Source organism: Pseudonocardia xishanensis (genome assembly GCF_039541715.1).
Taxonomy (GTDB): Bacteria; Actinomycetota; Actinomycetes; order Mycobacteriales; family Pseudonocardiaceae; genus Pseudonocardia; species Pseudonocardia xishanensis.
Window position 1 is genome coordinate 1 of the sequence record NZ_BAABGT010000106.1, and the last position, 54,269, is coordinate 54,269.

The window sequence follows — 54,269 nt, forward strand, 5'->3', positions numbered from 1 at the left end:
TGCGCGAGTGGACGGCGTCAGACACCTCCACACAGCCCGAAGGGCCTTCCCCTCTCAACCCGCCACGCCGTGCACCAACCTCATGGCCGAGTACACCTAGCGCCGCTACCGCGTGTCCCGGCGGAGCGGGTGCTCCGGCGGGATCTCGACGACGCCGATCGGCACGCCGTCCGGGTCGGCGATCCACATCTCGTCCAGCCCCCAGGGCTCGCGACGGGGCTCGCGCAGGATCGGCACGCCCTTGTCCGCGAGCTCCTTGTGCGCGGCGGCGAGGTCCCGCACCTGCATCCACAGCGCGACGCCGGTCCGCGGGGCACCGGACTCCGCGGCATGCGCGGAGATCTCGAGGAACCCCCCGCCGAGGAAGAAGACCGTGCCGCCCGGGAACTCGCGGTACACGGCGAGGCCGAGCGCCTCCCGGTAGAAGGCCGCCGTCTCGTCCGGGTCGGACGGACGCAGCAGCACCCGGCCGGCGAGGATCTCCATCCGTCCGACCCTACAGCGGGACAGGCGGCGCACAGCCGACGCACGGACACGTGACTCGCGCCATGCCGGGTCCCACGGCGCGGAACACCAACCGGTGCCGCGGCGGGCCCGCTCCGGAGTCCACATCGGACGACGATGACAGCCTCAGCAGCGCGGACACGGGGATCTCGCCGTTGACCCGCGAGTACGACCATTCGGTAGAACTCGCGGGTAACATTCGCGACACCATCAGAATTGACGAACGGCGAATGGGTGTAGACCCAGGTCACCTTCCGATCTCGCCCGTTTTCCCGCTACGGTCTGGGCACCGCCGAAAGAAACCTCCTGGTCCCCGCGCCCTCGTCGGCCGCGCCGAAGGACCTGGGGTTCTCGCGTGCCGTCACACACAATCGCCGATGGAGGCACCGTATGAAGCCGTTCGTGGTCAACCGCCACGGCCGTCTCGTGTTCCCTGCGAACTTCTCGCCGGAACTCGATTTCTCGGTGCTGGACTCGGTCGCCGCCGCGGAGGCGGTGATCACCCGCGATTTCGAGTCCAAAGCCCCTACCGGAACGGACATCGCGGCCCGGGTCGCCGCGGGCTCGTACAGCCGCCGCTTCGACCTGCTGCGCGATCTGGGCCAGAACCTGTTCTGGGTCAACCGCTGGGCGCTGCCGCTCTACGAGAAGCGGCCGACCCGGTGGCGCGACCTGCCCCGCACGAAGTCGGACGTGTTCCTGCCCGTCGTCACCCCCTGGGTGGACGGCGCCGCCAAGGTCGCCGCGGTGCGGCGGACCTGGGACGCGCTGCCCGCGGGCAGGCACGCCGAGGCCGAGGACCGGATCTTCGGCCTGCTCTTCGACGTCTTCGCGCACCGCAAGCACCACGCGACGGACCTCGCCGCGGTCAAGCCGACCGTCGCCGAGTTCCTCGACACCCCCGGCGCGATGACCTTCGTCCTGCCCGACCTCGAGCCGGACTACCCCACCTTCACCACGACCGAGATCCACGACGTCGACGGACCCGCGCCCGAGCTCGAGGCGCTGACCCGTTGGGCGATGGTGCTGCACAACCAGTACCCGTGGACCCGCTCGCGGACCGAGCTGCGCGAGGCGACGGCGATCGGGGACGACGACGTCGTCGTCGCCTTCCACCCGCGCACCCGGGAGGTGGCGGCGTTCCTGGAGCGTGTGCGCAACGGAGCGCCCACGAGAACGGAGCTGCGCCGCCCCTCCCGGACCCGGCCGACGCCCGCCGCGCCGGTCACGCCGTACCCGCCGGTCACGGTGGCCGAGGCGTTCGCCGTGCAGCCGACGCTCGAGGCCCTGGCCGTGGTCCGCGGCGAGCACGTCTGCGAGAACGACGACGTCGTGCGGAACTCGAGCTTCTCCTGGTCACCGATGAGCGCCGCGGAGATCAGCGCGAAGACCGGGATCGACCGCCGCCGCTACTCCGAGCACGACATCGGCGACCTGGCACTGGCCGCCGCGGACGCCGCGCTGGCCAAGGCCGGGCGCGGGCCCGAGGAGATCGGCGCCGTGCTCGTCGCGACCTGCACCAGCGACCGGCTGATCCCGTCGATGTCGACGTGGCTGTCCGGCGAGCTGGGCATCCTGCAGACGCACTGCTCCGCGGACATCGTGGCCGCCTGCGCGGGCCTGCCCTACGGGCTGGCGGAGGCCGTCCGACAGCTGCAGGAGGTGAACCGCCCCGTGCTGTTGGTCTGCGTGGAGAAGTTCAGCGACAAGATCGGCGGGGTCCGGACCTCGCGCATGATCTTCGGCGACGGCGCGGCGGCACTCGTCGTCGCTCCCGCGGCGGAGGGGGCCGCGGGGGACGTCGAGATCCTGCAGACCTACGCCTCGGGCCCCGCCGCCCAGGTCAACTCGATCATCTGGCCGAACCCCGAGTTCGACAACGACATCACCGTCTACGGGCCCGAGGTCAAGGCGCTCGTCGCCCGCTACCTGCAGCAGATGATCAGCGAGCTGGACGAGCTCCCCGGTCCGGACGGGAGGAGCCTGCTGGACGCCATCGAGCTGATCGTGCCGCACCAGGCCAACCGCACGATGATCGTGCAGCTCGCCGAGAAGGCCGGGCTGCGGGCGGACCAGCTGTACTTCGACATCGGCGACATGGGCAACGTGTCCGCCGCGTCCATCCCGATCGCCCTGTTCGACGCGGTACGGGACGGCGTGATCACCGAGCCCACCCGGGTGTTCGCCCCGGGCTTCGGCGCGGGTGCCGTCGGCGGCTACGCGGTGCTGACCGTGGACCCGGCGATCATGGCCCCCGAGGTCGTCCTGCGGCCCGCGGTCGACGCGCTGCCCACCCAGCGGGTGGGTGCGACCACGAGCGACGACGTCCGCGTCGCCTTCGGGGCTTGAGGCGATAGAGCACTATGACTCCCGTGAGCTTCTCCCGGATCGCGATCGTCAACCGCGGTGAGCCCGCCATGCGGCTCATCCATGCAGTGCGTGAGTGGAATGCGGCGGGCGGACCCCCGCTGCGCACCGTCGCGCTGTACACCGCCGTCGACCGGCGCGCGATGTACGTCCGTGAGTCGGACGAGGCCGTGCTGATCGGCCCGGACGACGCCGACTACCTCGGCCCGTCGCCCTACCTCGACTACGCCGAGCTGGAGCGGGCGCTCACGGTCGCCCGCGCCGACGCCGTCTGGCCCGGCTGGGGCTTCGTGTCCGAGAAGGCCGAGTTCGCCGAGCTGTGCCGCGACCTGGGCATCACCTTCGTCGGGCCGTCCCCCGAGGTCATGCGCGACCTCGGCGACAAGATCGCGGCCAAGAGGCTGGCCGAGCGCGTCGGCGTGCCGCTGGCCGCCTGGTCCGGCGGCCCCGTCGCGGACCTCGCCGAGGCCCGGGAGAAGGCCGAGTCCATCGGCTACCCGCTGATGGTCAAGGCCACCGCGGGCGGCGGCGGGCGCGGCATCCGCAAGGTCGCCACGCCGGACGACCTCGCCGAGGCCTTCGAGCGCGCCTCCTCCGAGGCCGCCAAGACCGCCGGGGACGCCACGGTGTTCCTGGAGCGCGCCATCTCGGGCGGGCGGCACGTCGAGGTGCAGGTCGTGGCGGACGCGTCCGGGGACGTCTGGACGCTCGGCGTCCGGGACTGCTCGGTCCAGCGACGCAACCAGAAGGTCATCGAGGAGTCGGCGTCGACGGCGCTGGACGCCGAGCAGGAGGAGCTGCTGCGCACCTCCGCCGCCGAGCTGGCCCGCGCCGCCGGATACGTCAACGCGGGCACCGTGGAGTTCCTGTACGAGCCCAAGGAACGGATCCTGTCGTTCCTCGAGGTCAACACCCGCCTGCAGGTCGAGCACCCGGTCACCGAGGCGTGCACCGGCGTGGACATCGTCAAGCTGCAGCTGCACATCGCCGCGGGCGGGAAGCTCGCCGACATCGCGCCGGAGGCCCCCCGCGGCACCGGCCACGCCATCGAGGCGCGGCTCACCGCCGAGGACCCGGAGCGCGAGTTCGCGCCCGCCCCCGGCCTGATCGAGCACCTCGCGCTGCCGTCGGGGCCCGGGATCCGGGTGGACACCGGCGTCGCGACCGGGGACCTGATCCCCGCGCAGTTCGACTCGATGATCGCGAAGATCATCGCCTGGGGCCGGGACCGGGACGAGGCCCGCGCACGGCTGCTGCGCGCGCTGCGCCAGACCGCCGCGGTGATCGACGGCGGCACGACCAACAAGGCCTTCCTGCTGGACCTGCTCCAGCGCCCCGAGCTGCTCGCCGGGGACACCGACACCACCTGGCTCGACGGGCTGATGGCGCAGGGCTACACCCCGCCGCGCAGGCTGGACGTCGCCCTGCTCGCCACGGCCGTCGAGGCACACGACGGGCACGTCGCCCGCCAGCAGGACCGGCTCTTCGCCGCCGCCGAGCGCGGTCGTCCGGAGGTCGGCGCCGAGACCTGGCACCAGACGGACGTCCGGGCGGCCGGGGAGAGCTACCGGCTGCGCGTGGCCCGGATCCGCAACAACCGCTACCGCGTGCTGCTGGACGGGACGTCGGTCGAGGTCGACGTCGAGCGCTCCGGGCGGTTCGAGCGCAGGCTGACCGTCGCGGAGACGGAGCGTGCGAAGTCGACCATCAGCCCGCGCACCACGTACTCGGTGCTGTCCGCGCCGCAGGGCTCGGACTACCTCGTCGAGGTCGACGGGGCCGTGCACCGCATCTCCGGCGGCGAGGCGGGCATGGTCCGCGCGCCCGCGCCCGCCATGGTCGTGGCCGTCCCCGTCACGCAGGGGCAGCAGGTCGCCGAGGGCGACGTCGTCGCGATCGTCGAGTCGATGAAGCTGGAGACCGCGCTGCGGGCCCCGTTCGCGGGCACCGTGGCCGAGGTCCTGGTGCCTGCGAACACGCAGGTGGACGGCGGCACCAAGCTCGTCCGGCTGGAGCCTGCGGCGGACGCCGCGGCCGAGGTCTCGGCGGGTGACCGCACCGACCTGTCGGCGCTGGCCACCACGTCCACCACGGACGACCCGGCGGACGTCGCCGCGGACGTGCTCACCTCCCTGCGGTGGCAGGTGCTCGGCTTCGACGTCGACCCGCGCGAGGCGGACCGGCAGCTGAGCAGGCTGGACACCGCCCGGGCCGCGCTGCCCGGGGACGACCCGGCCGTGCTGGTCGGCGAGACCGCCGTGCTGCGGATCTTCGCGGACCTGTGCGCGCTGTCGCGCAACCGCCGCGAGCGGGCGGGCGAGGACGGCGGGGACTCCGGGGAGGCGGGCGAGGGCCGCAACCCGCAGGAGTACCTGCACGCCTACCTGCAGTCCCGGGCGGCGGACCTGCCGGAGTCCTTCCGCGCGAAGCTGCGCCGCGCGCTCGGGCACTACGGGGTCGACCCCGAGGGAGATCCCGAGCTCGAGCCTGCGCTGTACTGGATGTTCCTGGCCAGCCGCCGCGCCACCGCGCACGAGTCGGTGATCCGCGGGCTGCTGCAGTGGCGGCTCGCGCACCCGGACTCGCTCGCCGCGCTGCCGAGCGCCCTGCGCGAGGAGTACCTCCGCACGCTGGACGAGCTCGTCGTGGCCACCCAGCTGCGCCACCCCGTCGTCGGGGACCTGGCCCGCCGGGTGCGCTACCACTGCTTCGACGCCCCGGCCGTCGAGGCGCAGCGGGAGCAGGTGCGCCGCGAGGTGCGCCAGGAGCTGGACGAGCTGGCGGCCGACCCGTCGAACCGGGCGGAGCGGATCGAGGCGCTGGTCGCCTCGTCCGAGCCGATCCTCGGGGTGTTCGGGGCGCAGCACAACGCGGCCCTGCTCGAGGTCATGACCCGGCGCTACTACCGGGTCCGCGACCTGGAGGACCTGCAGGTCACGGACGCCGTCGGGCTGCCGCTGCTGACCGCGGGCTACCGCCACGCGGGCAAGGACCGCACGGTGCTCGCCACCGTGATCGACAACAACGACCCGCGCCGGGCGCTGGCCGCGGCCAACCAGCTGCGGCGCCGGGTGGAGGAGCTGCCCGCGGGCCGCACCGCGCTGGTCGACCTCTACGTCACCTCCACCCACAGCGACGACGGCGGCGACCCGGACGCCCGCGCCGAGCGGGTCCGGGCGGCCATTGGCGGCGTGCCCACCGAGCGCGTCTCCCGGATCGCGGTGGCCGTGCGGCCCAACCGCTCGGACAACCCGGACGCCCTCGCCGACCCCGGCCCCATCTGGTTCACCTTCCGGCCGGGCGAGGACGGCACGCTCGTCGAGGACCGCACCCTGCGCGGCCTGCACCCGCTCGTCGGGGAGCGGCTGGGGCTGTGGCGGCTGTCCAGCTTCGACCTGGAGCGGCTCCCGTCCGAGACGGACGTGCACCTGTTCAAGGCCACCGGCAAGAACGTGCGCGAGGACCAGCGGCTGCTGGCGCTCGCGGACGTCCGGCGGCTCACCCTCCTGCGAGACGAGCAGGGCGTGGTCCGGTCGGTGCCCGAGCTGGAACGGGCCATCGACGCCTGCCTCGACAGCCTGCGCAGCATCCGCTCGGCCGACCCGAAGCTGGCCAAGCTGGGCTGGAACCGCATCCTGCTGCACGTCTGGCCGGTCGTGGACATCCCGTTCGAGGAGCTGGACGCGGTCGTCCGCCCGTTGGCGGCGCGCACCGGGGCCCTGGGCCTGGAGCAGGTGCAGGTCGAGTTCCGCACCCACACGGACGGCGGAGACCGACCGTTCCTGCTGCGGCTGTCCCGCCCTCCGGGCGCGGGGCTCACCGTGAAGCTGGACGACCCGCCCACGAGCCCGATGCGCGAGCTGGACGCCTACGCCCAGAACGTCATCAAGGCGCAGCGCCGCGGCGCGGTGTACCCGTACGAGATCGTCCCGATGCTCACCGGGCCGGACGGGTCCTTCACCGAGTACGACATGGTGAACGGCTCCTTCGCACCCGCCGAGCCGGTCGACCGCGCGCCGGGGCAGAACACCGCGAACATCGTGCTCGGCACGGTCACGGCGAAGACCGCCAAGCAGCCCGAGGGCATGACCCGCGTGGTGCTGATCGGCGACCCGACCCGCGGGCTGGGCTCGCTGGCGGAGGCCGAGTGCGCCCGGGTGTGCGCCGCCGTCGAGCTGGCACGTCGGCTGGACGTGCCGATCGAGTGGTTCGCGGTGTCGTCGGGCGCCCGGATCGCCATGGACTCCGGCACGGAGAACATGGACTGGATCTCCCGCGCGCTGCGGGCGATCATCGAGTTCACCCAGGAGGGCGGCGAGATCAACATCGTCGTCACCGGGATCAGCGTCGGCGCCCAGCCCTACTGGAACGCCGAGGCCACGATGCTCATGCACACCAAGGGCATCCTGGTCATGACGCCGGACTCGATCATGGTGCTCACCGGCAAGCAGTCGCTGGACTACTCCGGCGGCGTGTCGGCCGAGGACAACTTCGGCATCGGCGGCTACGACCGGATCATGGGCCCGAACGGCCAGGCGCAGTACTGGGCGCCGGACCTGGGCGGGGCCGTCGAGGTGCTGTTCCGGCACTACGAGCACACCTACCGGGTCCCCGGCGAGCGGTTCCCGCGGCCCGCGCCGACCTCGGACCCGGTGCAGCGGGACGTCACGACCGCGCCGCACCACGGCTCCGAGTTCACCACGGTCGGCGAGATCTTCGCGCAGGAGACCAACCCCGGGCGGAAGAAGCCGTTCGACATCCGCTCGGTCATGCGCGCGGTGTCGGACGCCGACCACGAGCCGCTCGAGCGCTGGGCCGACATGCACGACGCCGACTCGGTCGTCGTGTACGACGCCCACCTCGGCGGACAGCCCGTCGCGCTGCTCGGCATCGAGTCCAAGCCGGTCCCCCGGCGCGGCATCGTGCCGGTGGACGGGCCCGAGCAGTTCACCGCGGGCACGCTGTTCCCCAAGTCGTCGAAGAAGACGGCCCGGGCGATCAACGCGGCGTCCGGCAACCGGCCCCTGGTCGTGCTGGCGAACCTGTCCGGGTTCGACGGCTCGCCGGAGTCGCTGCGCTCGCTCCAGCTCGAGTACGGCGCCGAGATCGGGCGGGCCATCGTCAACTTCGACGGGCCCATCGTGTTCTGCGTCGTCTCCCGCTACCACGGCGGGGCGTTCGTGGTGTTCTCCGCGACGCTCAACGACTCCATGGAGGTCGCCGCCGTCGAGGGCTCCTACGCCTCGGTGCTCGGCGGGGCACCCGCCGCGGCCGTCGTGTTCGCGGGCGAGGTCCGCAAGCGGACCAACGCGGACGCCCGGGTGACCGCGCTCGAGGAGCGCATCGCGGCGTCGTCCTCGGATGCCGAGGCGGCCCAGCTGCGGGCCGAGCTCGCCGCCGTCCGGGCGGACGTCCGGTCGGAGAAGCTCGGCAACGTGGCCGAGGAGTTCGACTCCACCCACTCCATCCAGCGGGCCCAGCGCGTCGGGTCGGTGCACCAGATCGTCGACCCGCATCAGCTCCGGCCGTATCTCGTCGACGCGGTCCGCCGGGGCATGTCCCGCACACTCTCAGAGGAGACCTGACCTCATGACGACCGCCGCCCCCGCCCCCGTCCCCACCACCGACATCCGTCCCGAGCCGCGCGTCGCCCTCGTCACCGGCGGGGCCCGCGGGATCGGGGCGGCGATCACCACGGCGCTCGCCCGAGACGGCGTGCAGGTCGCCGCCGGCTACAGCAGCAACGGCAAGGCCGCGGACGACCTGGCGGCGAAGCTGGGGGCGGAGGGGGCGACGGTCTCCGTGCACCAGGGCAACGTGGGCGTACCGGAGGACTGCGCCCGCGTCGTCGAGGAGGTGCTGGAGCGGTACGGCCGCGTCGACTACCTGGTCAACAACGCGGGCATCACGGTGGACAAGACCGTCCGCCGGATGACCGTGGACGACTGGCACGCGGTGCTGCGGGTCAACCTCTCCGGCGCGTTCTACATGACCAAGTCGGTGCTGGAGCACATGACCGGCAACGGCTTCGGCCGGATCGTGAACATCTCCTCGGTGATCGGCGAGTCCGGCGCGGTCGGTCAGGCGAACTACGCGGCGTCGAAGTCCGGCCTGTTCGGGTTCTCGAAGTCGCTGGCGCAGGAGGTGGCCCGCAAGGGCGTCACGGTCAACTGCGTCGCGCCGGGCTACATCGAGACCGAGATGGTCGCGGCCGTGCCGGAGAAGGTGCTGGAGAAGCTGGTCGCGGGCATCCCGATCGGCCGGCTCGGCCAGGCGAACGAGATCGCGAGGGCGGTCCAGTTCCTCCTCGACGACAACGCCGGCTACATCACGGGAAGCGTGATCGCCGTCAACGGCGGCCTGGACATGTGACCCCGGATTGCGAAAACGGAGGCTCCTCCGGTCCACTGGTTCATGGACACGCGGAACTGGTTCGTCACCGGAGCCTCCGGCGGGCTCGGTCGGGTACTCACCGAGCAGGCGCTCGCGCGGGGCGAGCGGGTGACCGCGACCGTCCGGCGTCCGGACAGCCTGGACGACCTGGAGGCGGCACATCGTGACCGGCTGACGGTCGTGGAGCTCGACCTGACCCGGCCCGCGGACGTCGAGCGGGTGGTCGGCGAGGCCGCCCGTGCGGGCCGCGTCGACGTCGTGGTCAACAACGCCGGGTTCGTCGTGGCGGGGGCGGCCGAGGAGGTGACGGTCCAGGACCTGCGCGACCAGGTCGAGGTCCTGCTGCTCGCGCCGATGGTGATCACCCGCGCCTTCCTCGGGCCGATGCGGGAGCAGGGCGGCGGGCGGATCGTCCAGATCTCCAGCATGGGCGGGCAGGTCGCCGTCCCCACCCACAGCGCGTACCACGCGGGCAAGTGGGGCCTGGAGGGCTACACGGAGAGCGTCGCGCGGGAGATGGCCGAGTTCGGCGTCCACCTGACCGTGGTCGATCGCGGCGGCGATCGCGCTGACCGAGCGGCTCGCCGCGATGGAGGGCCGCCGCGACCTCGCCGCCTCGATCGCCTTCCCCTGACCCGTCAGCCGCGGGTGCAGAGGCCCTTCGCGGCCAGGATCCGCTCGACGGCGACGTCGGTGCCGGGGAGCCGGGCGCGTTCGAGGGTGTCGAGGATCGGCGCGACGGGGGCGATGTTCGAGGTCAACGCGACGTCCGCACCGGCCCGCAGGGCCGCCAGGCTCGCCTCGGCCGGGGTGAAGCTCGCGCTGATCGCCTTCATGGCGCCGAGATCGTCGGTCATCACCATGCCGTCGAAGCCGTACTCGCCACGGAGCAGCTGGTAGGTGGCCGGAGTGAGGCTCGACGGCAGGTCGTCGGTCAGCCCCGGGACGTCCAGGTGCCCGACCATCACGCCGAGCTTCTCCTGGTCGAGCGTGGCCAGGAGGTCGGCGTAGGGCTCGAGGTCCGCCTGCCCGAGCTGGTCGAGGGACGGCACCGAGACCCGGCCCTGGTGGGAGTCGCCGGAGCTGTGGCCGTGGCCGGGGAAGTGCTTGAGCACGCCGTAGACCCCGGCCGCCCGCTGCCCCTCCTCCCAGGCCCGCGCGTACTCGGTGACCACGGCGGGGTCGTCGGAGAAGGAGCGGTCCCCGATCACCGCGTTCCGCGGCTGGTCGGAGACGTCCACGTCCGGCGCCAGGTTCCAGGTGACGCCGCGGGCCAGCAGCTGCCTGCCGCGCTTCTCGGCGAGCGCCCGAACCTGCTCGGGCGTGCGCTGCGCCATCTGCCGGGCGCTGGGCAGGTCGCCGTCGAGGGCGTCGATGCGCTGGACGCGGCCGCCCTCGTCGTCCACGGCCACCGCGACCTTCGTCGACGCGGCGGCCTGCACCGCGGCGAGCGCGTCGTTCTGCAGGAGTGCGGTGGGGTTGCCGCCGATGAAGATCCCGCCGACGTGGGTGTCCCGCACGACCGCGACCGCCCCGGCCGGGTTCGCCGGGTCGACGCCCACCATGAGCCGCTGCGCGAGCCGGTCCCGCGGGCTCATCGCCGTGACGAGCGCGGTGCAGGTGTTCGGGTCCGGCGGCGGCACGACCGGCTCGGCAGGCGCCGCGGCCTGCCTACCGTCGGGGGCGGTCGCACTGTTCGCCGAGAGCCCGACGCCGGGCACCGCCCCGCTGGCCACCCCGATCCCCGCCAGCAGCGCCCCCACGACGAGCCCGCCGGTGAGCACCGAGACCATCCGCCGCCGTCGCCGGGGCGCGGGCCGCTCCGGGGTCGGGGCCGCGGTGTCTCCGGGAGGAAAGCTCTCGATCCGCATCGGGCTCCAGTGTCCCCGCCCCCGAGGAACCGCGACACCCACCCCCGACTCCCGGACCGAACGACCATCGACCCGACCACGCCCTCGGGATGTCCGACTCGCGCGTGGGGGACACGCGGACGTCCTCGGTCAGGTGAGGGGCGGGACCTGCTCCCCCGCCGGAGGGGGGCCGGGTGGGGTGCCTCGGCCGAAGGGTCGGCCGCCCAGGGACTCTCGGCCGTGCTCGGTGAGCCAGCCCGAGACGTCCGGGCCCTCGGGGACGATCCCCGTCGGGTTGATCTCGGTGTGTACGCCGTAGTAGTGCTGTTTGATCTGCGCGAAGTCGATCGTGTCACCGAAGCCCGGGGTCTGGAAGAGGTCGCGGGCGTAGGCCCACAGGACCGGGAGCTCGGTGAGCTTCTGCCGGTTGCACTTGAAGTGGCCGTGGTAGGCCGCGTCGAACCGGACGAGGGTGACCCACAGCCGGATGTCGGCCTGGGTGATCGTGTCCCCGACCAGGTACCGCTGCGTCGACAGTCGGGAGGACAGGGCGTCGAGGCGGGCGAAGAGGGCGTCGTAGGCCTTCTCGTAGGACCGCTGACCCTTGGCGAAGCCGCACTTGTACACGCCGTTGTTGACGTCGTGGAACACCTCGTCGGAGATCGCGGCGATCTCGTCCCGGTGCTCGACCGGCCACAGGTCCGGCGCGCCCGCCCGGTGCAGCGCGGTCCACTGGGTCGACAGGTCGAACTCGAGCTCCCGGTAGGCGTTCGTGACGACCTTCCCGCTCGCGACCTCGACCATCGCGGGCACCGTCACGCCCTTGTCGTAGCCGGGCACGGCCTTCTCGTACGCCGTGCGCAGGTACTCGATCCCGAGCACCGGGTCGACGTTCCCGGGGTCGTTGTGGAAGCGCCACGAACGTTCGTCGTGCAGCGGGCCCGCGATGCCCATCGACAGCACCGGCTCCAGGCCCAGCAGCCTGCGCGTGATCACGATCCGGTTCGCCCACGGGCAGGCCCGCGCGGCGACCAACCGGTAGCGCCCCGCCTCGACCGGCCACGGCGACGAGCCGTCCGCGGTGATGCGCTCCTGTACCCCGAGCGGCTCGCGGACGAACTCGTCGGCGGACGACTGTGCGGCTCCCATGGTCGAGAACCTAGCCGCGTCCCGCGTCCACCGCGCAGGACGCGGCCCGTCCCTCAGCCCGCGAAGAACGCCCGGACGTCCGCCGCCACCTGCGCCGGCCGCTCCAGCGCCGCGAAGTGACCGCCCTCGTCGAACGTGCTCCAGTGCACGATCGCGGAGTTGTCCCGCTCCGCGAACGCCCGGATCGTCACGAAGTCGCTCGCGAACACCGCAACGCCGGTCCGAGCGTGGTTGACCTGCGGTTCCGCGCCCGCCCGCACCTCCTCGAAGTAGAACCGCGCCGCGGAGGCCGAGGTGTTGGTGAACCAGTACAGCGCCACCTGGGTGAGCACCTGGTCCCGGCTCACCAGCGACGTCCCGTTGCCGAAGCTCTCGAACAGCTCCGAGTACGCCAGCTGCCCGACGGGGGAGTCCGACAGCGCCGCGGCGATCGTCTGCGGCCGGGAGGCGTTCATCTGGTTGTAGCCGCCGACCGACTGGAACCACTGCATGAACTCCAGCGCCGCGTAGTCCGCGGGCGCCAGCTTCTCGAACTCGGCCGGGTCGCCGGACGGGAACGAGAACAGCTGCAGGACGTGCAGGCCGCGGAAACCGGGCGGGTCCAGCAGGCCCAGCTCGCGGGCGACCATCGCGCCCGCGTCGCTGCCGTGTACGCCGTAGGCGTCGTAGCCGAGCTCCCGCATCAGGGTGTCGAACGTGCGGGCCACGCGAGCCAGGGTCCAGCCCCCGGCGGCCAGCGGCGTGCTGAACCCGAACCCGGGGATCGACGGGACCACCACCGAGCACGCGTCCTCCGCACGCCCGCCGTGCGCGACCGGGTCGACCAGCGGCCCGATCACGTCCAGGAAGTCGACGAACGACCCGGGCCAGCTGTGCACGAGCAGGACCGGGGTGGCGCCCGGCTCGGCCGACGGGACGTGCAGGTAGTGGATCGTCTGGCCGTCGATCTCGGTGAGGTACTGCGGGAAGGTGTTCATCCGGTCCTCCTGAGCCCGCCAGTCGAACCCGTCCCGCCAGTAGCCGACCATCTCGGCGAGGTAGTGGTTCGGCGTGCCGTAGGTCCAGTCGTCGCCGGGGGCGGGCTGCGGGAGCCGGGTGCGGGCGAGGCGGTCGGCCAGGTCGTCGAGGTCGGCCTGCGGAACGTGAACGGTGAAGGTCGTCGTCATGGGAGCTACGCTAGGGACCAATTAGGCACATTTCGTTCCCATTCAGGAAGAGTCATGGCGGACACCTCGGCACGGTTGCTCGCGCTGCTCGGCCTCCTCCAGGTCCGGCCGGACTGGACCGGTGCCGAGCTGGCCGACCGGCTCGGGGTCACGCGCCGCACCGTGCGGAACGACATCGCCCGGCTGCGCGAGCTCGGCTACCCGGTGCACGGCCTCCGCGGCGCCGCGGGCCACTACCGGCTCGGCGCCGGGGCGAAGCTCCCGCCCCTGCTGCTCGACGACGCCGAGGCCGTCGCCGTGGCGATCGGCCTGCGGGCTGCGGCGCAGTCGACGGGGGTCGGAGGGCTCGAGGAGAGCAGCGCCCGCGCCCTCGCGAAGCTCGAACAGGTGCTGCCGAACCGGCTGAAACGGCAGGTGGCAGCCGTGCACCAGGCCACCACCCAGGGCCCCCGCAACACCGACACCGCCGACCCGGATCCCGAGGTCGACCCGGCCGTGCTCGTCGCACTGGCCGCCGCGATCCGGGACCACGAGCTCGTCCGCGCCGACTACCGGGACGCCGAGTGGCCGTTGCAGGTCGAGCCGTACCGGCTCGTGAGCTGGCAGGGCCGCTGGTACCTCGTCGGTCGGGAGTCGGGCGCCTGGCGGACCTTCCGCGTCGACTGGCTGGGGCTGCGGATGCCCACGGGCCGTCGGTTCGCGCCCGCGCAGCTGCCCGGCGGCGACTTCACCGCGTTCGTCCTGCGAGACGTCGCCTCGACCGGCTGGGCGGTGCACGCGCGGATCACCGTGCACGCCCCCGCCGCGACGGTACTGGCCCGGATCAACCCGGCGGTGGGGCTCGTCGAGCAGCTCGACGCCGAGACGTCCGTGCTGGTCACCGGGGCGGACAGCATCGAGACGATCGCGGTGTACGTCGGGCTGTTGGGGCTGGACTTCACCGTCACCGACCCGCCCGAGCTGGTCGCCCGGGTCCGCGCGCTGGCCGACCGCTACGCCCGGGCCGTCGCCTGTGATCGAATCGGACCATGACGACCTTGGACGACGCCGTCCGCGCCGGCTCCCGGATCGTGCTCGGCGACGGCTGCGGCGCCCCCGCCGCGCTCTACGGCCCGCTGAACGAGGCCGCCCGCGGCAAGGACGTGCGGCTGGTCCTCGGCTGGGTCCCGGGCAGCGCCGCGGACCTCGATGCCGCCGCGTTCGCCGACATCCGCGTGCTCGCGGGAGGCCCCGGGCTGCGCAGGCACATCGAGGCGGGCGCCGCACACGTCGTCCCGTGCAGGCTCTCGGCCATCCCGGCGATCCTGGCGGGGCCCCTGCGCCCCGACCTGCTCGTCGCCACCCTCGTCCGCGGCCCGGACGGGCTGCACCTCGGCGCCGAGTCCTCCTACCTGCGCGGGTTGGTCGACGCGGGCGTCCCGGTCGCGGCGCTGCTGAGCAGTGCGACCCCCCTCGCCGAGACCGGCCCGGCGATCCCCGCGGAGCAGGTCACCGTGGTCGCCGAGACCGACGCGCCGCCGCTGGAGATCCCGAACGCCACACCGACAGCGGCCGATGAGGCGATCGCCCGCCACGTCGCCGGGCTCGTGCCGGAGGGGGCCCGGGTCCAGGTCGGTCCCGGCAGGCTGGCGCAGGCGATGGTGGGTGCACTGGAGGTGCCCGTCCGTGTCGACTCCGGGCTGCTGCCCGAGCCCGTCGTGGACCTGGCGGCGAAGGGCCTGCTGATCGACGAGCCGAGCGCCGCGTACCTCGCGGGCACGCGACGGCTCTACGACTGGGCCCACGGGCGCCCGATCCTGAACCCGATCGAGCACACCCACGACCTCGGCAGGCTCTCGACCGCGCCCCCGTTGATCGCGCTCAACGCCGCGCTGGAGATCGACCTCGCCGGGCAGGTCAACGTCGAGGGCGTCGGCGCCGCGGCCGCGGGCATGATCGGTGGCCACCCGGACTTCGCGGCGGCGGCCGCCCGGGGCCCCGGGCTGTCCGTGATCGCGGTCCCGAGCACCGTCAAGGGCGTCCCGACGTTGGTCGAGCGGCTGTCCCGACCCGTCACCACCCCCTCGCACGACGTCGAGGTGGTGGTGACCGAGCGCGGCGTCGCCGATCTCCGTGGCCTGGACCGGGACGAACGCCGCGCAGCGTTGCTGGCGCTGTGGGACGGGGAGACGAGGGCGTGAGAGGAGCCTGCGGAACGAAGCATCAGACCTGAGAGGAGCCTGCGGAACGAGGCATCAGACCTGCAGGAAGCGCTCCAGCGCCGCCAGGGTGGCGGGCAGGTTCTCCTCGACCAGGAAGTGGCCGGCGTCCGGGATCGCCTTCCCCGTGACCAGCCCCGGATCGGCCGCGCGGGTCCGCCAGACGTCCAGCGGGGACTCCGCATACCGTCCGACGACCCCGCGCGCCCCCCACAGCACCAGCGTCGGCGCCGTGATCCGCACGCCCGCCCGCTCGGACTCCGCATCGTGCTCCAGGTCGATCGAGGCGCCCGCGCGGTAGTCCTCGAGCATCGCGTGCCGGGCCTCCGGGTCCGCGAACGCGGCCTCGTACTCGGCGAGGGACTCGGCGGGGTGGGCGTCCATCGCGCTCCCCCACCGACCGAGCAGGTCGTGCAGGTAGCGGACGGGATCCGCCCCGATCAGCCGTTCCGGCAGGTCGAAGGGCTGGATGAAGAAGAACCAGTGGTAGTAGGCCTGGGCCACCCGTCGGTCCACGGTGGCGTAGACGTAGTCCGTCGGCATGATGTCCAGCAGCGCGAGCCGCTCCACCCGCCCGGCGTGGTCCAGCGCGAGGCGGTGCGCGGTGCGGGCGCCGCGGTCGTGCCCCACGACCGCGAACCGCTCGAAGCCGAGCGACACCATGACGTCCACCGGATCGGTGGCCATGGCGCGGAACGAGTAGCCCGCGTGGTCCTCCCCCGCGGGCGGGCGGTCAGACCGCCCGTAGCCCCTCAGGTCGAGGGCCACCACGGTGTGGCGCGGCGCCAGGGCCTCGATCACCGGTCGCCACATCACGTGGCTCTGCGGGAACCCGTGCAGCAGCAGGACCGGCGGCCCGGACCCCGCCCTGGTTCCGCGGATCGTGATCCCCGACGGCGTCGTCACCGAGATCGGTTCGCTCATGTCCGGTATCGAACACCCAGGCCTTGAGGATGACGAACCGGAGCAGCCCGCCCAGCACGCTCGCGGCGGTGACCGCCGCGGTCTCCTGCAGCGCGGTGGCGTCCGTGATCCACTCGTCCACCAGCAGGAGGACGGCGGTGCTGTAGCCCGCGTAGAAGACGACGGTGCCGAGGTCCTGCAGGTACACCCGCCACCGGTGCGCCGGGGCGCCCGCGAAGGTGAAGCGCCGGTTCACCTCGGTGCTGATCGCCGTGCTCAGCAGGAGCGCCACGAGGTTGGCCGGGATGGGCCCCAGGACCAGGCGGCCGAGCAGGTAGAGCACGGCGTTGACGGCGGTGCCGAACCCGCCGACGACGGTGTACCGCGCGAGCTGGGCGATCAGGGGGAACCGCTCACGCCCACCCTGCAGCCGGTGCGACACGGCGCCGAGCACGTGACCGAGCGGCAGATGCGGGCCGGGCGCGGTGATCGCTCTGCTCGCCACGGTCCCGTTCACCTCTCCCCGTCCGGCTCGTCCCGAACAGATCATTCACGACGTCGGTGGGAACCGGCTCGCTCCCACCTGTGGGAACGCTGTGAACGAAGCCGATCTTCCGACCCACTACGCTTGTGACGAGACTTACCCGTCACCGATCCGAGGCACGCGCGTTGACGGCGTGAGACCGGTCGCCTCGATGGGGTGACGCGTGGACACGATCGGGGGCGGCATGCGGCGCACGGCGGTGACGGTGGGGGTGGCGGCGCTGCTCGCGCTGACCGGGGCGGGGGTCGCCACGGCCGCGACGGGGAACGCCGCGCAGCCGCCGGTGACCCACGCCGAGGGCATCTACGTGGCGATGAACGGCACGTCGGAGGCCGGGGACTGGGCCCCGCAGTCGGACGCGATCGTCGATCCCGAGCTCGGGACCTGCTACGACCTCACGTCCTTCGCCACCGGCCCGGCGGAGTGGACGGAGTCGGTCAACCGCACGGACGCCGTCGCCCTGCTGAGCCGGAAGGGCTGCGCGGAGCTGACCGAGGGCGAGCCGGACTCCGCAGGCCACGCTCCGCGCTGGACCAGCCCGCACTCGGTCTCGGACTCGTTCGTGTTCCGCTCGGTCCGCTTCGCGCACCTGCCCTAGACACCCAGGACGCTAGACGTCCAGGAAGACGGTCTCGTCCGCACCCTGCAGGCGGATGTCGAAGCGGTACTCCGCCTCGCCCACCTGCTCCGCGACGAGGGTGTGCCTGCGCTCGGCCGGGACGAGGGCGAGGACCGGGTCGTCCGCGTTCGCCGGGTGGCCGGGCAGGTAGATCCTCGTGACGACCCGGTCCAGGAGGCCGCGCGCGAACACCGAAACGTCCAGGTGCGGGGCCTCGCCCGGCAGCGCGCCGGGGAACAGGGTGCGGATCTCCCAGCGCCCCTCGGAGTCCGTGCAGCTGCGGCCGAAGCCGCGGAAGTCCGAGCCGCCGCCCTCCGGGTGGGCGAAGCGGCCGTCCGGGTCGGCCTGCCAGGTCTCGACCATCCCGTCGGACACGGGGCCGCCGGTGCCGTCGGTGACGATCCCGGCGATCCGCACCGCGCCGGGAGTCCCCTCGGGGACGACGGCGGGCCCGTCGACACCCCAGTCGAGGCCGAGCCGCAGGTACGGACCGACGGTCTGCGACGGTGTCAGCTCAGGCATGGGGCTCCTCGAAGACGCTCTGCTCGCGGCCGCGCAGCACGATGTCCCAGCGGTAGGCGAGCGCCCAGGCCGGCTGCGTGGCGTCCATGTCGAACGTGGACACCATGCGGTGCCGCGCGTTCTCCGGCACCGAGTTGAAGATCGGGTCGTAGGCGAACAGCGGGTCGTCCGGGAAGTACATCTGCGTGACGAGCCGCTGGGTGAACGCCTGCCCGAACAGCGAGAAGTGGATGTGCGCGGGGCGCCAGGCGTTGTGGTGGTTGCCCCACGGGTAGGCGCCCGGCTTGACCGTGGTGAACGAGTACTCGCCGAGGGAGTTCGTGAGCACCCGGCCGCCGCCGGTGAAGTTCGGGTCCAGCGGGGCGGCCCAGTCGTCCGCCTTGTGGGCGTAGCGGCCCGCGGCGTTGGCCTGCCACACCTCGACGAGGGTGTCCGGCACCGGGCGGCCGTCGGAGTCCAGCACGCGGCCGGTCACGATGATCCGCTGCCCCTGGGGCTCCTCGGCGTGCTGACGGGTCAGGTCGTGGTCGTTCGGGCCGATGGTGCCGTGCAGGAGCGGACCGGTGACCTCGGTCAGCCGCTGCGGGACGACGATCGGGGCCTGCCCGGGGTGGCGGATCCCGGTGCTCTTGTACCCCGGCGAGTCCAGCGGCGGGTGGGTGTCTCGAGGCCGCACGTACTGCGTCTGCTGCGCGGTGGTCATTGGCGCTCCTCTCCGAGCTCGTTCCCACCCAGGGTGCCGGCACGTTGCTCTGACTCGACGCCACTTCCGTTATGCGGAAGACTTCCTGCTCATGAGCGTGACGGCGCGGGTGTTGGACGTCCTGGGGGCGTTCACCGACGCCGCCCCCGCGCTCACCCTCACCGAGATCAGCAAGCGCACCGGCCTGCCGCTGACCACCACGCACCGGCTCGTCGGGGAGCTGGCGGGCTGGGGCGCGCTGGAGCGGGCCGAGTCCGGGGAGTACCGGATCGGGTTGCGGCTGTGGGAGGTCGGGGCGCTCGCCCCGCGCGGCACGGGTCTGCGCGAACGCGCGATGCCCTACCTGGAGGACCTGCACGAGGTCACCCGGCACAACGTCCAGCTCGCCGTGCTCGACGGCGCCGAGGTCGTCTACGTCGAACGGCTCACCACCCACGACGCCGTCAGCATCCGGACGCGCGCGGGCTCACGGATGCCCGCCACCGCGACCGGGGTGGGCCTCGCCCTGCTCGCGCACGCGGACCCCGCGCTGGTGGACGCCGTGCTCGCCGCCCCCGTCCGCCGGTTCACCCCGCGCACGGTGACCGATCCCGCGGAGCTGCGCAGGCTGATCGGCGAGGTGCGCCGGACGGGGGTGGCGCTGAGCGTGCAGCAGATCGAGCTGGTGTCGCAGTCCGTCGGGGCGCCGGTGCGGGACGCGACGGGCGTGGTCGCGGCGCTGTCGATCGTCATCCCGGCCGAGGCGAACCCGCACTCCTACACCCCGGCGGTTCTGGCCGCCGCCCGAGGCATCTCCCGCGCCCTCCGGTGACCCCCTCCCCCGACCTGCACGAACGGCACTCTTGTGCGGACCTACCGCACGAGAGTGCCGTTCGTGCGGTAGGTGGGGGTGCGGGTCGTGGGTTGTGGGCCGTGCGTGAACCCGCAACGATCACCGCCATGGACGTGGTCGAGTACCGCCCGACGCGCGAGCAGTACGTGTGGACGTTCGGGGGCGCGCCGCCGTCGCACCGGATCCGGCCGGGGACGCTGCTGCGGCTGTGGACCGAGGACGCCTTCTCCGGGCGGCTGACCTCGACCTCCGACCGGCCGAGCGCGGTGCTGGACATGACGGAGGTCAACCCGCAGACCGGGCCGTTCTTCGTCGAGGGCGCCGAGCCCGGGGACACCCTGGCGCTGCACATCGTGGACCTGCGGCCCGCGCGGGACTGGGGCGCCTCGACCACGATCCCGTTCTTCGGCGCGCTGTCCGGCACCGACCGCACCGCGCTGCTGCACGACCCGCTGCCCGAGCGGACGTGGATCTACGAGCTGGACCGGACGGCCGGGACCGTCGCGTTCGAGGCCCGGAGCGTCGACCTGCGGCTGGAGCTGCCCTGCAACCCGATGCTGGGCACCGTCGGAGTCGCACCCGCCGGGCGGGAGGTGCGGTCGAGCCTGGTGCCGGACGCCTTCGGCGGCAACATGGACACCCCCGAGATGAGGGCGGGGGTGACCTGCTTCCTCGGGGTGAACGTCGAGGGTGCGATGTTCTCCGTCGGGGACGGGCACTACCGCCAGGGCGAGGGCGAGAGCTGCGGGACCGCCGTCGAGGGCGCGATGGACGTGACGCTGCTCGTCGAGCTGGTCAAGGGCACCCCCACGCCGTGGCCGCGGATCGAGTCGGACACCCACTACTCGGTCGTCGGGTCCTCGCGGCCGCTGGAGGACGCCTGGCGGATCAGCCAGATCGGCATGATCGACTGGCTGGGCGGCCTCTACGGCCTGGACCGTCTCGACGCCTACCAGCTGCTGACCCAGATCTCCGAGTCCCCGCTCGCCAACGTCGTCGACACGAACTACAGCGCGATCACCAAGGTCGCGAAGTCCCTGCTCCCCGCGGGCTCGGCGTACAGCGGGCTGCACGCGCACCTGCGTTCCCTCTCTCCAGGAGTGCACTGATGGATCTCCAGCTCGCCGGAAGGAAGGCCCTGGTCACGGGCGGGACGAAGGGCATCGGCGCCGCGGTCGTCGACCTGCTCGCCGCGGAGGGCGCGCGGGTCGCCTTCTGCGCCCGCAGCGAGGACGAGGTGCTCGCGCGCGTGAACGCCCTGGGCGAGAAGGGGTACGACGTGGCCGGGCGCGCCCTGGACGTCGCCGACGCCGCGGCCCTCACGGAATGGGTGCGAGACGAGGGCGAGCTGGGCATCGACATCGTCGTCGCCAACGTGAGCGCGCTGGCCATCGGAGCGGGCGAGGAGAACTGGCGGAGCTCCTTCGAGGTCGACCTCATGCACACGGTGCGGATGGTCGAGGCGGCGATGCCCTACCTGGAGGCGAGCGACGCGGCGTCGGTCGTCGCGGTGTCCAGTGTGTCCGGTCGGGAGATCGACTTCGCCGACGGGTCGTACGGGGTGATGAAGGCGGCCATCGTGCACTACGTGTCGGGGCTGGCGTTCGACCTGGCGGCCAAGGGGATCCGGGCGAACGTCGTCTCGCCCGGCAACGTCTACTTCCCCGGCGGGGTCTGGGCGAACGTCGAGCAGGGGAACCCGGAGCTGTTCGCCACGGCGATGGGCCTCAACCCGACGGGCCGGATGGGGACGCCCGAGGAGACCGCCTACGCCGTGGCGATGCTGGCCAGCCCGCTGGCGTCCCGGATCAGCGGCACGAACCTGGTGGTGGACGGTGCGTTGACCCGCGGCGTGCAGCTCTAGTGTCGCGCACAGGGAACCGCCGCTACGCGCGACGGCGCCCGGTGCGGAACACTCGGGCCCGTGCGCGAGTTCCGAATCGACGTTCCCCAGGCCGAGCTCGACGATCTCCGCGACCGGCTGCGACGGACCCGCTGGCCCGAGCCCGCGACCGTCGGCGGCTGGACGCAGGGCGTCCCGCTGGATTACGCGCAGGACCTGGCCCGCACGTGGGCCGAGGACTACGACTGGCGCCGCTGCGAGGCGGAGCTCAACTCGTACCCGCAGTTCACCACGGGCCTCGACGGCGGCGGGGACGACTCCGTCGAGATCCACTTCCTGCACGTGCGGTCCCCCCATCCGGACGCGCTGCCGCTGATCCTGACGCACGGCTGGCCGGGCTCGGTCCTGGAGTACGTCGGCCTGATCGGCGCCCTGACCCGGCCGGAGGACCCGCGGGACGCGTTCCACGTCGTCATCCCCTCGTTGCCGGGGTTCGGCTTCAGCGGCAAGCCCGCGGTGTCCGGCTGGGGGGTCGAGCGCATCGCGACGGCGTGGGCGCAGCTGATGGACCGGCTGGACTACGACCGCTACGGCGCGCACGGCGGCGACTGGGGCTCGATGATCACCGCCGCGCTGGCGGGCGGGATCCCCGAGGCCCTGGCAGGCATCCACCTCACCATGCCGCTGGCCGAGGCCCCTCCCGCGAACGAGCGCCGCCCGCTGTCGAAGACGGAGAAGGAGGCGCTGATGTTCTCGAAGCGCTTCCAGCACTCGGGCACCGGCTACTCCGCCGAGCAGTCCACCCGCCCGCAGACCCTCGGCTACGGGCTGACCGACTCCCCCGTCGGACAGGCCTGCTGGATCATCGAGAAGTTCTGGGACTGGACCGACTGCGCGGGCCACCCGGAGAACGTCACGACACGCACCCGGCTGCTGGACAACGTGATGCTCTACTGGCTGACCGCCAGCGCCGCGTCCAGCGCCCGGCTCTACTGGGAGAGCTTCCGCAAGCCCCGGATGGAGCCGGTCGAGGTCCCCACCGGCGTCACGGTCTTCCCGCACGAGATGACCCGGCTGCCGCGCTACTGGCTGGAGCGCCGGTTCACCGACCTGCGCCACTACTCCACACCGGACACCGGGGGCCACTTCGCGGCCCTGGAACAGCCGGAGACGCTGGTGGAGGAGCTCCGCACCTTCTTCCGGCTAGTCCGCTGAGGCCCGTCACGCTCCGCCGAACGGACCGCCCATTGGGCCACCTGTTCGAGTGACCCGGGTTGCCCTGTCGAGATCGACATCACTTCTGCGTCACCGGCGTACCTCCATCGAGTGAGCCTCGTTGGAGTGACTGTCCACCGGTGATCATCGTCGACAGTGGACATCCCCGGAAACCGTTCAGGTCGCACCCGACGCAGTGGCCGTCCAGCCCACTGTGCTCGGTCGCTGCGGCGCGCCCACGAGGAGCACCGATGTCCCGTTTCACCCAGTCCACCGCCCTCCGCATCGCCGCCGCGAGCGCCGCGGGCCTGCCGCTGACCCTCGGGTTCGCCGGCGTCGCGAACGCCGGGACCGGCCACCACGACGGCGGGCCGCGGCAGACCGCGGTCCAGGGCGGGAGCCTGCTCGGCGTGCTGGGGCAGGTGAACCCGGCGCTCAACGTCGGCGGCATCCTCTCGAAGGGCCCGGTGACGCAGACCGCGTACTCCGCGAGCTCGGCGAACTCCGGCGTCCAGCAGCACGGTGGGCACGGCCACCGCGGCGGGCGGCAGACCGCGGTCCAGGGTGGCGACGTCGTCGGCGTGCTCGCCCAGGTGAACCCGGCGCTCAACGTCGGCGGCATCCTCACCAGCGGCCCCGTCACGCAGACCGCGTACTCGGCGAACCACGCGAACTCCGGCATCGAGCAGCACGACGGTCCGGGCTCGGGCGGACAGGAGTCCTTCCAGGCGGGCGACCTGGTCGGCGGGCTGATCCAGGTCGACCCGGCGGTGAACGTCGGCGGGATCGGCAACTCGGGCCCGGTCACCCAGACCGCGTACACGGACGGCTCCGCGAACTCCGGGGTGCAGCAGTCGGGCGGGCACGGGCACGGGCACGACGGGTCGCAGCGGGCGGTGCGGGGCGGCAGCCTGCTCGGGTTGAACCTGCAGGTCAGCCCGGCCGTGAACATCGGCGGGATCCTGAGCTCCGGACCGGTCACGCAGAACGCGACCGCGACGGGCTCGTCGAACTCGGGGCTGCTGCAGGGCTGAGTCCACCGACCGGCGCTGGGGAGCACCGGTCGTCACGGTCGCGGACGGGCTGGGGAGCGGGTCCGCGACCGCTGTCGGGGGAGGACGGCCACACGAGTGGTCGGCACGGACGGGCCCGGGTCGCTGCGGAGCGGCCCGGGCCCGGTGCCGTTCTACTCGAACGCCAGCACGGACGCGGTGAAGCTGTGCAGGTTGTTCCGCCCACCCACCGGCCCGATCTCCCCGCCCGCGAAGAACCCCCCGACCGGCACCGCGCCGAGGCCGGCGCGCAGCACGCCGACGTCGTGGCCCGCGTCGGGGAACATGGTCGTGCCGCGGCCGTTGCAGGAGAACAGGATCGCCCCGCGGACCGGGGGGAGCTCGGCGACCAGCGCGGCGAGGTCCTCGCCCGCCCCGGCCGCGTCCCGGACCTGGAACCGGACGGTCCGCCCGACCTCCACGACCTCGCCGACCGCGACCGCCCCCTCCACCGGGTCGATGCCCAGCACGCCGCGGACGAGGAAGTCCCCGCGGCCGTGCTCGTCCGCGTACTCGTCCAGCGCGACGCCGACGTGCAGACCCGTGGTGACCTGCTCCTGCTCCTCCGGCGGCAGCGCCGAGACGATCGCGCCCAGCCGCGCGAACGCGGGCTCCCCGGCGAGGCCGCGCAGCATGTTCCCCTCCGCCGCGGTGACCACCATCGGCGGCCCGATCGGCCGACAGCCCTGGCTGACCACGGTGCGGGTGCCCGCGCCGCGCCCGAGCAGGACGCCGACCGCGCCGCTGTCGACCACCTCGCCGTCGACCAGCAGGCGGTTCCGCCCCGGTCCCCCGGCCCCGCTGGCCAGCCCGCCCATCAGCGGCAGCCCCGGCAGCAGCTCGGCGGTCCGCTCCAGGTAGCCGGCGATCGGGAACGAGAACGGGTCGGCGAGCAGGATCCCGACCTCGGCGCCCGCCGCGACCGCGGCCGACGGCGTGCCGCTCACGGCGACGCCGTCGGTGGTCTGGCGGGACTCCAGCCGGAAGGTCTGCAGCGAGATCCCTGGCAGGGCCGCCGCGAACACCGCGACCGAGGGGTCCCGCTCGACGCCGCGCCCGTCGCCGATCACGCCGTGCGCGGTGACACCGAGCGACGCCCGGGCCCCCGCCACGGCCGCCGCCCGGCGCGCCGCCGCGCCGGCCTCGGGCGCACCGGTCACGAACACCAGCAGGAGATCGGGCACCGCACCGTCGAGGCCGGCCAGGGCCTGGGTCGTCGCGACCTCGGCCGCGCCCTCGAGGTCCGGTCCGACGGCGAGCCCGTCACCGAACGCCCTGCCGTCTGCGCTGCTCACGCCTCGCCCCCTTCCCGCCGTCGCGGGGACCTGCGACGACGCTGCGGGCATCGTCGCAGGGCTCGGTCGCAGCGGCCACCGGGCGGCATAGGGCGGCACCGGGCGGCATAGGGCCGCGAGTGGCGTGCCGTGGGCGCGGTACGCACCACGCTGAGCGCACACTCTCGGCGATCATGCCGCCCTGTGCGCACGAAACGTGCGAACGGCGACGGCGCCCGGTCAGCGCGGAAGGCCGCCCGCGGCGCGCAGGATCAGGTGCATGGCGGTGTCGGTGGAGCGCTCGCGGATGTCCCCGCGCGACCCCGGCAGGACCGGGTCGCGGGTGAGCACCCGGCCGTCCGCCGTCGTCACGCAGAAGCAGACGTAGCCGACCGGCTTGGCCTCCGTGCCCCCGCCAGGGCCCGCCACCCCGGTGACCCCGACGCCGATCGCCGCGCCGAACCGCTCCCGCGCGCCGTCCGCCAGGGCCCGGGCCACCTCCGGGGACACGGCGCCGTGCTCGGCGATCATCTCGGCGGGCACGCCGAGCAGCGCGGTCTTCGCCTCGTTCGAGTAGGCGACCACCCCGCCTGCCACGTACGCGCTCGACCCGGCCCGGTCCACCAGCCGCGACGCCAGCATCCCGCCGGTGCAGGACTCCCCCGTCGCGACGGTCAGCCCCTTCGCCGGCAGGATCGTCGCCAGCAGCTCGTCCGTGGTGGCGCCCTCCGCGCTGAGCAGGTTCGCGCGATGCCGCTCGACGATCTCCTCCGCCACCTCGTCGGCGAGCTCCTCGGCACCGGGCAGCGGCCGCAGGTCCACCTCCAGCTCCGAGCGGCGCAGGCAGGTGGTCACCTCCACCGCGGACAGGTCCCGGGCGCGGCCGATCTCGCGCAGCGTCTGGGCGATCTCGGACTCCGGCAGCCCGAAGAACCGCAGCGACCGCGGCTCGGCGCGGGGCACGTCCGCCAGCAGCGCGCGGACGGGCTCGGCCTCCAGCACGGCGGGCCACATGCCCTGCAGCTCGCGCGGCGGCCCGGGCAGGACCACGACCAGCGGCCCGCCCGGCTGCCGCACGACCAGCCCCGGCGCCGTCCCGACCGGCTTCAGTGCGGTGGCGCCGCGGGGCACCATGGCCTGCTTGCGGGTGGCCTCGTCCAGCGCGGGGCCGCCGAACCCGGTCCGCTGCGCCCACCGCGCCACCCGTCGGTGGATCAGGTCCCGCATCGGCTCGTCCAGCTCCATCGGCACCCCGACGAACCCCGCGACGATCTCCGCGGTCAGGTCGTCCGCCGTCGGGCCGAGGCCGCCCGAGGTGACCACGAGCGCGAAGTCCGCGGCGTGCCGCAGCGCCGCGGTCAGGTCCTCCGGCCGGTCGCCCACGATCTCGACCCGCACCACCTCGAACCCCAGCTCGAACAGCTCGCGGGCGACCCACGGCCCGTTCGCGTCCCGGACGGCACCGGTCAGCAGCTCGCTGCCCGTCACCACGACTCCTGCGCGCGGCCTGCCCGGCCGTGACTGATCACCCACACCCGGACCGTACTGCCGTCTCAGTGTCGTCACAGCGGCCGCGGGCGACACTCTGCCCACGATCGTCGCGAGAGGGGTGTGACCATGGTTCCGGAGCACGGACCGACCTGGGTCGGTCGGACCACGGTCGACGAGGTGGCCGGGCTGCAGGTCGCGCCGGGCTACCGGCACGCGCGCCTGCTGGTCACGATGGGATCGGACGCCCTCGGCGAGATCACCGTCACGCTCCGTCGCGGCATCGCGGACGCCGTGGCCCGCGCCGAGGCGATCCGCCTGCAGATCGGGCCGGTCCCCACCCCGCGCACGGTCCCGGTCTCGGACGAGCCGCTGACCGTCGTCGTCCCCACCCGGGGGAACCCGGAGGGGCTCGGGCGCACCCTGCGGTCGGTGCTCGCCTGCGACCACCCGGCGCTGACGGTGCTGGTCGTCGACCAGGCGCCGCAGGACGACCGCACCCGGCTCACCGTGGCCGACCTCGCGGACGCCCGCGTCTACTACCTTCGCGAGGCGGGCCGCGGGGTCTCGGCCGCCCGCAACCGCGGACTCGTCGCGGCCACCACCGACCTGGTCGCCTTCACCGACGACGCCACCGAGGTCGACGCCGAGTGGGCCTCCCGGATCGCGGGCGCGCTCGCCGACCCGGACGTCGCCGCGGCGACGGGCCCGGTGCTCAGCGCCCGGCTGGACACCGACGACGAGCGCGCCGTCGACCAGGCCCGCCCACGCCCGCGGTTTCGCCCGCGGCGCATCACGCTGGGTGAGACCGCCCTGCTGCCCCTGGCCCGGACCCTGCTCGGCGCCGGGGCGAACCTGGCGGTCCGCGCGGACGTCGCGCGGGCGGCGGGCGGGTTCGACGAGGCGCTCGCCACCGGCGGGGAGGACGCCGACCTGGTGGTGCGGCTGGTGGTGGCGGGCCACGTCGTCGTCCACGAGCCCGCGGCCTGGGTGCGCCGTGACCACGATCCGCTGGAGCGCCGGGATGTGGCAGGCGGCCTCGCGGGCGTGGTGACGAAGCTGCTGCTGAGCACGCCGGGGCGGGTCGCGCTGCTGCGCCGGGTGCCCGGGGCGCTGCGCGAGGTACCTCTTGAGCTCTCGGGAACCGCGCTGGTCAGCGGCCCCCTGCGGTACCTCTGGTCGCGCGGTCGGGTCCGGCGGGCGGGTGGGCGCGTGCCCACCGTGGCGGTGGGGGCGGGATCCCGAACCCACAACGGTGTGGCCAGCACTCCCCCCTGACCGCGAGGCCGCCCCTTACGATCAGTCGCGTGACGATCCGAGTGGCGCTCGCCGAGGACAACGCCCTGCTCCGGCACGGGCTTGTCCGCCTGATCGACGGCACCGCCGACCTCACCCTCGTGGGCTCGGCCCCCGACCTGCCGTCGCTGGACAAGCTGATCGACGAGCACGACCCGGACGTGGTCGTCACCGACATCCGGATGCCGCCGACGAACACGGACGAGGGCATCTCGGTCGCCGCGGACCTGCGCGTCCGCAAGCCGGAGACCGGCGTGATCCTGCTGTCGCAGTACGCGGAGGCCCAGTACGCGCTGACCCTCCTCGCGGACGGCACCTCCCGCCGCGGCTACCTGCTCAAGGAGCGCGTCGCGGACGGGGACGAGCTCGCCGAGGCGGTCCGCCGGGTCGCCGACGGCGGCTCGGTCATCGACCCGACCGTCATCGAGGGCCTGGTCGCCGCGCAGCGGGCCAAACCGTCCGAGCTGGACGCCCTGACCCCCCGCGAGCTGGAGGTCCTGGGCGAGATGGCCCAGGGCAAGTCCAACGCCTCCATCGCGGGCGCTCTGGTGCTGAGCGAGCGCGCCATCGAGAAGCACACCAACTCGATCTTCTCCAAGCTCGGGTTGTCGGAGGAGCGGGACCTCAACCGCCGGGTGAGTGCGGTGTTGGTGTACCTGCAGAACTCGTAGGGACGGTTCGGTCGTCGGCGCCGACCTCCTCGAGTTGCCTGTCAGCGGCCCAGGAGGCGCCCATGGTCGGAAGCCGGCGCATCCGAGACCAGGGCGTCGACCAACTCGGCGCGGGCAGTCACGTCGTCCCAGGCAATCCGCGGCTTCCCAGCTTGGGCATAGTCATGGGCGTGCGCGTGAGCGGTCATCACCTCGGCGGCGCCGGGGACCTCGCGGCCCACCCGGCGGATCGCGGCGATGAGCTGGGTGACGGTGTCCTGGGTGCCACCGCGTCGTCGAGGATCGTCGAGTCCAACGCCCACCGGTGGCGCCCGGCCAGGGCGCCGGTCTGCGCGACCACCGCCCGCACGGCATCGAAGATCCGTTCGGGTTCGGCGAGGCCGCCGTGCGCCCTGCTCAACCGGGGACCGACGGCCGTCCCCGGCCCACGGCGAACAGGTCGGCGAACAACTCATCCGGGAACAACTCGCGCCGGTGCGCGGCCAGGAACGCGACCATCCCGCCCTCGGGCAGCAGATGCCCGGTGACGATGAGCGGTCGCTTCGGCGGGGACGACGCGCAGGGGGTGGAACCGTCCGCGGGGTCGCCGAGGTGACGTCGCCAGTCATCGCCTGCGGTCGACCACTGGCCTACTACCAGCAGGGGCTCGACGGGATTCGCGCACAGTTCGGCCAGGGCGAGCTCGACCAGCCCAAGGTCGCCGCCATCGTGGGTCGAGATGGGAGGCCGCGATGGTGCCGAGCACTCTGCCGCGCGTCCTCGTCATGGCGACGAAGGACGACAGCATCGGCGTCAGCCCCAGGTAGCCGAAGAACAACAGCACTGTGGCGACCTGGCTCTGCATGGGGTCGATGACCGGCGAGTCCAGGTAGGCGAGCTTGCCCTCGCCGGTCTCCCGGACCGTCGTCGCGAAGCCGGCGGCGGTGAGCACGCCGCCGAGCACCGTCGTCACCCCGACGGCGCGGCGGCGGACGCTCGAGCGGGCCGGCCTCCCCGTTCCCGCACCGCGGGGGGTGTGGCCGGTACCCCCGCCTACGCGCGGTCGTACATCGACAGGACCGCGCTGCCGTCGAGCACGCGGGACTCGCGCAGGGTGAACGCGCTGCGACCGGCGCCGGGGAGCAGCGCGTGGTCGCCGCCCAGGACGACCGGGTGCACGATGATGCTGAGCCGGTCGACGAGGCAGGCGGCGGTCAGCGCGCCGGCGAGCTCCCCGCCGCCCATCAGCACGAAGTCCCCCTCCAGGGCGGCGATCTCGTCCACCGACCGGACCAGGACGGTGTTCTCGGCGTCCACGGTGTCCAGCGTCCGGGACGCGACGACCTTGGGCGTGGCCCGCCAGAGCGGGGCGTAGGCGCGGTCGTGCGGGTCGGTCGAGACCTCGTCGGCGTGCGGCCAGTACGAGGACATCCAGCCCCAGACGACGCGGCCGTACAGCAGCGACGAGCCCGCAGGCTGGATGGCCCGGGAGTAGGCGGAGTGCTCGGGGCCCATCGTGGTCCAGTCGAACTCACCGTTCGGGCCGCAGATGCGGCCGTCGAGCGAGACGTTGATGTGGTGGGTGATCCGACGCATCGGGTGCTCCTTCTTCGCGGTGTGGACACCCCCTGGTCGGAGCACGCCGACACTTCTCGACATCGGATCTCGCGGATCTCCTGCTCGGTGCTCTCCGTGGCGACCTCACCTTCGGCGCCGGGCCGCACTCCTGCCCCGGTGCCCGGCTCGCCCGGCTGGAGCTGCCGGCGCTGGTCACGCTCCCCGTCGTCCTGCGCTGACACACCGAGACGGCACCCCCGCGGGAAGCGGGGATGCCGTCTCGGGAGGAGTCCGATCAGGACTGGCGGGTGCCGCAGGTCGAGCAGAACACCGCGCCGGGGGCGACCGTGGTGCCGCAGGTGCTGCAGCCGGTGGCCCTCGGGGTCGAGACCACGGTGGTCGCGCCCTCCTCCGCGGAGGAGCCGTTCACCGTCTCCGCCGGGGCGGGACGCTGTGCGGCCACGATGTCCGCCGGGGTCACGATCCGGGTCTCGGCCTCGGCGTCGACAGACGGGGCCGGGCGGGCCGGCATCGGGGTGCTGCCCCAGGGGGCCTGCGGGGCCATCGGCTGCGGGGCCTGCTGCGGGGTCATCGGCTGCCGGGGGAACTGCGGGGCCTGGCCACCGGGGGTCCAGGCGGAGTAGCCGTCGGCCGGACGCGGGCCGGGCAGGGCGGGCCGCACGACGTCGGACGCACCGCCGCGCCTGCGGCGCAGCACCAGCAGCAGGGCGATCCCGCCGACGACCACGGCGGCGGCGCCACCGACGACCGTCCAGAAGACCCACGGGGTCATGCCGAGGATGTCGTCACCGGGCTGCTCGACGGGCGGGGCGGCCGCGACCGGGGCCGCGTCGCCGAAGCGCTCCTTGGCCTTGGCGGCCTCGGTCTTGAACTGCTTCGCCTGGTTGTGGTCGGGGTCGACCAGCAGCAGCCGGTCGAAGTCCGCGATCGCGTCCGAGTAGTGCCCGGCGTAGTAGTCGGCCAGGGCGGTCCGGTAGAGGGTGTCATTCGGGCCGAGCTGGTTCTGCACGCCGTTGCGGGCCATCAGCTCGGTCAGCCCCGTGGCCGGGGCGATGAAGTTGAAGGCCTGGTCGCCCTGCACGTAGGCGCTGTTGATGCCGATGACGTCGCCCTCGAGGTCGACCGTCGGGCCGCCGCTCATGCCCGGGGACAGCGAGGCGCTGGTCTCGTAGAAGGGGACCGACCCGATGGTCCGGGTGGTGCTCACCTGACCGTCCTTGTTGGACGGCTCCAGGGTGGTGTCGGTGACGGCGTCGGCGGCGGCCGGGTAGCCGATCGACAGCACCGGGGTGCCGACGGCCGCGGAGCTCGCCTTGTCCAGGTCCACCGACGGCAGGTCGGTGCTCTCGATCTTCAGCAGCGCGACGTCGCCCTGCGAGTTCGGCCGGAAGTCGACCAGTCGGGCCGGGACGGCGGTGGCCTGCGCCGAACCGCCGGTGCCGGAGCCGATGACCGCGGAGTACTGCACGTCGATCGGCGAGCCCTTGGCCTGGCCCTCGACCGTCCAGTTGGCCATGCCGTACTCGACCACGCTCGCCAGCGGCAGGCTCGGGTCCCGGGCCACCAGGTCCTCGGCGACCGACTTGACGAAGTCCGCCCGCACCCCCTCCGGCGTGGTGGTGTCGACGCAGTGCCCCGCGGTGGCGATGTAGCCCTGCGGGTTCACGCCGAAGCCGGTGCAGGAGGCGTTGAGGGTGATCGGCTGGCCGTTGTTGAAGAACAGGCCGTCGGTGTCGCCGACGTAGGCGGTGAAGGTGGAGGTCAGGTAGACGATCGCGGGGCGGACCTCGGCGGCGGCCTTCTCGGTGGGGCTGGCCTGCTGCGGGGAGCCCGCCTGCGGGGTCGCCGCGGGCGGCGCGCCGGGCTCCTGGGCCATCGCGGTGCCCGCCGTGGCGAGCGTGACGGTCGCGGCGGCGGCCAGGGCGGCGGCGGCGCGGGCGAAGGTGCCGGTCATGGTCGAAGTCCTCTCCTGTGTGGCGATCCGGCCGGTCGGCCCTTCGCCCCCCGGGCTCCAGGGCCCGTCGTTGACAGGGACGACTCTGCTGGACCGCGGACGCCGCGACGAGGTCGTCACCTCCTCGATCGGGGGTGGGGCCAGCACCACCCCCGGGCACCCGGTGGGCTCATGGAGGTGCACGGGGTCGTCACCTCGGCGGAACCCCCGCGCAGGCGGCAGACTGTCTCGCATGGAGCAACGGAGTGCGGAGGCGCGACCTGGGCGGCCCGCGGGGCCGACCGTCGGGTCGGTGCGTGTGCTGGTCGTGGACGACCAGCGGCCCTTCCGCGCCGCCGCCGAGGCGGTGATCTCCCGCATGCCCGGTTGGGAGGTGGCGGGGGTCGCCGAGACCGGCGAGGAGGCCGTCACGGTCGCCGCCGGGCTGCTCCCCGACCTGGTGCTGATGGACGTCAACCTCCCCGGCATCGACGGCGCCGAGGCGGCCGCCCGGGTCCTCGAGGTCGCGCCGCGCGCCCTGACCGTCCTGTGCTCGACCTACCGCGCCGAGGACCTGCGCATCGACACCGCGGGCGCGGGCATCGCGGGCTACCTCCACAAGGAGGAGCTCGGCGGTCCCGTCCTGCGTGAGCTCTGGAACCGCATCAACCCCGCCGCCTGACGTCCGACACACACGTCCGAAGTGGGGGACTCGCGGGCACGTCTCCCGCGAGTCCCCCGTTTCCGACACGGGTGTCGGACCTCAGGCGCCGTGCAGGGACCGCGCGACGGGGGTGCGGGCCAGGCGCAGGGCCGGGAGCGCACCCAGGACCAGCGAGCCCACGAGCACCGCGGGGACGATCAGGACGATCGGCCAGATCGGGACCGCGACGTCCGGCGCCACCCCCGTCTGGCTGGCCACCTGCCACCACAGCACCCGCCCCACCCCGAGTCCCAGCAGCACTCCGGCGGCCACCCCCGGCAGCACGGTCGTCGTGGCGAGCACCCCGAGCGCCGCCCGGACCTGACCCGGGGTCGCGCCGAGGACCGCGAGCACGGCGGCGTCCCGGGAGTGCCTCCGGACCGCGCCGACCAGGGTGTGGACCAACCCCGCCATCGCGACGACGGCGAGCAGCCCGGCCAGGATCTCCGGCAGCCGCAGCAGCCCGGCGAGGGTGTCGATCTCCGGCGGCATCCCGGGGAGGTGGACCTCCAGCCTGCGCCCGACGTCCTCGTACAGCGACGTCGACTGGCCGGGGACCGCGACCAGGTGTGCCGAGGCGAGCGGCTGGCGGAACAGGTCGTCGAGCTGCTCGGGCGTGATGATGAGCCCCTCCCCCAGCGGCGCCCCCCGTTCGGGCTGCGGGACCACGATCCCGGTGACCGTCAGCGTGGCCGAGCGGCCGTCCGAGGACAGCACGTCCACGGTGTCCCCGATCGCCTTCTCCTCGCGCCCCGCGACCCGCGCTCCCAGCGCCACCTCGCCCGCCGCGAGCGGCAGCCTCCCGGTGACCAGCGAGACCGGGACGTCCCCCTTCACCGGGACGTGGGCGTACGCGTCCACCTGACGGGAGCGGGCCGGGTCGAGCGTGACGCGCCCCGTCTCCACCTCGGACAGGGCCGCGACCCGCGGGTCGGCGGCGAGCACCCGCATCTCGGCGTCCCGGGCGTCCGCGATGGTGAGGTCGGAGGTGAAGCCGTAGCGCTCCGGGGTGTCGACGAGCCGCTGCAGGCTCGCGCCGAGCATCGTCGAGGCCACGATCCCGGCCACCGTGACCGCCACCCCCGCCGCGGCCGCGAACGCGGGCAGCCCGGACGCGCCGCCGGGCAGGGTCCGCCCGCGCAGGGCCAGCCGCAGCCCGACGAACAACGCGGGCCAGCGCACCGCCCACCGCACGGACCGGTGCCGGGTGAGCGCGGGCGCCGCGGCCGCGCCCCGGCCTGCCAGCGCCGAGGTGACCGCCGCGGCACCCAGGAACACCGCCAGCACCCCGACCACACCGAGCAGGACGACGGGCCAGTCCACCCGGAACCCGCTGTCCGGCTCGAACCGCGCCTGGCTTCCGATGGGCTCGATCACGCCCGCGGCGACCGTGACGCTCCCGGCGACCAGCGCGGCGGGGACCGCGCCCGCCAGCGCGGCGAGCACGCGGGCGGTGGCCCGCTCCGCGCCGTCGAGCCCGAGGGCGTTCTCCACCCGCTGGTCGGCGCCGCCGCGCAGGTGGTGGCGCATCAGGCCCTGCCCGAGCACGACCGTCCCGCCGAGGGCGACCACGAGCGCGAAGCCCCACAGGCCCAGCCGCAGCACCCGTTCGGACGCGGCGACGGCCGGGTCGACCTGGGTGGTCGGGAACACCGGGACCTCGGGCACGTAGTTCCCGACGACGAGCGGCCTCGGCCTGCCGACGTACTCCTGAGCCAGCGCTCCCACCAGCCGGTCCCGCAGCGCCTCGTCGGCGGCGGGGTCGCCGGTGTAGGCCAGCCGCGCGAACCCGGACCGCCCGCCCGCCGCGCCTGCGTTCTGGGCGGCGAACGCCGGGGTGGACAGCGCGTCCCCCAGCGGCCCGGACCAGCTCGGCATCCGCCCGATGCCGACGACCGTCATCCGCCGGGTGGCGCCCTCGGGCTCGCCGAAGCCGACGTCGAAGCGGGCGACCTGGCGCAGCGTGAGCATCTTCAGGGTGATCCGGTCCCCCACACGCAGCCCCGCCGCCGCGGCGAGCGGCTCGCCGACCAGCAGCTCGTCCGCCGCCTCGACGCGCGGCGCGCGGCCGGCCACGATCACCGGGTTCACCAGGTCCTCCTGCCGGTCGGGCCCGGCGATCACGGAGGTGTACTGCAGGGTGGGACCCTCGATCTGGGCGATCCAGGCGTAGGCCGTCCAGCTCTCCTCGACGCCCGGCAGCCCGGCGAAGGAGGCCGTGACCTCGGGCAGGTCGGCGGGCAGGTAGGCGCGGACGTCGTCCAGGCCGGTGCGGTCGACGAGCCGCGGGTAGGCGCTGCCGGTGCGGTCCGCGACCACCGCGGCCCCCAGCAGCAGCCCGCCGACCAGCCCGGCGACGAGCCCGAGCGCGAGCAGCGCGCGCCATCCCACCCGCAGCTCGGCGCGGGCGACGGCGACGATCCCCGGCCAGCTCATCCCCCGCCCGTTCACAGCGCCGCCAACGACAGGGACGCGGGGGTGCGGGCGTAGCGCAGCGCCGGGATCGCCGCGACCAGCGCGGCCCCGACCGGCACCGCCGCCACGAGCAGCACGATCGGCCCGACCGGCACGGCGATGTCCCCGCCGACGCCGATGGCCGAGGTGACCTGCCACCAGAACAGCCGCGCCACCCCGAGCCCGACGGGCACCCCGAGCAGCACCGCGGGCACGGCGACCGCGGCGGCGAGCACCCCGAGCGTGGCCCGGACCTGGCCCGGGGTCGCGCCGAGCACGGTGAACACCGCCATCTCGCGGGCGAGCCTGCGCGCCCCGACCAGCAGCGAGTGCACCAGCCCCGTCCCGGCCACCGCGGCGAGCACGGCGGCCAGGAGCCCGGGCAGGGCCACGAGATCGGCGAGGTTGCGGATCGACTCCGGCATCGCCGCCTGCTCCACCTCGAGGCGCCCGGCGAGCTCCTCGGCGATCGCGGGGCCCTTCCCCGGCACCGCGTAGACCTGGGCGGCGAGCAGCGGGAGGGTTCGCGGCGGGGTGACGAGCGCGAGGCCCTCGGGGGTGGCGAGCAGGTCCTGGCCGAGCTCGCCGTAGTCCTCCCTGGCCACGACGACCGAGCCGACGACCGTCATCGTGTGGGGCGCGCCGTCCGCCCCGACCAGCGTCAGCCGGTCCCCCTCGGCGAGCCCGCGGTCGACGGCGAGCCGCGGGTTGACCGCCACCTCGTCCGGCGCGGCAGGCACCCGCCCGGACAGCAGCTCGAGGGGCGGGGTGCCCTTGCGGGTCACGATGGCGACCACCCCGAGAGCGCCGCCGTCGGCCAGTCGGGTGTATGCGGTCTCGGTGAGGCTCAGTGCCGCGACGCGCTCGTCGACGGCCAGCGCGGCGACGTCCGGTTCGCGAGCGTCGACCACCACCACGTCGGCGTCGCCCGCCCACCGCCCCGGGCTGCCGACGAGCCGGTCCAGGCTCGCGCCCACGGTCACCGTCGCGACGATGCCCGCCACCGCCGCGGCGGCCGCCAGCACCGTCACCGCGGGCGGCATGCCCCGGCGCGCCGTCGAGCCCGCCAACCTGCTGCCGAGCAGCACGGCGGGCCACCGGCGCAGCGCCTCCGCGAACGCCCCGACCCGCGTCGGGACGGGCGACTCCCCGACCGGTGACGTCCGCCAGGCCAGTGCCGTCGCCGCCACCGTGACCAGCAGGAACAGCACGGTGAGCGAGGCGCCGCCCAGCGCCGCCCACGCCCACTGCGGACGGAACCCGGGGGTGGGCTCGAACCGCGCCTGGCTGCCCAGCGGTTCCAGCGAGCCCGCGGCGACGACCACGCAGCCCCCCAGCAGCCCCGCCAGCACGGCGGCGGGCAGCGCGGCCAGTGCACGGGCAGCCAGGCTCTGCCCGGTCGTCATCCCCAACGCGGACTCCACGGAGCGGGTGGGCCGGGCCGCCGCGGCCGTGCGCAGCAGGCCGAGGCCCAGCACCTGCACCGCGCCCAGGCCGACGACCACCGCGAACAGCGCGATCCCCACGAGCAGGGCGCGTTCGGCGGCCCGCACCCCGGCGTCGGGGGTGCTGCGCGGCAGGTCCAGGGTCGGCGAGAGGTAGTCCGCGACCCTGGACGGCGCGGCGGCCGACGCGGCGGCGAAGTCCTCGGTGAACCGCTGCTCCGCGCCCGGCGTCCCGTCCAGTCGCAGGTAGGCGGCGTGCCCGATGCCGGTGCCCGAGTAGGTGGCCGCGAAGCCGGGCCCGGCCACGACGTCCGGCAGCGCCTCGCCCCACGACGGCATCCGCGCCACGCCGACCACCCGGATCCGGGCCTCCGGCCCGGCCGGGGTGAAGCCGACGGCGAAGTCCGCGACGTTGTCCAGGGTCAGCATCCGGACCGGCGCCTCGGTGCCGATCGGCATCGCCTGCTCGGCGACCCGCTCGGACACGACCACCTCGTCCGGCGCGGCGGGGTCCGGGGCGCGCCCGTCGACGATCACCGGCGCGACCGGGTCGCCGGGCGGCGCGCCCGCGATCAGCGAGGCGAACCGGACCCGGGGACCGTCGATCTGCACGATCCACGCCTCGGGCGTCCAGGCCCGCACCACGCCCGGGAGCCGCGGCAGCGCCGCCAGCAGCGCGGGCTGGTCGGCGGGGACGATCGTGCGCACGTCGTCGAGGTGCACGGCCTCGACGAGCCGGTCGTACGCCGTCCCGGTGCGCTCGCCGACCGCGGCCGCGCCGAGCACCAGACCGCCGAGCAGGCCCAGCGCGATGCCGAGGGCGGGCAGGCTCCAGCGCCGCTCGCGCAGCGCGGCGCGGGCGACGAGCCGCACGCCGGGGGGCATCAGACGGCCCGCGCCGCGACCGGCGCCTGCGGTTCCTCCCGTGCGGGCACGGGGATCCGCCCGGTCAGCTCGGTCCCCCGGCCGGGGGCGGACGTGAGGTCGATGGTGCCGCCGATGGCGCCGAGCCGGTCGGCCATGTTCTGCAGCCCGCCCCCGCCCGCGACCTTCGCGGGATCGAAGCCGGGCCCGTCGTCGACGACCCGGACCAGGAGCTGGGAACCCTCCACCCGCAGCGTGACGGTGACGGTGGCCCCCGGGGCGTGCTTGGCCGCGTTCTGCAGGGCCTCCAGGCAGCAGAAGTACACCGCCGCCTCCGCCTGTTCGGGCAGCCTGCCGACCTCGCCCGCGTCCACATGGACGGTCAGCGGGCTGCGCTTGGCGGCGGCCCGCAGCGCGTCCCCGAGGCCCGCGTCCCGCAGCAGCGGCGGGTAGATGCCGTGGGCGAGGTCCCGCAGGGCCTGGATGGAGTCCCGGACGCCGCGGTCCAGCTCGTCCAGCAGCTCCGCGTTCGGATCGTCCGGACCCGACAACCCGTCCCGGACCAGCCGCAGCCCGACGGCGAGCGCGACGAGGTGCTGCTGGGCGCCGTCGTGCAGGTCCCGCTCGATGCGCTTGCGCTCGGTGTTCGCGGTCGCCACGAGCCGGGTGCGGGAGGCCTGCAGGTCCGCGTTGGTGCGGCGCAGGTCGGCCAGGGTGGCCTGCAGCGCCTCGTCCAGCGCGCGGTTGCGCAGCACGATCGCCAGTCGCCGCACGACCTCGGCGAGCGCCCGCTCGTCCGCCTCGCCGAAGGGGTCGTCGTCCGCCTCGCGCTCGATCAGGATCAGGGCGAGGACCTCCCCGCCGTGCACCGCGGGGGCCAGCCGGAGCTGGCCACGCCTGGCCGGGCCGTCCTCCTCGACCAGGTGGGGCAGCCACAGCTCGAGCCAGCCGGGACCGGCCACGCCGGTGCGCGCCACGGTGGCCAGCTCGGCCGCGTCCAGCGGCAGCGGCTCGGGCCCCGGTTCCGCGGTCTGCGGGACGACGAGGGTGCGGCCCAGCGTGGTCTCCCCGTCCGTGCCGCGGTCGGCCCAGATCTGCACCCGGGCGAGTCGCCAGTCCCGGCGCATGGTCTCGGCGAGCTGGCGCAGCAGGTCGTCGACGGGGGTGCCGCGGCCTGCGCGCTCGGCGAAGTCCGCGAGCAGCTCGTCCGGCGAGCGGCGCACACCCTGCAGCGCCGCCCTGGTGCTCCTCGCCGCGCGCCGACCCAGCGGCCCGGCCAGCACCGCGACCACCAGCATCGCGATCAGTGCGGGGTTCAGCAGGGCCTTCTCCGCGCCCAGCGGGATCCGGCCGAACACCAGCAGCAGCACGAGCAGCCCGGCGCACACCGCGATCGAGAGCCCGCCGAACTCCGAGGCCCCGACCAGCACCGCCGTGCTCGCCCGGCGCGCGCCCGCGCTGAACATCGCGGCCACGCCCACGGCGAGCACCACCCCGGCGATCGCGGCGGTGACCCACCACGCGGGCCCGCCGCCGAGCACCCCGACGACGATCCCGGGCGCGATCACCCCGGCCGCGCCGATCATCCCGGACAGCAGCAGCGAGCTGCGGGCCCGGCGGCCCGTGCTCACCCCCACGCGGCGGTGGGTGCGGAACCCGGCGCCCGCGGGGAGGGGCTCCCGGGCACTCATCGCAGTCCCCCGCCCGGGTGCCGGTTCACTGCGCCACCCGCAGTCCCGCGGGCACGTCGAGCGGCCCACTCGGCTCGCCGTCGAGCAGGACCCGGCCGTCCCGCATCCGGACCAGGCGCTGGGCGCCGTCCGCGACCTCGCGGCTGTGGGTGACCATCAGGATGGTCTGGCCCTGGGCGTGCAGGCGCTGGAAGAGGTCCAGCACCTCGGCGGCACCGTCCGAGTCCAGGGCGCCGGTGGGCTCGTCCGCCAGCAGCAGGGTGGGTTGGTTGGCCAGCGCCCGGGCGATCGCGACCCGCTGGCGCTGGCCACCGGACAGCGCCGCGGGCAGCTCCCGGGCCTTGTCCAGCAGTCCGAGCTGGTCCAGCAGGTCTCGGGCCCGCGCCGTCGCCTCGGCGGGCCGCGCCCCGGCGACCAGGGCCGCGAGCGAGACGTTCTCCAGCGCGGACATGTGCTCGATCAGGTGGAAGAACTGGAAGACCAGCCCGACCCCGCGCCTGCGCAACCGGGCGAGCCGCTGCGGGGCCAGGTCCTCGATCCGCGTTCCGCCGAGCGCGATCGTCCCCTCGTCCGGCCGATCGAGCCCCGCGACCAGGTGGAGCAGCGTCGACTTGCCGCACCCGGAGGGGCCCATCAACGCCACGAACTCGCCCGCGCGCACGGTGAGGTCGACCCCGCGCAGGGCGCGCACCGGGGCGGTCCCCGCCTCGTAGGTCTTGCGCAGACCGCGCACCACCAAGGCGGGACCGGTCTGACCCTGCTCTGTCACCCGCTCACCCTAGGGACGGGACCGGGTCACGCGGGAGGCTTCACTCGGAAGACACCGGCTGGCACACCGGTCGGAGGTGGTACTGCCACCACCCTCCTCGCCCGGCGCGGGCCCGCTGTTACCGCCGGTCGCGACCCGCGGACTGGATCTCCGGCTGCTGCCGGAAGCCGGGGCGCACGGGGAGCAGGCCCAGCCCGACGCAGACGGCCGCCAGGTCCCGGTAGGTCCCCGACGGCAGCGACCACAGCTGCGCGGTGGTCACGGCGTCGGCCCCGTAGTGGTCGGCCTGCGCCACGATCTGCCACTTCGCGGCCGGGTACGCCATCCCGGCCAGCACCTGGCCGATGCGGGCGACATCGGCGCGGTTCGTCCGTCGGTACACGGTTCCTCCTGAGGACCCGTCTCCGCCGACGGGACTGAGGGGAGTGCCCCGCGTCACATCGGGTCAAACATCCGGGTCGACGGGGAGGCGTGTTGTGCCGGTCCCGCGCGCCGCCGTAGGGTTGGAGCCGCGGTTGAGGCGACAGTCCGCATGCAGGCGTCCGCGGAAGATGTCGAGGAGCACGGTGCAGCATGAGCAGTGAGACCCCCGCCGGAGAGGGTGGCGTCGAGGTCGAGGACGTCGTCCGCTTCGAGACCGCGGGAGACGGCACCTCGCTGGTCGCACACGTCCGCGGTGAGATCGACACGCTGACCGCCCCGTTGCTGCGCACCGAGCTGGACTCGCGGATCCCCGAGGCCCCGCTGGTGGTGCTGGACCTGTCCGGCGTCACGTTCCTCGGCTCCGCCGGGCTGGCCGTGCTGGTGGCGGCCAAGGACCAGGTCGAGCGCGCCGGTCACACCCTGCGGCTGGTCTGCGGCTCGCGGATCGTCACCCGGGCGCTCGAGGCCACCGGCCTGCTGGGCCTGTTCGACGTGGCGGACGGCGTCACCGAGGCCCTGCGGCCCACCGCCTAGAGGACCCCGCTCTCCCAGAACCGCTCGATCCGCTCCCGGTAGGGGGCGAGGTCGAGGTGCTGGGCGGCGACCCACCCGTCGTCGTAGTAGCTGTGGCGGTAGCGCTCGCCGCCGTCGCAGATGAGGGTGACCACGCTGCCCCGGCGGCCCTCGGCGAGCATCCGGGCGACGAGGGTGTAGACGCCCCAGAGGTTCGTGCCGGTCGAGCCGCCCGCGAAGCGCCCGGTGCGGGCGTGGAGGTGGCGGATCGCCGCGATGCTCGCGGCATCCGGCACGGCGAGCATCAGGTCGATCACGCCCGGGACGAAGCTCGGCTCGGTGCGCGGACGCCCGATCCCCTCGATCCGGCCGGGCCCGACGGCCTCGAACGGCTCGCCCCGCCAGCCGGGCAGGAACGCCGAGTTCTCGGGGTCGACGACGGCCAGCCGCGTCGGCATCCGCCGATACCGCAGGTACCGGCCGATCGTCGCCGACGTGCCGCCGGTGCCCGCCCCGACCACGATCCACTCCGGTACCGGGTAGCGCTCCAACCCGAGCTGCGCGACCACGGACTCGGCGATGTTGTTGTTGCCCCGCCAGTCCGTGGCGCGTTCGGCGTAGGTGAACTGGTCCAGGTAGTGGCCGCCGCACTCCGCGGCCAGCTCCTCGGCGCGGGCGTACATCTCCGCCCCGCGCTCGACGGCGTGGCAGCGACCCCCGTACCGCTCGATCAGGGCGATCTTCTCCGGACTGGTGGACCGCGGCAGCACCGCGACGAACGGCACCCCGATCAGCTGCGCGAAGTAGGCCTCGGACACCGCGGTGGACCCCGAGGATGCCTCGACGACAGTGGTGTGCGGCCCGATCCAGCCGCTGACCAGCGCGTGCAGGAACAGTGAACGGGCGAGCCGGTGCTTGAGACTGCCGGTCGGGTGCACCGACTCGTCCTTGAGGTAGACGTCGATGCCCCACTCGGCGGGAACCGGCAGCACGTGCAGGTGAGTGTCCGCGGACCGGTTGGCGTCCGCCTCCACCCGCCGCACGGCCTCGTCGACCCACGCCCGGTCCGCCCCGTCCGCCCGCTCCACGACCACGGGTCAGACCGTAGTCACCCGCCGCACCGTCTCACCCGCCCGCCGACCCCGGTGGAGATCCCCGGCCGAGACGGTCACACTCTCCGTGTGGCAGTCGATCCCGATCCGGTGAACCGTTCCGGCGACTTCGAGGTGGTCCGGCGCGGTTACGCGCGGGACCAGGTCGATGCGCTGGTCCGCGAGCTGGAGCGGCGTGCCCAGGTGGCGGAGAACGCGCGGCGGATGGCCGAGCAGCACGCGGCGGGCATCGCCGAGGAGCTGCGGGTGCTGCGCGCGGGCACCTCCGCCGAGGGACTGCCCGCCGCTCCCCAGAGCTTCGGCTTCCGGGCCGAGAAGGTCGTCCGGCTCGCCGAGCGGGAGGCCTCGGACATCCGGGCCGCCGCCGAACGGCAGGCCGAGGCCGCGCGCCGCGAGGCCGCCGAGATCCGCTCCGCCGCCACCCGCGAGGCCGCGAGCCTGCTGGAGCGGGCCCACTCGGACGCCGCCGCGGCCCGGGCGGACGCGGACGCCGAGCGCGCCGCCGCCGCGGCCGGGCGCGCGGAGAGCGCCGCCCTGCGGGTCCAGGTGGAGCGCGGGGCGGCCGAACTGCGGGCGCTGCGCGGCAGCGTGCGCGAGGAGCTGAGCCGGCTCCACGGGCTGCTCGGGGCCCAGCTGGCCGGGCTCGCGGAGCCGCACGCACCGGCCCCGGTCGCGGAGACGACCCCGCAGGCCACCCCGCAGGACTCGGCGGAGGACTCGGCGGAGGTGGAACCGACGGACACGCCCCCGGCGTGGACCCCCACCCCCGGCACCGCGGACCTGTTCGACACCCCGCCCCGCCCGGCCCCGCGGGTGCCCGCGCCGCGCACGGACTCCGGTGAGAACCGCCACTCGTTACGATCCGGCTGACGACGTAACGCCCGTTCACGACGGCCCAACGAGCTGATCCGATCGGATCAGCCGTTCACCGGGGCGTCATCCGGCGTCCATCTCCACGTCGATCATCACCCGGACGGCCCATGCCCGGGCAACGCCGCGGCAACCGAAGTGGCGATTCGGCCGAAACATGCCGTTCGTAGCGTTTCGACCGCGGATCCGGACTCACCGGCTCCGTACCCCTTCCCACTCCCGCACGCGCCCCTCGGGGACCCGGCGCGTGCGGAGCCCCGTGCTGTTTCGGTACCGCTGCCGCGAAAGGCCACGACACATGACCCGACCCCGCGCCCGAAGGTCGCTGGTGACCGCCGCGTTCCTCTCCCTCGGTCTCGCCCTGACCGCCTGTGGCTCCCGAGTGGACGACGCGGGCGGTGGCGCCGCCGCCGAGTCCTGCGTGGACACCGCCGGGAGCAGCGTGAAGATCGGCTTCCTGAACTCGCGCTCCGGCACGATGGCGATCAGCGAGAACACCGTCTTCAACAGCCTGCAGATGGCCGCCGACCAGATCAACGCCTCCGGCGGCGTGCTGGGCAAGCAGCTGACCGTCGTCGCGGAGGACGGCGCGTCCGAGCCCACGGTGTTCGCCGAGAAGGCCACCAAGCTGATCCAGAGCGACTGCGTCGCCGCGGTCTTCGGCGGTTGGACCTCGTCGAGCCGCAAGGCGATGCTGCCGGTCTTCGAGTCGAACGACGCGCTGCTGTTCTACCCGGTCCAGTACGAGGGCCTGGAGTCGTCGAAGAACATCTTCTACACCGGTGCCACGACCAACCAGCAGATCGTCCCGGCGTTGGACTACCTGAAGGAGAAGGGCGTCACCAGCCTGTTCCTGGTGGGCTCCGACTACGTCTTCCCGCAGACCGCCAACAAGATCATCAAGGCGTACGCGGCGGCGAACGGCATCGAGATCAAGGGCGAGGAGTACGCACCCCTGGGCCACACCGACTTCTCGACGATCGTCGCGAAGGTCCGCGACGCCGGCGCGGGCGCGGTGTTCAACACCCTCAACGGCGACTCGAACGTCGCGTTCTTCAAGGAGTACAAGAACCTCGGGCTGACCCCGGCCTCGATGCCGGTCCTGTCGGTCTCGATCGCCGAGGAGGAGGTCGGCGGCATCGGCGTCGACAACATCGTCGGCCAGCCGGTGGCCTGGAACTACTACCAGACCATCGACTCCCCGGAGAACAAGAAGTTCGTGGAGGAGTTCAAGACGACCTACGGGCCGACGAAGGTGACCTCGGACCCGATGGAGGCCGCGTACACCTCGCTGTTCCTGTGGAAGGGCATGGTCGAGAAGGCGAAGTCCTTCGCGGTGCCGGACATCCAGGCGGCCGCGGGCGGCGTCAGCTTCGACGCCCCCGAGGGCACGGTCACGGTCAACGGCGACAACCACCACATCGCCAAGACCGCCCTGATCGGCAAGATCGGCCCCGACGGCCTGATCTACACCGACTGGTCCTCCGGCGCCCCGATCGAGCCCGACCCGTACCTCAAGACGTACCCCTGGGCGGGCTCGCTCTCCGGCTGACCCACCCCGACCTGCACGAACGGCACTTTTGTGCGGACCTACCGCACAAGAGTGCCGTTCGTGCGAAACCCGAGGACCCCTACCGTGGACATTCTCGTCACCCAGGTCTTCAACGGCCTGTCCGGCGGCTCGATCCTGTTGCTCGCCGCGCTCGGCCTCGCCCTGACCTTCGGGCAGATGGGCGTCATCAACATGGCGCACGGCGAGTTCATGATGGCCGGCGCCTACACCGCCTACGTCTGCCAGCAGCTCCTCGGCTCGGCCGGGGTGTCGCTGCTGGTGTCCCTCCCCGTCGCGTTCCTGGTCGGCGGGCTGCTCGGGGTGGTTCTCGAGGCGACCCTGCTCCGCCGGATGTACCACCGGCCGTTGGACACGCTGCTGGTCACCTGGGGTGTCTCGCTGATCCTGCAGCAGCTCGCCCGGGACCTGTTCGGCACCGCGGGCGTGGACGTCGCCGCCCCGGCCTGGCTGTCCGGCCCGGTCGAGATCCTCGGCTTCGCGTTCCCGCGCTCGCGGCTGTTCATCCTGGTCCTCGCCGTCGTGGCGGTCATCGCCGTGACGCTGGTGCTCAAGCTGACGCCCTTGGGCCGCCGGATCCGGGCGACCGTGCAGAACCGCAGGCTCGCCGAGTCCGCGGGCATCTCCACCCGCCGCACGGACATGCTGACGTTCTTCATCGGCTCGGGCCTGGCCGGCATCGCGGGCGTGGCGCTCACGCTCATGGGCTCGATCTCGTCGAACCTGGGCACCAGCTACATCGTGGACGCGTTCCTCGTCGTGATCATCGGCGGCATCGGGCAGATCAAGGGCGCCGTGATCGCCGCGTTCGTGCTCGGCGTGGCGCAGTCCTGGATCGAGTACTCGACGTCCGCGTCCATCGCGAAGGTGATCGTCTTCGCCCTGGTCGTGGCGTTCCTCCAGTTCCGTCCACAAGGGATCTTCCAGGTCCGGACGAGGAGCCTCGTATGAGCGAGCGTGCGAGCGAATCATCGGCACAGCGTCCGCGCGAAGCGCCGACCTCGCGCAGCGAGGGAGAGCGATGAGTGTCCTCAGGAGTCGCTACGTCGTCGGGATCGGCTTCCTGGTCGCCGCGGTGCTGCTGTTCGCCGTCGCCCCGGCGCTGCTCTCCACGTTCCGGCTCGGGCTGCTCGGCAAGTACCTCTGCTACGCGATGGTCGCCGTCGGCATCGGGCTCGCCTGGGGCCGCGGCGGCATGCTGACCCTGGGCCAGGGCGTGTTCTTCGGCATCGGCGCCTACCTGATGGCGATGCACCTCAAACTCGCCGACGCGGGCCCCGGCGCGGTCCCGGACTTCATGGCGCTCATCTCGTCCGAGGGCGTGCCGTGGTGGTGGGAGCCCTTCCGCTCCGGGATCGTCACGGTCCTCGCGATCCTGCTGCTGCCCACGCTGCTGGCCGTCATCCTCGGCCAGGCGACCTTCCGGCGGAAGGTGCGCGGCGCCTACTTCGCGATCCTCTCCCAGGCCCTCGCGGCCGCCTTCGCGATCCTGCTGATCGGCAACCCGGTGGCCACCGGCGGCTCCACGGGGCTCAACAACTTCAAGGGCTTCTTCGGCTTCTCGCTGCGGGATCCCGCGAACCGGCAGATGCTCTACTTCATCGCCGCGGGCGCGCTGCTGGTCATGCTGGTGGTGGCCCGGCAGCTCATGGTCAGCCGGTTCGGCGAGCTGCTGGTGGCCTGCCGGGACGGCGAGGAGCGGGTCCGCTTCCTCGGCTACGACCCCGCGACCGTCAAGACCGTGGCGTTCGCCGTGGCGGGGACGATGGCGGGCGTCGGCGGGGCGCTGTTCGTGCCCATCGTCGGCATCATCTCCCCCAACGACGTCGGGGTCGTCCCGTCCATCGGCCTGCTCATCGGCGTCGCGATCGGCGGGCGGACCACGCTCGCCGGGCCGGTGCTGGGCGCGATCGCCGTGGCCTGGGCCGAGACCTCGCTGTCCGAACAGTTCCCCAGCGGCTGGACCTATGCCCAGGGCCTGCTGTTCATGCTGGTCGTGGCCTTCCTGCCGGGCGGCCTGGCGTCGCTGGTGACGTGGCGGCGGCGCTCGGGCACCGTCGAGCCGCCGACCGCGAGCACCCCGGAACCGGAGCCCGCACCGGCAGGAGGTGTTCAGGCGTGAACCCCGCCGACGTACTCACCACCGCGGAGGCGGCGTGAACCCCGCCGACGTACTCACCACCGCGGAGGCGGCGTGAACACCGACTATCTCGAGCTCACCGGGCTCACCGTCAGCTTCGACGGCTTCGTCGCCGTCGACGGCGTGGACCTCGCGGTCCTGAAGGGGGACCTCCGGTTCCTCATCGGCCCCAACGGCGCGGGCAAGACGACCCTGATCGACGCCGTCTCCGGGCTGGTACCCGCCACCGGCCGGGTCGAGTTCGCGGGGAGGGACCTGCTGGGCCTCAAGGTGCACAGGATCGCCCGCCTCGGCGTGGGCCGGACGTTCCAGACGGCGACGGTCTTCGAGGAACTGTCCGTCCTGCAGAACCTGGACATCGCCGCAGGCGCGGGGCGCTCGGCGTGGACGTTGCTGCGCAGGCGGTCCGGCGTCCCCGCCGCGGTCGAGGAGGTGCTGGAGACCGTCGGGCTGACCGCGCTGGCGGACACCCCCGCGGGCATCCTCGCGCACGGGCAGAAGCAGTGGCTGGAGATCGGCATGCTGCTGGTGCAGGACGCGAAGCTGCTCATGCTGGACGAGCCCGTCGCCGGGATGAGCGCCGAGGAGAAGGACGAGACCGGCAGGCTGCTGCAGCGCATCTGCGCGGACCGGACGGTCGTCGTCGTCGAGCACGACATGGACTTCATGCGGTCCTTCGCCAAGTCGGTGACGGTGCTGCACGCAGGGAAGGTGTTGTCGGAGGGCACGGTCGCCGAGGTGCAGGCCGACCCGAAGGTCCAGGAGGTGTACCTCGGCCCCGGGCACCACACGGCCGAGGAGGCCGCGATCGTGCTCGGGGACGGAGTCTGACGTGCTGGTCATGGAGAACGTCGACGTCGCCTACGGGCGCACCGTCGTCTGCCACGGGGTGTCGGTCGAGGTCCCGGCCGACGGGGTCGCCGCCGTGATGGGGCACAACGGGGCGGGCAAGACCACCCTGCTGCGTGCGGCCGTCGGACTGCTGCCGGTGCGGTCGGGCCGCATCCTGCTCGACGGCGAGGACGTCACCGGGAGCGCACCGCACCAGCGGGTGCGCCGCGGCCTGGCCTTTGTGCCGCAGGGGCAGCAGTCCTTCGGCCAGATGACGACCGCCGAGAACCTCCAGGTCGTCGCGGACGGCCGTCGCCGGGGCCCGGCCCTGATCGACGAGGCGCTGGACCTGTTCCCGGCGCTGAGGGGCCTGCTGGGCCGCCGGGCGGGTCTGCTCTCGGGTGGCCAGCGCCAGCAGCTGGCGATCGCCCGGGCGCTGATCACGGAACCCCGGCTGCTGATCCTGGACGAGCCGACGGAGGGCATCCAGCCGTCGGTGGTCGCGGAGATCGAGCGGACGATCCTGGAGCTCACGCAGCGGGGCGGGCTGTCGGTGCTGCTGGTCGAGCAGCACGTGGGCTTCGCCCTCCACGCCGCGGGCCGGTACTACGTGCTGGCCTCGGGCCGGGTCACCGCCGAGGGTTCCGGCGGCGTGGGCGCCGCCGTGGACGTCCGCTCGGCGATGGCGATCTGAGCGTGCGCGGTGGGTGGTGTCGGAGCACCACTCACCGCGCCCGGTCGCTCCGAGTGGCAGGGGACCCCTCCTCCCCTTACCGTTCCGCCAATGCAGCACACGCACGACGGCTCCGCGGTCCAGCACTCCGAGTCGGACGACCAGATCTCCGTCGCGACCCGGGACGCGGGCGACGGGCGGGTCGTCGTGGAGGTGGGCGGCGAGGTCGACATGCTGACCTCGCCGCAGCTGCGCACGGCCGTGCTCGGCGCGCTGTCGGGCGACCCGACCACCGTCGTCCTCGCGCTGGACGACGTCACCTTCCTCGGCACCAGCGGCCTCGCCGTGCTGATCGAGGTCCGGGAGGCGGCCCAGGACGCGGGTGTGGCGCTGCGGCTGGCCTGCACCGGCCGCCGGGTGCTCCGGCCGCTGTCGATCGCGGGGCTGGTGCCGATGTTCGACGTCCGCGATACCGTCGAAGATGCCCTCATCTGATGTGACCTGGCTCACATTCCGACGCTTTCACGCTGCGGGCTCCGCCGACCAGGGGGACCCTGTCAAGGGCCATTGACCTGCGTGGACATGCACGGTCACCGCGCCTTCGTCCACTTTCCGCTCATCGGGGCGGGTCCGTCCTCGTTCGCACCGCGTTTGGACGGGAAACCCCCGGGGAAAGCCGCGGCAGATCGCCCGGCGTTCCCGTCGGGCCCGCCGACGAGAGCGAAGGTGAGCCGAGTGAGCGATGTGTCCCGCCTCCCTGGCCCCATGGACCACGCCTGGCAGTGGCAGCGCCTCGGGGCGTGCCGGGGGATGGACAGCGCGGTCTTCTTCCACCCGGACGGGGAGCGCAACCCCTCGCGTTCGCGGCGGACGGCGCAGGCGAAGGCCGTCTGTGGGCGCTGCCCGGTGATGGACATGTGCCGGGAGTTCGCCCTGGAGACCCGCGAGCCCTTCGGCGTGTGGGGCGGGCTCGGTGAGTCCGAGCGGCGCGCCCTGCTCGAGCGCCGCGACCGGCAGCCCGCGCCTGCCGTGCGGCTGGCCTGAGACCTCCCTCCCGTGGCGTCGGGGGCCACGGGAGGACACGACACGACGAGGGGCGGCCCGCTTCGCGCGAGCCGCCCCTTCTCGTGTCCGGGTCAGTCCCCGACGACCTGGCCCCCGACGACCTAGTCCCCGACGACGCTGAGCTCGAGCGTGCGGTAGCGCAGCATGGGCAGGCCGTAGACCCGCCCGATCCGGCGGGCGGCCGCCAGCACGGCGGCCCGCTCGGGATCGCTCGGCGCGGGCTGCGGGGCCACGAAGTAGACCCCGGGCTCGGGATCGAACCCGACGAGCTCGGACAGGGCCGCCACCAGCACGTCCGCGGCGTCCGCCCCGACCCGGCCCGGCAGTCCCAGCCGGTGCACGTGCAGGTCGGGGAGCGCCAGCGCGGCGACGGCCTCGGCCAGCCCGTCCCCGTCGTCCCCGTCGTCGTACTCACCGAACTCGCCGTCGAGGTCGTCGTCGAGGTCGCCGTCCAGGTCCACGGGCCTGCTCTCCGGCGCGGTCCACACGGACTCCGGCGAGACGGCGGGCCGCGGGATGTCGTCCACCTGCGGCGCGTCGTCCCGGGCGATGAGCAGGTCCACACGGCCGGCCCCGGCCACGATCCGGGCGAGGTCGGACTCCGGGCGCAGGAGCTCCATCGGGCTCACCGCCACCGCGACCACCCGGCCACCTGCGACGGACCCCCGCACGGGGGCGACCGGCGGGTCCACCGGCCGTCCGATGCCCTCCATCCCAGGCACCGCGACCATCCCGCCTCCCCGCCCGACCCGGCGTCACTGCCGCGTCCGTCTCACGCCCGACCACTTCCTGATCGGTGACAACGTCATCGTTTCCTGCGCGAGTCCCGTCGCGCGGCATTCCACGACGAATGGCCGTCGGCGGTCCGTGAACGGACCACTCGACCGGGCAGCCGGTTAGCCCGTTCGGGCGCAATGGTCGACCGGGCGGGACGAGCGGAGAACCGGACACCCGGGACGTCCCCTCCCCGTCACCTGCCGTCCACCCGGCGCGACCGGGCGATCACCGAACGGCACATCGCCGCAGGTCGCACGCCCGAGATGGCCGTCGAGACCGACGACGGAGCCCCCGCGCGACCGGTGGGCGCACGCCGCCCACCGTCTGTCGGCCGGCAGAGCAACCGATACCGACCACCGAGGGATGGACGTGACCGCTGTCCGGGGGTATCGCCCGCGACCGCCACCCGCCGCGCATCGGGGCCCCGACTGCTCGGTAGGGTGCGCCGGGAACGGTTGAGCCCCCAGCCGCCCGCCGACCCGCCGTGACCACGGCGGCTGCGACGAGGTCAGACGAACTGGAGGTGCGCCGTGTCCACATCTCACGAGCCCACCCGCCCGGGGGCGCTCGGTACCCGGATCGAGCGGCTCGCCTCCGGCGTCCTGGTGCTGTGGGTGGACGGCGAGATCGACACGCTCACCGCACCCACGCTCGGCACCGCCCTCGGCTCGCTGCTGGACACCCCCGGAGACGGACCCGTCGCGGTGGACCTGTCGGAGGTGGGTTTCCTGGCCTCCAGCGGGCTCGCCGTGCTCATCCGGGCCGCGCACCGCGCCGAGTCCCAGGGGCGTGCGCTGCACCTGGTCGGCGGGGGCAGGGCCGTCGTCCGGCCGTTGCAGGTGACCGGGTCGGACCGCCTCTTCACCCTGCACGAGGACCTGTCCACGGTGACCGTCGCGCCCCGTCCGGGCGAGTCCTCGCCGCGGGCGGATTGATAGAACCCGTTCGGGGTAGCACGATGGCGTCGGGACCCGTGGGGGTCCCCCAGACTACGGAGAGAGGTCGAGTGTCCGAAGTGGATCCCGTCGGCACAGCGGACGCGGTGGACGGCCCGGGCGCGGTGGTCGAGGTCCGCACCAGCGCCTCGGCAGCCCTCATCCCGACCATCCGTGCCGTCGCGTCGGACCTCGCCGCCCGCGCGGACTTCGACCTGGACGCCATCTCCGACCTGCGGATGGCCGTCGACGAGGCATGCGCCACCCTGGTGGACGTCGCCTCCCCCGGCTCCGGGCTGCGGTGCGCCTTCCGTGTGCACGGCGGCGTCATCGAGGTGGAGGCCCAGGTCGAGACGTCCGGGCCGGACTCCACCGTCTCCACCGACACGTTCGGCTGGCGGGTGCTGCAGACCCTGGCGGACGAGGTCGAGCTGAGCGGGACGGACGGGCGCACCGTCGGCATCCGGCTGAACAAGCGCGCCGCCGACCCGGCCCACCGGTGAGTGCGGCCGACTCCGAGTACGGCCACCTCACCCCCCTTCTGGCGGAGTACTCGGGTCTCGCGAAGGACGACCCGCGCCGCGAGCGCATGCGGGATCGGCTCGTCACCGGCTACCTGCCGATCGCCCAGCACATCGCACGCCGCTTCGCGCATCGCGGCGAGCCGTTGGACGACCTCGTCCAGGTCGCCACGGTCGGGCTGATCAACGCCGTCGACCGGTACTCCCCGGACAAGGGGACGGACTTCTTCTCCTTCGCGGTGCCCACGATCTCCGGCGAGGTCCGCAGGCACTTCCGGGACCAGGGCTGGTCCATGCGGGTGCCGCGGCGACTCAAGGACATGCACGTCTCGATCAACTCCGTGGTCTCCGAGCTGTCCCAGCGGCTCGGCCGGGCACCGAAGCCGTCGGAGATCGCCGAGCGGCTCGGGGTGCCCGTCAGCGAGGTCCTGGAAGGGCTCGAGGCCTCGGAGGCCTACCGCAGCTCGTCGCTGGACGAGATGCTGTCCTCGGAACAGGGCAGCGCCACCGTCGGCGAGCTCGTCGGGGAGGCGGACGCCGAGCTGGACCGGGTGGACTACCGCCAGGCGCTGCGCCCCGTGCTCGCCGAGCTCGCCGAACGCGAGCGGACCATCGTCATGCTGCGGTTCTTCGGCAACATGACGCAGACGCAGATCGCCGATCAGGTGGGGATCTCGCAGATGCACGTCTCGCGGCTCCTCACCCAGACGCTGGGCAGGCTGCGGTCCCGGCTCGATCCCGACACCCGGACGGGGTGAGGCCGCCATGGACGACGGGCACTTCGGGAAGCGGTTCCTCGAGCTGATGCTGGAGTCGCTCCGGGCGGCGCTGCCGGGCTGCACCGGCGTGGGGCTCTGCCTCTCGCGCACCGGCGAGGACGGGCGGTCCGCGTCGGCCGTCGGGGTGGCCGGTCCGCTGGACGAGGCGCAGTGGGCGGCCGGGGACGGCCCGCTGGTCGAGGCCGCGAAGGGCGACTCCGCGGTGGTGTGCCCCGACCTGGCCGCCGACGAGCGCTGGCCCGGCTTCCCCCGTCCGGAGGGATGCTCCGGGCTCGCCGTCGTCGCGGTCCCCAGCTCCTGGGACGAGCGCGGCCCGGTCCTGCTCACGGCCTACGTCGACACTGCGCGCGGCGACCTCGGGCCGGACGCCCTCGCCGTCCTCGACCGCTACGAGCCGCTGCTCGCCACCGGGCTGGGCGTCGTCGAGTACTGCGCGGACGAGCTCGTCCGGGCGGACGAGATGATCGCCATGATGCGCAGGCGGCAACTGATCGAGCAGGCCAAGGGCATGGTCATGGCGAGTGCCGAGCTGGACGCGGAGGGGGCCTTCGCGCTCCTCGTGCGGGCCAGCCAGCGGGAGAACGTCAAAGTCCGCGACCTGGCAGGCGGCCTGGTGACCCGCACCGGGGACGCAGGCGGGGTCCCCGACGCCGCGCGCGGGGCGGCCGAGCGACTGTGGATCGCGTTACACAGCCAGGGGGCCTAGCGACAACGCCCGTCCCGTCGGTCAGGATGTCGAGGCCGGACGAGCGAGGGAGCGGTGGCGTTGAGCGGTGGACCGGATCACGTACTGGTGGTGGGGGCCGGACTCGGCGGCATCCGCGTCGCCGACCAGCTGCGCCAAGCCGGCTACGAGGGGCGGATCAGCCTCGTCGGGGACGAGGTGCACCCCCCGTACGACCGCCCGCCCCTGTCCAAGCAGCTCCTCGCGGGCACGTGGGAGCCGGACCGGCTGTCACTGAAGGACGAGGCGGGACTCGAGGACCTCGGCGTCCGGCTGCACCTGGGGCTGCGCGCGGTCGCGCTGCGCCCCGGTGAGGTCGAGCTGTCGGACGGGTCCGTCCTCACGGCGGACGCGATCGTCCTGGCCACGGGGGTCGTCGCGCGGCGGCTGCCCGGCCAGCCCGAGACCGTTCACACGCTGCGCACGCTAGACGATGCGCTCGCCCTGCGCGCCGAGCTCGCCACCGCGTCGACGCTGCTGGTGATCGGGGCGGGGTTCATCGGCGCCGAGGTGGCCAGCACCGCGGTGGACAAGGGCGTCAAGGTCACGGTGCTGGAGGCCGCCCCGGTCCCGCTCGTGCGCGGGCTCGGCGAGCGGGTGGGCGCGATGGCCGGGCGGTTGATCAGCGAGGGCGGGGTGGACCTTCGGCTCGGCGCCGCGATGACCCGGTTCGTGCCCGCGGAGGGCTCCGGCCTCGGCGTGGAGCTGGCGGACGGCTCACAGCTCGAGGCGGACGTCGTGGTCGTCGGGATCGGCGGGCGGCCGGACCTGGACTGGCTCGCGGACACCGGGCTGGACCTGAGCGACGGCGTGCAGTGCGACTCGAGCGGTCGCGTCCTCGGTCTGGACGGTGTGTGGGCCCTCGGCGACATGGCGTCCTGGGAGGACCCGGAGCTCGGCGGGCACCACCGGCACGAGCACTGGACGTCGACGTCGGACCAGGCGACCGTGGTGGCGCGGGCGATCACCGGCACCGAGGCACCGCCGCCCACCGTGCCGTACTTCTGGTCGGACCAGTTCGGTCTCAAGATCCAGCTGATCGGGCGACCGGATCTCGCCGACTCCGTGGAGCAGCTGCACGGGGAGGGACTGGACGGCGGGCCGATCAAGGGCACCGTCGTCGGGTACTACGCCGGGGAGCGGCTCATGGCGGTGGCGGGCTTCGGCGCGGCGCGCTACGTCGTCCGCTACCGGGCGCTGCTGCAGGCCGGGGCCACGAGGGAGACCGCCCGCGAGCTGGCGGCCTCCCTCGTCACCAGGTGAGCTAGACGAGTAAGTCCGAACTCCCCTTCAGTGGTCGTAGGCGGTCAGGGAACGTGTGACTGCCTGGC

At 73.7% G+C, this 54,269-nt stretch carries 48 protein-coding genes and 2 pseudogenes; 29 read left to right on the forward strand and 21 right to left on the reverse strand.

The features are described from left to right. Positions 1–105: 105 nt before the first annotated feature. A complete protein-coding gene (locus tag ABD993_RS31740) occupies positions 106–486 on the reverse strand; it encodes a VOC family protein (protein ID WP_345426558.1) in 381 nt (126 codons plus the stop codon). 408 nt (positions 487–894) lie between these two features. Here ABD993_RS31740 and ABD993_RS31745 point away from each other — a divergent pair, with 408 nt between their 5' ends. The 4 genes and pseudogenes from ABD993_RS31745 to ABD993_RS31760 form a co-directional block, all read left to right on the forward strand. After that, entirely contained in the window at positions 895–2,853 is a 1,959-nt protein-coding gene (locus ABD993_RS31745) for a 3-oxoacyl-[acyl-carrier-protein] synthase III C-terminal domain-containing protein (RefSeq protein WP_345426559.1), read from the forward strand. Between the two features lie 68 nt (positions 2,854–2,921). Beyond that, a complete protein-coding gene (locus ABD993_RS31750) occupies positions 2,922–8,456 on the forward strand; it encodes an ATP-binding protein (protein ID WP_425569214.1) in 5,535 nt (1,844 codons plus the stop codon). A 4-nt stretch (positions 8,457–8,460) separates the two neighbouring features. Beyond that, positions 8,461–9,243 carry a 3-oxoacyl-ACP reductase family protein gene (locus ABD993_RS31755; protein WP_345426561.1) on the forward strand — a complete coding sequence of 261 codons (783 nt, stop codon included), beginning with the start codon at positions 8,461–8,463 and terminating at the stop codon, positions 9,241–9,243. A 42-nt stretch (positions 9,244–9,285) separates the two neighbouring features. Then, positions 9,286–9,813 (forward strand): annotated as a pseudogene (locus ABD993_RS31760) (SDR family NAD(P)-dependent oxidoreductase); the annotation flags it as partial. A gap of 89 nt (positions 9,814–9,902) precedes the next feature. Here ABD993_RS31760 and ABD993_RS31765 read toward each other — a convergent pair. The 3 genes from ABD993_RS31765 to ABD993_RS31775 all read right to left on the reverse strand — a co-directional run bounded on the left by ABD993_RS31765 (position 9,903) and on the right by ABD993_RS31775 (position 13,429). Next, positions 9,903–11,135, reverse strand: coding sequence for a glycoside hydrolase family 3 N-terminal domain-containing protein (locus tag ABD993_RS31765; RefSeq protein ID WP_345426563.1), 1,233 nt, complete (start codon positions 11,133–11,135; stop codon positions 9,903–9,905). Positions 11,136–11,264: 129 nt separating this feature from the next. Next, positions 11,265–12,263, reverse strand: a complete 999-nt coding sequence (locus tag ABD993_RS31770; protein ID WP_345426565.1) for a glutathione S-transferase family protein — start codon at positions 12,261–12,263, stop codon at positions 11,265–11,267. A gap of 53 nt (positions 12,264–12,316) precedes the next feature. Further along, positions 12,317–13,429 (reverse strand): epoxide hydrolase family protein, encoded by a 1,113-nt coding sequence (locus tag ABD993_RS31775; RefSeq protein WP_345426567.1) that lies wholly within the window; start codon positions 13,427–13,429, stop codon positions 12,317–12,319. Between the two features lie 54 nt (positions 13,430–13,483). Between ABD993_RS31775 and ABD993_RS31780 the strand changes: the two genes are divergently transcribed. Both ABD993_RS31780 and ABD993_RS31785 read left to right on the forward strand, forming a co-directional pair. Further along, the gene (locus ABD993_RS31780; protein WP_345426569.1) at positions 13,484–14,461 is read left to right on the forward strand and encodes a helix-turn-helix transcriptional regulator; all 978 of its coding nucleotides are present in this window, start codon (positions 13,484–13,486) and stop codon (positions 14,459–14,461) included. Then, a complete protein-coding gene (locus ABD993_RS31785) occupies positions 14,458–15,609 on the forward strand; it encodes an acetyl-CoA hydrolase/transferase C-terminal domain-containing protein (protein ID WP_345426571.1) in 1,152 nt (383 codons plus the stop codon). Before ABD993_RS31780 ends, ABD993_RS31785 begins: the two co-directional genes overlap by 4 nt. Before the next feature lie 54 nt (positions 15,610–15,663). Here the strand turns inward: ABD993_RS31785 and ABD993_RS31790 are convergent, their stop codons facing one another. Both ABD993_RS31790 and ABD993_RS31795 read right to left on the reverse strand, forming a co-directional pair. Next, complete coding sequence (locus ABD993_RS31790; RefSeq protein WP_345426573.1) at positions 15,664–16,428, reverse strand: alpha/beta fold hydrolase; 765 nt, start codon at positions 16,426–16,428, stop codon at positions 15,664–15,666. Next, on the reverse strand, positions 16,361–17,035 hold the full coding sequence (locus ABD993_RS31795; RefSeq protein ID WP_345426575.1) for a GtrA family protein: 675 nt from the start codon (positions 17,033–17,035) through the stop codon (positions 16,361–16,363). Before ABD993_RS31795 ends, ABD993_RS31790 begins: the two co-directional genes overlap by 68 nt. Positions 17,036–17,237: 202 nt before the next feature. Here ABD993_RS31795 and ABD993_RS31800 point away from each other — a divergent pair, with 202 nt between their 5' ends. Then, on the forward strand, positions 17,238–17,672 hold the full coding sequence (locus ABD993_RS31800; RefSeq protein WP_345426576.1) for a hypothetical protein: 435 nt from the start codon (positions 17,238–17,240) through the stop codon (positions 17,670–17,672). 12 nt (positions 17,673–17,684) lie between these two features. Here the strand turns inward: ABD993_RS31800 and pcaG are convergent, their stop codons facing one another. Then, positions 17,685–18,215, reverse strand: a complete 531-nt coding sequence (gene pcaG / locus ABD993_RS31805; RefSeq protein WP_345426577.1) for a protocatechuate 3,4-dioxygenase subunit alpha — start codon at positions 18,213–18,215, stop codon at positions 17,685–17,687. Continuing rightward, positions 18,208–18,918 (reverse strand): protocatechuate 3,4-dioxygenase subunit beta, encoded by a 711-nt coding sequence (pcaH, locus tag ABD993_RS31810; RefSeq protein WP_345426578.1) that lies wholly within the window; start codon positions 18,916–18,918, stop codon positions 18,208–18,210. The genes pcaG and pcaH overlap by 8 nt, the downstream gene beginning before the upstream one ends. A gap of 91 nt (positions 18,919–19,009) precedes the next feature. On the opposite strand from pcaH, the gene ABD993_RS31815 reads away from it, so the two are divergent. The 5 genes from ABD993_RS31815 (at position 19,010) to ABD993_RS31835 (ending at position 23,842) form a co-directional block, all read left to right on the forward strand. Next, positions 19,010–19,729 (forward strand): IclR family transcriptional regulator, encoded by a 720-nt coding sequence (locus tag ABD993_RS31815; protein WP_345426579.1) that lies wholly within the window; start codon positions 19,010–19,012, stop codon positions 19,727–19,729. Between the two features lie 128 nt (positions 19,730–19,857). Next, positions 19,858–20,859, forward strand: coding sequence for an acetamidase/formamidase family protein (locus ABD993_RS31820; protein ID WP_425569216.1), 1,002 nt, complete (start codon positions 19,858–19,860; stop codon positions 20,857–20,859). Next, on the forward strand, positions 20,859–21,614 hold the full coding sequence (locus ABD993_RS31825; RefSeq protein ID WP_345426582.1) for an SDR family NAD(P)-dependent oxidoreductase: 756 nt from the start codon (positions 20,859–20,861) through the stop codon (positions 21,612–21,614). Before ABD993_RS31820 ends, ABD993_RS31825 begins: the two co-directional genes overlap by 1 nt. Positions 21,615–21,674: 60 nt before the next feature. After that, positions 21,675–22,808, forward strand: coding sequence for an epoxide hydrolase family protein (locus ABD993_RS31830; RefSeq protein ID WP_345426584.1), 1,134 nt, complete (start codon positions 21,675–21,677; stop codon positions 22,806–22,808). Positions 22,809–23,059: 251 nt separating this feature from the next. Further along, positions 23,060–23,842 (forward strand): hypothetical protein, encoded by a 783-nt coding sequence (locus ABD993_RS31835; protein WP_345426585.1) that lies wholly within the window; start codon positions 23,060–23,062, stop codon positions 23,840–23,842. 152 nt (positions 23,843–23,994) lie between these two features. On the opposite strand, the gene ABD993_RS31840 is transcribed toward ABD993_RS31835, so the two are convergent. Beyond that, the gene (locus ABD993_RS31840; protein ID WP_345426587.1) at positions 23,995–25,155 is read right to left on the reverse strand and encodes an FIST signal transduction protein; all 1,161 of its coding nucleotides are present in this window, start codon (positions 25,153–25,155) and stop codon (positions 23,995–23,997) included. A 219-nt stretch (positions 25,156–25,374) separates the two neighbouring features. After that, positions 25,375–26,700 (reverse strand): competence/damage-inducible protein A, encoded by a 1,326-nt coding sequence (locus ABD993_RS31845; protein ID WP_425569212.1) that lies wholly within the window; start codon positions 26,698–26,700, stop codon positions 25,375–25,377. A 51-nt stretch (positions 26,701–26,751) separates the two neighbouring features. Here ABD993_RS31845 and ABD993_RS31850 point away from each other — a divergent pair, with 51 nt between their 5' ends. Both ABD993_RS31850 and ABD993_RS31855 read left to right on the forward strand, forming a co-directional pair. Next, positions 26,752–27,900 (forward strand): glycosyltransferase, encoded by a 1,149-nt coding sequence (locus tag ABD993_RS31850; RefSeq protein ID WP_345426591.1) that lies wholly within the window; start codon positions 26,752–26,754, stop codon positions 27,898–27,900. A gap of 29 nt (positions 27,901–27,929) precedes the next feature. Beyond that, positions 27,930–28,589 carry a response regulator transcription factor gene (locus tag ABD993_RS31855; protein WP_425569213.1) on the forward strand — a complete coding sequence of 220 codons (660 nt, stop codon included), beginning with the start codon at positions 27,930–27,932 and terminating at the stop codon, positions 28,587–28,589. A 47-nt stretch (positions 28,590–28,636) separates the two neighbouring features. Here ABD993_RS31855 and ABD993_RS31860 read toward each other — a convergent pair. From ABD993_RS31860 to ABD993_RS31875, 4 genes and pseudogenes are all read right to left on the reverse strand, one after another. Further along, a pseudogene (locus tag ABD993_RS31860) lies at positions 28,637–29,120 on the reverse strand (IS5/IS1182 family transposase); the annotation flags it as partial. Positions 29,121–29,193: 73 nt separating this feature from the next. After that, complete coding sequence (locus ABD993_RS31865; RefSeq protein WP_345426593.1) at positions 29,194–29,541, reverse strand: hypothetical protein; 348 nt, start codon at positions 29,539–29,541, stop codon at positions 29,194–29,196. Between the two features lie 80 nt (positions 29,542–29,621). Then, positions 29,622–30,164, reverse strand: a complete 543-nt coding sequence (locus ABD993_RS31870; protein WP_345426594.1) for a dihydrofolate reductase family protein — start codon at positions 30,162–30,164, stop codon at positions 29,622–29,624. A 256-nt stretch (positions 30,165–30,420) separates the two neighbouring features. Then, positions 30,421–32,100 (reverse strand): trypsin-like peptidase domain-containing protein, encoded by a 1,680-nt coding sequence (locus ABD993_RS31875; RefSeq protein WP_345426595.1) that lies wholly within the window; start codon positions 32,098–32,100, stop codon positions 30,421–30,423. A 292-nt stretch (positions 32,101–32,392) separates the two neighbouring features. Between ABD993_RS31875 and ABD993_RS31880 the strand changes: the two genes are divergently transcribed. After that, positions 32,393–32,761 carry a response regulator transcription factor gene (locus tag ABD993_RS31880; protein WP_345426597.1) on the forward strand — a complete coding sequence of 123 codons (369 nt, stop codon included), beginning with the start codon at positions 32,393–32,395 and terminating at the stop codon, positions 32,759–32,761. A gap of 81 nt (positions 32,762–32,842) precedes the next feature. On the opposite strand, the gene ABD993_RS31885 is transcribed toward ABD993_RS31880, so the two are convergent. The 5 genes from ABD993_RS31885 to ABD993_RS31905 form a co-directional block, all read right to left on the reverse strand. Next, the gene (locus ABD993_RS31885; RefSeq protein ID WP_345426599.1) at positions 32,843–35,218 is read right to left on the reverse strand and encodes an ABC transporter permease; all 2,376 of its coding nucleotides are present in this window, start codon (positions 35,216–35,218) and stop codon (positions 32,843–32,845) included. Positions 35,219–35,229: 11 nt separating this feature from the next. After that, positions 35,230–37,566, reverse strand: a complete 2,337-nt coding sequence (locus ABD993_RS31890; RefSeq protein WP_345426601.1) for an FtsX-like permease family protein — start codon at positions 37,564–37,566, stop codon at positions 35,230–35,232. After that, positions 37,566–39,236: a sensor histidine kinase gene (locus tag ABD993_RS31895; protein WP_345426603.1), complete on the reverse strand. Its 1,671-nt coding sequence runs from the start codon at positions 39,234–39,236 to the stop codon at positions 37,566–37,568. The genes ABD993_RS31890 and ABD993_RS31895 overlap by 1 nt, the downstream gene beginning before the upstream one ends. Positions 39,237–39,261: 25 nt before the next feature. Further along, positions 39,262–40,005 carry an ABC transporter ATP-binding protein gene (locus ABD993_RS31900; protein WP_345426605.1) on the reverse strand — a complete coding sequence of 248 codons (744 nt, stop codon included), beginning with the start codon at positions 40,003–40,005 and terminating at the stop codon, positions 39,262–39,264. A gap of 118 nt (positions 40,006–40,123) precedes the next feature. Beyond that, positions 40,124–40,387, reverse strand: a complete 264-nt coding sequence (locus ABD993_RS31905) for a DUF2795 domain-containing protein (RefSeq protein ID WP_345426607.1) — start codon at positions 40,385–40,387, stop codon at positions 40,124–40,126. Between the two features lie 191 nt (positions 40,388–40,578). Here ABD993_RS31905 and ABD993_RS31910 point away from each other — a divergent pair, with 191 nt between their 5' ends. Continuing rightward, positions 40,579–40,962, forward strand: coding sequence for an STAS domain-containing protein (locus tag ABD993_RS31910; RefSeq protein WP_345426609.1), 384 nt, complete (start codon positions 40,579–40,581; stop codon positions 40,960–40,962). On the opposite strand, the gene ABD993_RS31915 is transcribed toward ABD993_RS31910, so the two are convergent. Continuing rightward, a complete protein-coding gene (locus tag ABD993_RS31915; RefSeq protein WP_345426611.1) occupies positions 40,959–42,035 on the reverse strand; it encodes a PLP-dependent cysteine synthase family protein in 1,077 nt (358 codons plus the stop codon). The genes ABD993_RS31910 and ABD993_RS31915 overlap by 4 nt on opposite strands. 87 nt (positions 42,036–42,122) lie before the next feature. On the opposite strand from ABD993_RS31915, the gene ABD993_RS31920 reads away from it, so the two are divergent. The 8 genes from ABD993_RS31920 to ABD993_RS31955 all read left to right on the forward strand — a co-directional run bounded on the left by ABD993_RS31920 (position 42,123) and on the right by ABD993_RS31955 (position 49,181). Further along, positions 42,123–42,923 (forward strand): hypothetical protein, encoded by an 801-nt coding sequence (locus ABD993_RS31920; RefSeq protein WP_345426613.1) that lies wholly within the window; start codon positions 42,123–42,125, stop codon positions 42,921–42,923. Positions 42,924–43,251: 328 nt separating this feature from the next. After that, entirely contained in the window at positions 43,252–44,475 is a 1,224-nt protein-coding gene (gene urtA / locus ABD993_RS31925) for an urea ABC transporter substrate-binding protein (protein ID WP_345426615.1), read from the forward strand. 84 nt (positions 44,476–44,559) lie between these two features. Next, positions 44,560–45,444 carry an urea ABC transporter permease subunit UrtB gene (urtB, locus tag ABD993_RS31930; RefSeq protein ID WP_345426616.1) on the forward strand — a complete coding sequence of 295 codons (885 nt, stop codon included), beginning with the start codon at positions 44,560–44,562 and terminating at the stop codon, positions 45,442–45,444. Positions 45,445–45,514: 70 nt separating this feature from the next. After that, positions 45,515–46,615 carry an urea ABC transporter permease subunit UrtC gene (urtC, locus tag ABD993_RS31935; RefSeq protein WP_345426617.1) on the forward strand — a complete coding sequence of 367 codons (1,101 nt, stop codon included), beginning with the start codon at positions 45,515–45,517 and terminating at the stop codon, positions 46,613–46,615. A gap of 72 nt (positions 46,616–46,687) precedes the next feature. Continuing rightward, positions 46,688–47,464, forward strand: coding sequence for an urea ABC transporter ATP-binding protein UrtD (gene urtD, locus ABD993_RS31940; protein WP_345426619.1), 777 nt, complete (start codon positions 46,688–46,690; stop codon positions 47,462–47,464). Between the two features lie 10 nt (positions 47,465–47,474). Beyond that, positions 47,475–48,158, forward strand: a complete 684-nt coding sequence (urtE, locus tag ABD993_RS31945) for an urea ABC transporter ATP-binding subunit UrtE (protein WP_345426637.1) — start codon at positions 47,475–47,477, stop codon at positions 48,156–48,158. A gap of 90 nt (positions 48,159–48,248) precedes the next feature. Then, positions 48,249–48,632, forward strand: a complete 384-nt coding sequence (locus tag ABD993_RS31950) for an STAS domain-containing protein (RefSeq protein WP_345426621.1) — start codon at positions 48,249–48,251, stop codon at positions 48,630–48,632. Positions 48,633–48,872: 240 nt separating this feature from the next. After that, positions 48,873–49,181: a WhiB family transcriptional regulator gene (locus ABD993_RS31955; protein ID WP_345426623.1), complete on the forward strand. Its 309-nt coding sequence runs from the start codon at positions 48,873–48,875 to the stop codon at positions 49,179–49,181. A 122-nt stretch (positions 49,182–49,303) separates the two neighbouring features. Here the strand turns inward: ABD993_RS31955 and ABD993_RS31960 are convergent, their stop codons facing one another. Then, a complete protein-coding gene (locus ABD993_RS31960) occupies positions 49,304–49,933 on the reverse strand; it encodes a hypothetical protein (RefSeq protein ID WP_345426625.1) in 630 nt (209 codons plus the stop codon). Between the two features lie 576 nt (positions 49,934–50,509). On the opposite strand from ABD993_RS31960, the gene ABD993_RS31965 reads away from it, so the two are divergent. The 5 genes from ABD993_RS31965 to ABD993_RS31985 all read left to right on the forward strand — a co-directional run bounded on the left by ABD993_RS31965 (position 50,510) and on the right by ABD993_RS31985 (position 54,201). Continuing rightward, positions 50,510–50,914, forward strand: a complete 405-nt coding sequence (locus ABD993_RS31965; RefSeq protein WP_345426626.1) for an STAS domain-containing protein — start codon at positions 50,510–50,512, stop codon at positions 50,912–50,914. Positions 50,915–50,985: 71 nt separating this feature from the next. After that, a complete protein-coding gene (locus ABD993_RS31970) occupies positions 50,986–51,417 on the forward strand; it encodes an ATP-binding protein (protein ID WP_345426628.1) in 432 nt (143 codons plus the stop codon). Next, complete coding sequence (locus tag ABD993_RS31975) at positions 51,414–52,193, forward strand: SigB/SigF/SigG family RNA polymerase sigma factor (protein WP_345426630.1); 780 nt, start codon at positions 51,414–51,416, stop codon at positions 52,191–52,193. Before ABD993_RS31970 ends, ABD993_RS31975 begins: the two co-directional genes overlap by 4 nt. Before the next feature lie 7 nt (positions 52,194–52,200). Next, a complete protein-coding gene (locus tag ABD993_RS31980; RefSeq protein WP_345426632.1) occupies positions 52,201–52,920 on the forward strand; it encodes an ANTAR domain-containing protein in 720 nt (239 codons plus the stop codon). A 60-nt stretch (positions 52,921–52,980) separates the two neighbouring features. Then, on the forward strand, positions 52,981–54,201 hold the full coding sequence (locus tag ABD993_RS31985) for an NAD(P)/FAD-dependent oxidoreductase (RefSeq protein WP_345426633.1): 1,221 nt from the start codon (positions 52,981–52,983) through the stop codon (positions 54,199–54,201). Positions 54,202–54,269 lie beyond the last annotated feature (68 nt).

Bases quoted from the DNA above. Each gene is read 5' to 3' on its own strand.
- ABD993_RS31960 (WP_345426625.1), bottom strand. From the start codon at position 49,933: ATGGTCGCGGTGCCTGGGATGGAGGGCATCGGACGGCCGGTGGACCCG.
- ABD993_RS31780 (WP_345426569.1), top strand. From the start codon at position 13,484: ATGGCGGACACCTCGGCACGGTTGCTCGCGCTGCTCGGCCTCCTCCAG.
- ABD993_RS31870 (WP_345426594.1), bottom strand. From the start codon at position 30,164: ATGCGTCGGATCACCCACCACATCAACGTCTCGCTCGACGGCCGCATC.
- pcaG (WP_345426577.1), bottom strand. From the start codon at position 18,215: ATGCCTGAGCTGACACCGTCGCAGACCGTCGGTCCGTACCTGCGGCTC.
- ABD993_RS31745 (WP_345426559.1), top strand. From the start codon at position 895: ATGAAGCCGTTCGTGGTCAACCGCCACGGCCGTCTCGTGTTCCCTGCG.
- ABD993_RS31950 (WP_345426621.1), top strand. From the start codon at position 48,249: ATGCAGCACACGCACGACGGCTCCGCGGTCCAGCACTCCGAGTCGGAC.
- ABD993_RS31770 (WP_345426565.1), bottom strand. From the start codon at position 12,263: ATGGGAGCCGCACAGTCGTCCGCCGACGAGTTCGTCCGCGAGCCGCTC.
- ABD993_RS31740 (WP_345426558.1), bottom strand. From the start codon at position 486: ATGGAGATCCTCGCCGGCCGGGTGCTGCTGCGTCCGTCCGACCCGGAC.
- ABD993_RS31885 (WP_345426599.1), bottom strand. From the start codon at position 35,218: ATGAGCTGGCCGGGGATCGTCGCCGTCGCCCGCGCCGAGCTGCGGGTG.
- ABD993_RS31815 (WP_345426579.1), top strand. From the start codon at position 19,010: ATGAGCGTGACGGCGCGGGTGTTGGACGTCCTGGGGGCGTTCACCGAC.
- ABD993_RS31825 (WP_345426582.1), top strand. From the start codon at position 20,859: ATGGATCTCCAGCTCGCCGGAAGGAAGGCCCTGGTCACGGGCGGGACG.
- ABD993_RS31785 (WP_345426571.1), top strand. From the start codon at position 14,458: ATGACGACCTTGGACGACGCCGTCCGCGCCGGCTCCCGGATCGTGCTC.
- ABD993_RS31980 (WP_345426632.1), top strand. From the start codon at position 52,201: ATGGACGACGGGCACTTCGGGAAGCGGTTCCTCGAGCTGATGCTGGAG.
- pcaH (WP_345426578.1), bottom strand. From the start codon at position 18,918: ATGACCACCGCGCAGCAGACGCAGTACGTGCGGCCTCGAGACACCCAC.
- ABD993_RS31875 (WP_345426595.1), bottom strand. From the start codon at position 32,100: ATGACCGGCACCTTCGCCCGCGCCGCCGCCGCCCTGGCCGCCGCCGCG.
- ABD993_RS31890 (WP_345426601.1), bottom strand. From the start codon at position 37,566: ATGCCCCCCGGCGTGCGGCTCGTCGCCCGCGCCGCGCTGCGCGAGCGG.
- ABD993_RS31910 (WP_345426609.1), top strand. From the start codon at position 40,579: ATGAGCAGTGAGACCCCCGCCGGAGAGGGTGGCGTCGAGGTCGAGGAC.
- ABD993_RS31765 (WP_345426563.1), bottom strand. From the start codon at position 11,135: ATGCGGATCGAGAGCTTTCCTCCCGGAGACACCGCGGCCCCGACCCCG.
- urtE (WP_345426637.1), top strand. From the start codon at position 47,475: ATGGAGAACGTCGACGTCGCCTACGGGCGCACCGTCGTCTGCCACGGG.
- ABD993_RS31755 (WP_345426561.1), top strand. From the start codon at position 8,461: ATGACGACCGCCGCCCCCGCCCCCGTCCCCACCACCGACATCCGTCCC.
- urtC (WP_345426617.1), top strand. From the start codon at position 45,515: ATGAGTGTCCTCAGGAGTCGCTACGTCGTCGGGATCGGCTTCCTGGTC.
- ABD993_RS31850 (WP_345426591.1), top strand. From the start codon at position 26,752: ATGGTTCCGGAGCACGGACCGACCTGGGTCGGTCGGACCACGGTCGAC.
- ABD993_RS31820 (WP_425569216.1), top strand. From the start codon at position 19,858: ATGGACGTGGTCGAGTACCGCCCGACGCGCGAGCAGTACGTGTGGACG.
- ABD993_RS31750 (WP_425569214.1), top strand. From the start codon at position 2,922: ATGCGGCTCATCCATGCAGTGCGTGAGTGGAATGCGGCGGGCGGACCC.
- ABD993_RS31775 (WP_345426567.1), bottom strand. From the start codon at position 13,429: ATGACGACGACCTTCACCGTTCACGTTCCGCAGGCCGACCTCGACGAC.
- ABD993_RS31895 (WP_345426603.1), bottom strand. From the start codon at position 39,236: ATGAGTGCCCGGGAGCCCCTCCCCGCGGGCGCCGGGTTCCGCACCCAC.
- ABD993_RS31835 (WP_345426585.1), top strand. From the start codon at position 23,060: ATGTCCCGTTTCACCCAGTCCACCGCCCTCCGCATCGCCGCCGCGAGC.